Raw genomic sequence first — 57671 nt, 5'->3', positions numbered from 1 at the left:
TCGGTTCCGTGCGCCACTTCATGTATAGAGCCTCAAATTCCGTATCCGCATACTGACCATCAAGCTCAAGCCAATAATGATCGATGCGAGAAATATAAGAAAATGGAACCAAAGGGAGCGCGCTGATCGGGTGCTGATGAATGGTCGCCGCAATGGATAATAAATCTCTTACTGGTAGCCCTACATCCGAAAGTGCTTGCCCTTCGATCCATTCCACCAGTAAACCTTGCTCGTGGATAAACACTGGCTTGGGGCCAATTTCTAACGAAGAGATAGCATTCAGAACTTGATATTCATTGTGGCGAGAAATTGAAAAAGCCTTGCAAACATTACTGGTCGGTCGCCAGATGTATACAAGGCCTTGAGAGGATTCCAACCGCCAACAGCGGTTGGTTAGCCCCCCGGTAACGGTTTGAACTTTTACCGGAGGCTCAGTAAAGAAGCCATCGAGAGCATTAAGACTCGGATCTAACTGTTTTGCTTGTTGCCAAGAAAACCATGCCATTGATGACTTCTCCATCAGTATCGATTAAAGACCGAATAGGCTCTTCGATTGCGCTTTACGAATTTCCGTTTCATCCGCCCACTCAATCAAACCTGTTTCTAGGTCCATTAGGCGCATGGTCATCTTGTAGTATACATCTTTATCGCTACCTGCATTTTTGACGATGCTAGATAGGTTACCGTAAAGCATGTATTGCGCACCCACCATTTTACCAAATTGGATCGCTGTGCTTTGGTTAACCAGCTCATCCGTGTTTTGGAAGTTAAGCTGTTCACGCACAGACTCAACACGGTCCATATCAACAAAGCGGAACTTACCAGAGTTCAGCATCTTAGTAGAAATAGTGTCGGTAATGGATTCAGTGTCAATGTGTTCACTGGTCTTGTTCTTAATTCGCTCAACAAAAACGATAGGACGTTGATCACGAGTAATTGCTGCTACAGAACCCGACATCATCATGCTATCCACCATTTCAGCCGCGATTTTTTGTAAATCTGTTGAGCCAAAATCGATAGTTGTGGTCTCTGTTGCTTGCGCATCGCCGTAAGAGACTTTGTTAGAACAGCCACCCAAAATGACGGCAAGACCTAAAAGAGCAATAATACTTTTTTTCATGAGAGTTCCTTAGTTTTTCAATACCAGCGCATCGTTAACGCGGCAGCTTCGGCAAAGCCGTTAAGATTAATTGTCTTGTGCTTCTCTAATTTGAACACGGAATTTAGTGCCATTTGGATTCACAGTAACTTCAGATAATGTGACTTGCTCAAACCCTCGCACAATCATTTTGCGCCATGGGCCTGGCTTGGTATTCACTTCTAAACCATTATTGTCATACCAATAGAAGCGGTAAAGAATGTGCTGGTCACCTTTATAGTTGCTGCTTAGTTGCACCACTCCACGTGGACGATCATCAACGTAAGTGGTGGTGATGTTGTCAACTAATAAGCGACTACCCAAAACGTTATCATTAAAAAATACTTTTTGCGTTTGACCATCAATTCGAATACCAGCCGTGTTTTCGGCGCATCCAACTAAACCAATAGCCATTGCTAAACAAATAAGCCATGCTTTCATTACAGTCTCCCTAGCTGTTTATGCCACACGGTTGAGTGTGTTCCCTGACGAGATACCCATACCAATGTAGTCTGCTGTGCAGGCACTTCAAACTGATAGGTTTGATCACCCAAGTTTAAACTTTGTGTTCCCGGTTTCACGACTTTTGATGCCGTTTTCACTTGCGCTGGTAATGTTTGCCAACTTCTCGTATCCGGCTGCTCGGTCAATGTGTTCCATACATTGAAAAGTATGTTACCCACATCATCGCCTTTTTTCGCCGCCTCTTTTCGGATTCGATCTTTTGCCCAAACGCGAAGAGCTTGACGGATCACCATTGTAGTCAGACGTTCATTAAGATCGTTTTGTGCCATCGCATTAACATCAGTCAGCGTGCTAGAAGGCAATACCTGACCATTTAAAACCACATCGCTAAAACGTTGAGCACCCCGATTCGGATAATAAGGAAGCGCCAACGAATAAATGGCCCCATTATCGCGACTGTCGTAAATCGGTAGATCAATACGCCAACCTTTCAAAGCCTCCACAACGCCTTGTTCATCAATAACGATGACTCGACCTTGAGACTGAGTTAACCCAGAAGGTGCTTTACCATACCGTTTCTCTAGCATGCGTAAGTCTTCACGCATGCCTAGTTTCTTAGCGGCGTACAACGTGCTTTCAACAACTTGTTTGTTGTCTGGCATCACAGCGAGTGCTCGTCGGTAATCAACATAAGCACTGTTTAAATCTCGTGACGCTTCATATAACAAGCCAGAAAGATAGAACAAATAGCCGTTTTGTACTGCGCTTAGTTTTTTACCAGCATCAGGGTAGCTCGCCAACACACTGCCTAAATTGGCAGACATGCCTTGCTTTTTCAGGTCTTTTTCTGCTGCTTTTAGTTCTTTTTCACGCGCCTTTCTTGCCGCTTCCTGAACTTGATTGGCTCGACGCACTTCAACAAGTGCCCCTTCCAAATCGTTTTTCTGTAAATAGTTTAGCCCGAGATAAAGGTGCAGAAAGCCAAGTTCATAATCGGCGGGATGATAATCTTGGAGATTGTCGTTCACTGCGAGAGAGCCGACGCTCGTTGCCGTTTCTGACACAGAAATAGTCGCGCGATCTTGCTGAACACGAACGGCACGATAACCATTTTCCAGCGCTTTCAAACTTGTCGGGTAATCTTCAGCAAGAAAAGAAATACGGCCCTTTTCAAAGTTGCCAAGTATCTCACCACCCACTTCGCTCGATTGAAGTTGTTTCGCTTTCGCATATTCCCCTGCAACAACGGCTTGATAAACTTCTTGATTCTGGTTGCTGTAGTGACTAAACAGATTGCCCGCAGACAAATTCGCGCAGCCAGAGGCCATTAAAGCCCAGCTCATCAGCCCTAACAGCTTTACACCTAGTTTCACATTTATCTCCACAAATGTGTCATTCGACAGGAAAAAGAAGTGGGTGAACTGCGCCACCCACTTTTTAAAGCTTAGCTCAATACCATTGGACCTAGAGGACGACCGCCTAATAGGTGCATGTGAATATGGTAAACCTCTTGGCCACCGTGCGGGTTACAATTAACGATCAGGCGATAACCGTCTTCCGCAATGCCTTCCTCTTTCGCCAGTTTTTTAGCAACAGTGAACAAACGCCCCATCATTGCTTCATCTTCAGCTTCAACATCATTCGTTGTTGGGATCAATTTATTCGGAATAATGAGAATATGGCTCGGTGTGCGCGGGTTAATATCGCGAAACGCAGTCACCAACTCATCTTGATAAAGAATATCGGCAGGGATTTCCTTACGAATAATTTTACTAAAGATCGTTTCTTCCGCCATGAGGACTCCATTTTATAAAGGTAATTAGACCCCAATTAGTATGCGCCAACCAAAAGCGGAGCTCAATAAAAACAGTGTTCACTTAACATTATTAATCAAACGCTAATTAACGAAGCTTTTTTTGTCGTGTGCGTCATAAAATGCGCGTCACAAACTCAATACAATCCAATGAATTTTGTTACTTTTTTAAGACAATTATTATTTTTATACCCAAGTAAGCTCAAAATTCTTGGGTAGCTTGTCTATTTTGGGAGAGGAAGCTCACTTATGCGAGGTTCAGTTATTAAAAGGATGTATGCGGGCTTTGCTCTGATCATCATCCTATTTGCCGTCACAATTACCATTATGATGGGAGGAATGAGTGATATTCACGGGAAGTTTGGCACCGTGTCTAAATCATCCCTACCACTGGTATCGTTATCTAACCAAACCAGTGTTGAACTGCTTTCTGCCGACAAATCGTTTAAAGATTTTCTGACGACAGAGAATAAACAACGCATGGATGAAATGCGTCAGGAATTTGCTAGATCTCAACAACGTTTCGAATCCACTTTGGCTCAATTGGAAACAGCAAGCCAAATCTACCCTTCTCTTGCCGAACCGTTTTCACAATTAAAAACGTTAGAGCAGAGCTATTTTACTGAAGCTCTTGAAGCCATGGACAACTACGAAGCGATGTTCGCTGCGCAAGAAAAAGTGCAAAAATCGTCACGTCGCTTCCAAAAGCTGAATACCGAGTTGTCGGTCGGCCTTAAAGAATATGTGGCAGATCAAACCAGCATTTCTGTCAAAGTCATGGCGAAGAGTTACTTCATTAAGCTAAAAGATGCCGAAGTTATAACCTCTGATGCCCTCGCCAGCTCTGATCCTGAGTTTGTTACGCAAGCCGTGACCAAAAACCGCAAAGCAGTGACTCATTTGAACTATGCTTTCCGTGGTTTAGTTACTCAATTGCCTGAACTAAAAACAGCGTTTGGTGAGTCGGTAGAACAATTCACACGCGACGTGGGAATGCGTGGAGGGGTGTTAGACCAGCACAATAATTACCTAAATGCTCGTGCAGCGCTATACAACAACATCGCCAACCTAGCGAATAAAGTTGATTCAACCATGGCGATTCTTGAGCAATTTACGACAACCGCAACGGATAAACTTAATGAGTCGTTAGCAGACGCTGGTGACATTTATTCTGCGGGTGTGACGAAAGCCATCATCATTGGCGTTGTTGTCGTGCTACTTGCCACAGCGATTGGCTACCACATCGCGCACAGCGTTCGCGAGCCATTGACTCGTATTCTAAAAGTGCTTGAAAGCCTGACTGAAGGTGACATGACACAACGTATCGATATTCGCTATAACAACGAGTTCAGCCGAGTAAGTGGACACATTAACTCACTCGCCGACAGTCTTCACGAGATCTTAGTGAAACTCAACGAAGCGTCAGAGAACCTATCTTCGACCGCAGCAACAAACGAAAGCACGTCTTCGCAAGCGCAAAGCAAATTAAGTTCACAACGCGAGCAAACAGCAAACGTTGCGACCGCAATGACGGAAATGTCTCACTCAGTGCAAGAAGTCGCTCAAAGTGCACAAGGCTCACTAGAAATGGTGCAGCGTGTCGAATCTGCCTCTGAAGAAGGCAGAAATGTCATGAGCAGCAATATCTCGACCATAAATCAACTGGAAACGCGTTTGAACGAATCCGTTTCCGCTGTCTCTGAATTGCAAAAAATGAGTGGTCAAATTGGTTCTATCCTCGATGTGATTCGCAACATTGCTGAACAAACTAACCTATTGGCATTGAATGCAGCAATTGAAGCGGCTCGCGCTGGCGAGCAAGGTCGCGGCTTTGCGGTAGTGGCCGATGAGGTGCGTGTGCTTGCATCCAGAACCACTCAGTCCACCACTGAAATTGAATCGATGATCAGTAATCTGCAATCCAGCTCTCAGTCAGCAAATCAAGTAATACAAAGCTGTATGAGCGATATGGAGATGTCTGTTGAGCAAGCATCAAAAGCGAACAGCTCAATGGAAGAGATTCAAGCGCTAATCATCGAAATCAGCCAAATGAGTACGCATATTTCACAAGCGGCAGCAGAGCAAAGTGAAACCTCAGCAGACATTGCACGCAGTATTGAAGATATCAATAGTATCGCCGATGAAAGCTTCCAAGCTATGTCGAGCATCGCACAGACCAGTGAATCCCTGACTCACTTGGCTCATCAACAGAATGAATTGGTTCACCGCTTTAAGTTATAAATCATTTATAAATTTGAGCATTAATCAGTGCAATCAACTGTATAAGGGCGACTTTTTGTTAAGTCGCCCTTGTTTTTTATCAGCCATGTCTACATATGATTAATATGGCCAGCTCATCCCCTTGCACATCTATTTTCGAGCGGCCTCATAAAAAGGAAAATCTATGGCTGTTCATGTTGGTATTATCGACCAAGACCCAGTGAGATTGGTCACTCCTCTATTAGATAATCGTACGCTAAGCACACATATCGTCTTCATCGGAGACAAGAGCCAGTTAGATATATTTGACCGACTGAGTGCCGTTTTAGAGCAACGAGACATTACTTCCGAATTTTTTGAAATCCCATCCGCCGTCAATACTTCGCTGATCAAACAAGCGATTCAAAAACTGGCAAAAGATCTCCATGAACGCGGCGAAGATGTGAAATTGAACGCCAGTTGCGGTCTTCGTCATCGCTTATTGTCTGTGTACGAGGTTTTCCGTACCTATCGCTGGCCAATTTTTGTGGTTGAGCCAAGTAGCGATAAGCTTTGCTGGTTATACCCAGATGGCAAAGAAGATACTCAAGTCGAAGACCACATTACGATTGCTGACTACCTCACTATCTTCGGCGCACGCGGCGAGTTCCACCACGTTGATTTACCTCCTCTTCTTGATAAAAAACTGTATGAACTTGGTGAACGCTGGGCCTCAAATGCGCTTGAGCTTGGTCCAGGCTTAGCGACTCTTAACTACCTTGCAACCACATGCCGCAAAGAGCAAAAACTTGATGTGGAGCTTTCTGAAAAGCAACAAGGCTACCGTGAGCTCAACATGCTGCTTTCGGACTTAGTGGAAGCGCAAATCGCCACTTATGAGAATGGCGTTCTAACGTTTGCAGATGAAGATGCACGCCGCTTTTCAAACGGTGAATGGTTAGAGACTCTGGTACACAGCACGGTCAAGCAAATTCAAGATACGATGCCGACGATTCAAGATCGCTCTTTGAATGTTCAGGTTTATCGCAAACTTGGTGAAAGTGAAGTACGCAATGAGTTGGATGTTGCAACAGTGGTAAACAACAAGCTCCACATCATTGAGTGTAAAACCAAAGGCATGCGAGATGACGGCGATGACACCTTGTACAAGCTAGAATCCCTCAGAGATCTGCTAGGTGGTTTACAAGCACGTGCAATGCTAGTGAGCTTCCGACCGCTTCGTCACAATGACATTACTCGTGCAGAAGATTTGGGGCTAGCTCTGATTGGCCCTGATGAGCTTAAAGACTTAAGAACGCACCTAACGGCTTGGTTTAAAGACGCAGGTGGCTCGGACGAGATCTAACATCAGCGATAAAAGCTAGAATTCAAAATGATCAAAAGCAGCGTTACAGGCTGCTTTTTTATACCTAATTTTTAAGTGTGGGTTTAGATAGGTAGAAAAAAACCAGAGGCATGCCTCTGGTTTTTCCGTTTGTTTAAAATGCCAATTATCGCGGCTTACAGCATTTTACGCGCTGCTTCTACTACCACCTTAATTGAACGAGCTTCCGTCTCTTTCAGAGTTGAATGATCTGGAATCTCTTTTTGTGTACGGTTGATGATTACACCCGCCACACAACCTGCTTTTAGACCAGAGCTCGCACACATTGTTAGCAATGTTGCAGACTCCATCTCAAAGTTAAGTACGCCCATGTCTTGCCATTCTTGCATAGAACCTTGGAAACGCTTAACAACGCGACCAGAGAACGTGTCGTAGCGCTCTTGACCTGGGTAGAACGTATCACTTGAAGCCGTCACACCCATGTGAACCGCAGCGCCAGACTCTTCTACTGCCGCTTTCATTGCAGTTGCTACTTCAAAGTCAGCAACTGCTGGGAATTCCATTGGCGCAAAGTGCAGGCTCGCACCGTCAAGACGAACTGACCCCGTCGTTACGATCATGTCACCTACATTTACATGCGGTTGAATTGCGCCAGTTGTACCAACACGTAGGAAAGTACGGACACCAAGCTGCGCGAGTTCCTCAACTGCGATAGAGGTAGAAGGGCCACCAATACCTGTAGAACAAACCACAACAGGTTTACCGTCTAATTCGGCACGGTATAGCGTGTATTCACGGTGACTTGCTAGAAATACTGGGTTTTCCATTTGTTCTGCGATTTTTTGAACGCGCGCTGGATCACCAGGAATGATGGCTAGAGTCGCACCATTAAGATCAGCTTCAGTAACACCTAAATGAAATACAGCTTGAGACATAAGTCGCTCCTTATTGTGGCTTATTTTATGAACAATAAGCTCATTAATCAGTTATTGGGTACAAATGCACTGTAGCGAACCTTTCACCAACATAGAGTGATCACAATCACAATGAGAAAATGTAATGAAACTATAATTTCACCCAAAACAAGCAATGATCACACTTTTGGGGAGTTTGGCTCATTTTGTTGCATAGCGATGCGTGATTTCAAAAACAAACTAAAACATATTATTAGATTTCGTCGATACGGTTAAAAAAGCCCGAGACACGAATGCCTCGGGCTTTTTATTAACTAGTTAGGTAGGTCACTTGGCCTGCTTGGACTCAAAACGGAGCAATCTCAACGCATTTAACGTAACCAGTGCAGTTGCGCCGCTGTCGGCTAATACTGCCACCCATAGACCCGTAATGCCCAGTAAACTTGTCACCAAGAAAACGCCTTTCAAACCAAGCGCTAACGCAACATTCTGACGAATATTACTTAACGTCGCACGCGATAGTTCTATCATGGCAGGTAACTCAATCAGACGATTGTGCGTTATTGCCGCGTCGGCCGTTTCCAGCGCAACATCCGTACCGCCTCCCATCGCAATGCCGATACTCGAAGCTTTCATCGCTGGCGCATCATTAATACCATCTCCCACCATTGCAACGGTGTGTTGCTGTGATAGTTTCTCGACGTAATGCACTTTATCTGCTGGTAATAAGCTTGCTTTATAATCCAAGCCTATTCTGGTCGCCATTGCTTCAGCACTTCTCGGGTTGTCACCGGTTAGCATCACCGACGTTATCCCAAGCTCCTTCAACGTAGCGATAGCTTCTTGGGCATCTGGGCGCAATGTATCTTGCCATGCGATCACGCCAATGACCTCGTAATCGTAACGCACAATAACAACCGTTTTACCTTGTTGTTCCAACGTCACCACTCGCTCTTCGGTTTCTTGAGAAAGTGGGAAATCGGCCTTAGAAGGCGTGACTACTTGGACTATTTTCCCATCGACGTAACCTGTGACACCAGAGCCCACTTGCGCGGTTTTATCTAGCGCTTCAGGAATAGGAAGCCCCTGCTGTTGCACTTTATTAACTAAAGAAACCGCGAGAGGATGGCTTGAGCCAACTTCGATTGAGGCTGTCAGGCTAAGTAACTTGTCTTCATCTACATCAAAAGCAAAGACGTCGGTCACCTGCGGCTTACCTTGCGTCAATGTACCGGTTTTATCAAATGCGACGGACTCAACCTTACCAAGCAACTCAAGCGCCGCACCACCTTTGATTAATGCACCCCGCTTCGCCGCAGCCGCCAAGCCAGAAGTAATCGCTGCAGGCGTTGAAATAACCAACGCACAAGGACAGGCGATCAGTAACAGGGCAAGTCCTCGATAAATCCACGTTTCCCATGGTTGAGCAAACAACAGTGGTGGCGTGACGATAACCATCAAGGACACCAACATCATCAGCGGCGTATACCAACGGCTGAATTTATCCAGAAAACGTTCTAATGGTGCCTTACGAGATTCTGCTTCTTCAATCAAATGGAGAATTCGGTCAATCGCATTCTCGCCTTGACGAGAAGTCACCTGTAAACGAACGACTTTATCGACAACCACAGCCCCGGCCATCACTTTGCCACCCGTTTGGTGCTCAACGGGAACGGATTCTCCCGTTAACGCGCTTTCGTCAAAACTTGCAAGCGCATCTTGCAACACACCATCCGCTGGCAAACGACCACCGGGTGCAACTTCTATAATATCCCCCGGCTTAAGCTGAGCTGCAGGCACCTCTTTACGCTCACCATCAACAATTAAAATTGAATTTTCTGGGACTAAGTCCATTAGCGCTTGGACACCACTTCGAGCGCGGGATGATGCATATGCTTCTAACTTTTCACCAATAAGGAAAAGCAATAACACCATTGCCGCTTCAGCGGTTTCACCTAAATATAAAGCGCCGAGCGCTGCCACACTCATTAACGTTTCAATCGCAAAAGGCGTACCGCTACGCGCCAACTTGAACGCTTTGAGCGCAATTGGGTATAAACCCAGTAAACAGGTCAACGTGAATAACCAAGTGCTTATTTGAGGGTCGATCTTAGAAATTATTGCCGCGACAACCATCGCACTAGCAATAGAGAGAATTTGAATGTTGTCTTTTACTACCCCACGCCAGCCCTTCGTTGCGGTATTTGGTTTTGGAGCATCGAGTGAAGAAAGTGGAAAACCTGTTTGTTGGGCTGTATGCTCTATCGTAGAGGTCAGCTCGCGATCGTCAAAATCGACAACCAGTTTTTCTGTTGCAAACAAGACTTTTGCTTGGCTAACACCTTCCAAAGACGTAATAGCCTTCTCAAGCTTTTGTGCACATGAAGGGCAATCCATACCTGACACAAGCCACGAGTTTCGAATTGAGGAATCATTCTCCCTTGAGGGCTCTTCTTCCTCACCTGGGTCGGCGCTACAACTCCCTCCGCTGCAACATGAACTTTCAGACACTTCTACGCCAGCTTGAGAAATGTTGAGTGAAGATTTTACTGGTGCGCAGCACGACTCGCTCGCGCCAAGCGGCACCGCAGTTTTGATTTTGCTAGATTGGCAACCTTGATGTTTCGTACACATAATTTATTTTCCTTATTGGTGTAGGCTCTTTGCCTATGGCTAAGGATAAACCTTAGAGCTAGCTCCAAGGTCAAGGTGATTTTTTAAAAACTCGTCGATTGAAAATAAAAAAGACGCCGAAGCGTCTTTCCAAATGACTTATTTAAAATCAAGCACCTATGATATTTGATCAAAAAGGTTAAACTGGATGCTTAAAACACTCATTTAAAGTCATCCCGATGGCGCGCAGCACATCTCGCCTAGTGATAACGCCAACCAATTTACCTTTACCGTCAACCACTGGATACATTTTTGGCTTACCAATCTTCATCATGTCAGCCAACTCAATCACTGACATGTCTGGAGAAACAGATAAAACATCGTCATGCATACACTCTTGAACGGTATGCGTGTCTTGGCAGTGATAACTCGCTTTCACCAATTTATCTAACAAGTCTTGTTCTGATAAGAATCCAACTACCTTTTCATTCTCATCAATGACGGGGCCACCTAATGTGACGCTTTGCATGACTTTATTCAAAGCAGCCGAAAGTGACATATCTTTAGTGAAGGTCACCGCTTGCAACGTCATGTAATCTTTTACTTTTAATGAATGCATTCTTATCTCCTTAAGGGCATTTTATTGCGGCCTTTAGATAAGTGTCGCCTAATTTCCTGAATTTACTAAATGGAAATGAGTAATTTTATTTATAGGTGCAGCCTATTGATCTGAATCAAAATTAAGTCATCATCGGCATTCACTGTTGTTTAATTGAGTACAACTTGCAAATGGGCTCATTTTTAACAGGTGGTAAATACAACAAAGCCAGTCAAATTGACTGGCTTCATTATTGGCGCATAGTTACATTAACAATGATGTCGACGCATATTGTCTAAAATAATACCGGTTGCCATTGCGACATTCAGCGACTCAGCACCACCAAATGCCGGAATCGTGATCTTATTTGTCACGAGCTTCGCAGCTTCTTCACGTACGCCGTGGGACTCGCTGCCCATCAACAAAATACCTTCAGCAGCGAATTCCGTTTTATGAACGCTCTCCCCTTCCAGAAACGCGCCATAAACTGGCAAATTGGCTTCTTCTAAGTAACTTGGCAAATCAACCAGACTCACTTGTACGCGGCCAAAACTGCCCATGGTCGCGCTGATCGTCTTAGGGTTATACGGATCAGCACAATCTGTACTCGCAATAATGTGCTTGATGCCATACCAGTCTGCGACACGAATAATCGTTCCTAGATTACCTGGGTCAGATACACCATCTAGCGCAATCATCAAGCCTTTTGCTTGAGGCACTTTTACACTCGGGATTTCAACCACTGCAATGGCCGCGTTATTGCTCACGAGAGTGCTCGCTTTGGTCAGGTCGTCAAGCGATGCTTCAATGCAATCAAAACCACTTAGCGCACTAGCGTTTTGTTCGAGAAATGCTTCGGTTGCGAAGACGTGCTTCACCTTTAATGAACTACTTGCCAGCTCTAAAACGTTCTTTTCACCCTGAACTAGGAATAAGCCATGCGCTTTACGCTGTTTCTTTTGACCTAAAGCACGAAGCAGTTTTAATTGGTTTTTTGAAATCATTAAAGTATCCCAGGTGAAAATGGTTATTCGGCGAATGTACTCGAAACAATCTTCACGACAGTTCGGTATCAAGCGCGTGAGATTATAAATTATACCTAAATAACCTCAAGAAACTTGATTCATCAGAAGACTTTGAAGAGCAAACGCAGTAAAAGAGGGTTCAAAAACGAAAAAAGCCCTGCGATATACGCAGGGCTTTTAAAGGGTGGGACCCCAGCCACATCCCGGCACACAAGTCACCCGCTGCGGCTGCTTCCTTCCGGACCTGACCGAGTTCACGAGCTATTGTTGCGAGAGGACCAGAGCCCCATAATTCTTTTCGAGAGGACTTGCCTCAATCGATGGGGCGATTATTCAGTATCAGCCCTCATAATGCAAGAGCAAAAGCCTTGAATTTCGTCATTTCATTACCGTTTGGACAAAACTCGATCAATTCATTCCTCTATGATTGAGCCACGTAACGATGAGAAGAAGAATAGCGGCGTGTTGACTGCTTACTTGAATACATATCTTCATCAGCTAAATGCATGGCTTGCTCTAAGCTCATGTGCTGTTCTCTTTTTGCAGAGACACCAATAGAGATACCCACAGACTCTAACTCACTACACAGTTTGCCTTTTACATCAATTCTGCTGAGCTCTTTCATTGCCCTATTTAATTCTGCTTGAGTCGGGTAGCCCAACAAGATGAACTCATCTCCCCCTATCCGGTAACTTTTCCCTGACCATACATAATGAATTTTTAGCGCCAATAATTGCAACACCTCATCACCAGCACGGTGACCGTACGTATCATTGATTCGTTTGAAGTGGTTAATATCCAAGTAAAGTATGGATAGATCTTTGTTTACGCCTTTTCGATGTTTTACTTGCAACGCGCGGCGATTTCTTAACCCCGTTAAATTGTCGGTATTCGATTGACGGTAAAGATAAAGCGAAACGCAAATCGCAAACAACAATACAAAGACAAACACAGCCTGCGTTTGCGTCGCAAGCCGAACCTCATATTCAAGCGCGGTACGCCAATCTGGGCGCAGGTCGTACTGGGCAATGATCTTATCAACTTCCAACATCGCTATCGCTCGACTGAAAAAAGGAGCAAGCATGGCACCTTTCTTGTTCGCCACCAATCCAACAGAAAGTTGTGACTGGTAAAACTCGCCAATCGCCGTGTCCTGCTCTATCGGAATCAACTCGCTCAGACGTAAAAAGTGGTTGAGCATCGCGGTATCCATCGGAATGTAATCGACCTCTTCATTCAATAAACCCTGAATGAGTTCTTGTTGGGTACGATAACGTTTCAGCTCTTTTAACGGTAAAAGTTGCGTCATCATTTGATCGAAAAAGTCGTCCTCAACCACACCAATCCGCTCAGAGATCAACTGTGACACATGAGAGTAAGTGTTCGGCTTGTAACCTAAACGCTTGACCATAACGGATGCTGGTGAGTAATGGGGCTTGGGAAAGTAACTAAATTCATGCCGCTCGCGACTGACCGTTAACGGCGCTAAAATTTCGAAATTCCCCTGCATAAACTCATGATACATGGAACCCCAACTTTCATTTGGCTCACTAATGATCACGCAGTTTAATGCCAAGATCTCACAGCTTCTCAGGACGACATCTGCCGTCATCCCTTCGATACTGCCGTCTTCGTTGTAAACAACATATGGAAAGATAGATTCGAGCTTGATCCGTATTGGCTCACTAAAATCGAGAGGTAATAAGCGAATAGATTCTCGCAATGCCGCTCGCCTTAATTCAAATTGATACTGGGAGATCTCTTCACGAAGTTGCTTTTGCACTCCTTCCCCATGAATAAACGTAGCGAACGTATCCAACTCTTCGAGATGATGATCTTTTTTACTGATGATCGATACTGGCTTTATCGAAATCTGATCATTTAACATCTTAGCGTCAAAGCCCTCCAGCAGCATCGGCTTAAGCTGATTGATGGCATCGACTACGCCTTCAACAACGCCTGATCTCAGTAACGTTACCGCTTGCTCATGACCTTGATAAGAGACCTGTTTTAGCTCCGGGTAGTATTGTTTAAGTAATTCAGCGTAAACCGTATCTTTAGGGACGCCAACTCGTGAAATGTCACTCAACGTCGAGTCTTTTAATCCAAAAAGGTAGGTATATTCGATATTAGTTGGACGGGAGTAACTAAAGCGTTGAGCACGCTCTTCTGTGTAAGTGATATTCGCAGCAAAGTCCGCTTCCCCATTCGCGACGGAATTTAGAATGGCATCAAAGCTGGAATAGTTCACATATTGAACGGTAAAGCCGAACTCTTTCGATGCAGCATTAAAAAGAACACGGGTGACGACATCATCCGCTTCTGTCGCAACTTTATAATGAGCAATTAAAGGTGATTCAGCTTTTACATTCAAACTCAGTAGGCAACAAGTAAAAAGCAACAGTGTTCGAGCAAAGGTAGTCATGACAAACTTATCTTAAATCAACCACTTATAATGTGGTTATTATTATTGGAAGTTTAGTAAATATGAAATGAAGAACATATACTAATCTTCATTTTGTTCCACAACCAATTCGATAGTCTGCCGCACGTGTCACTTTTTACCTGACGAAATACTCATAATTCTGCCTGTTCATCGCTGCTACGTAAGATATAGTCCGTCATCCAAGCCGTTCCTAACAAACAGATCCAAACAACAAAAACAGGGTTTGGTACATCTGTAGTTGGACTCACCACTAAGGCAGCAAAGCCAACGGTCGGTAACGTCCAGCACAATAGTTTACTCCAACGAATGGAGTGTTTAAGCTTCGCGAGGGTTTCCATTGAAGCCAGCATTCCTGTCACGCTCAATGCCACAAGAACGGCATATGGCAAGCCAGCAATCCATAATGGGAACAACAACAGCATCGGCCACCAGCTGTGCTTATTGGATGGGGTCCAATGTACAGTAGACCACCACATCGCCATGACCGCGACAGTTTGAACCACTGTAACCCAAGCGGATCCATCCAGCTTCCCACCTTGTTGCGTGACCATAATACCTACTTGTAGAGTAAGTACGATTAGGCCTGCGGTGAGCAGGACGCCCAACGAACTTCTACGAGAGAACACTACCATTAAAAGTGGGAAAAGGATCAAAATACCAATCGATAGCGCGATTGGCTGCATTGAGAGCGTAGCGCCAAAAGCCATCATTGCGCCCAGCAACACCAAGCCTGCAAACCCGCCTTGTGGCAAGATCCACAACGCCGGGATCATGAGTGCAAGAACGGGAATATCTCCCTCGCTCAAACTCATCGCTCGAACGCACACCACTGCGAGTAAAGTCGTAATGAAAAATTGAAGTGTCGATAAAATCATAGCGCCTCCTGGCTTCCCCACCTACTTGGTAACTCAACGGCAAAAACTGGGATTAAAAGTCGTTGAGAGGGTCTAGATTCAAGCTTAGCTTGTGTTTGTTTTATGCTTTTTAACGCTCATTAACATACGGCACGGCTGAAGAGAAAATGTGATCAACAAAAGTCAATCGCGGGCAATATAAACGTTAAGAACCGTTAGCAATATACAAGTCCGATGGTTTACCATTCCTTAGTAATCCACAATAGACACTTTTGAGTATGGACCAATTTTTAGCGCAAATCTTTGCTGTAATTCACCAAATTCCAAAAGGAAAAGTCTCCACCTACGGGGAAATCGCAAAAATGGCAGGTTACCCGGGCTACGCAAGACATGTTGGTAAGGCGCTTGGTAATTTGCCAGAGGACAGTAAACTCCCGTGGTTTAGAGTGATAAATAGTCAAGGAAAAATATCCTTAAAAGGCAGTAATTTAGAACGACAAACAAAGAAATTAGAAGCCGAAGGAATTGAAGTATCTGAGATTGGAAAAATTTCGCTAAGAAAATACAAATGGCAGCCTTAGGCTGCCATTTTTTGTTCGCTGAGTTTGATATTAACGCGTACCAACTAGACGAATATCCAACTGGTGAGTTTGTGCTTCATCTGTGATTACACCGTTATGCGTATCGCTGATAAAACGCAATTTACCATCCACTTCAATACGCGCACGGACGCTGTAACGATGGTTTGGTTTGATTTCATTGTTATCGTAGTTCAGCTCAAAAGAAAGAGGAACTTGTTTGCCTTCCGTTTCGAATGTCTGTTTTGCTAGTACTTTTGCTGGCGCGTCAGCCAAAGACACATCTTCTAACGCAACGGTAACCACTGCGTTTGGCGGCAGAGCAATACGCTCGCGGTAAGCCACTGTACCTGTAATCGTCTTCATTGACGCCTCTGCAGATTCCATTTCTGTATTTTGAGAAGTTTGGCAACCCACTAACGCAGCCCCAAAGAGTAAAGAAGTAACAAGCAGTAGTGTTTTTTTCATATCTTCCTCGAAAAGAGTATTAAACCGGAGCAATTATAGGTGTGGAATATAAAACTGTCTGCTTCCTGTCAGTTTATTTGACAATAGTTTGACTGAGTTAGAATTTATCAAACAATTGATTTTGTCTCATAATCGGAACAATACTATTTCTAAGTTACTCAATAGCTCTTAACTATGGCACTTCACAAGAGTGAGACTGTTGAGGTAAGTTGGAGTGAAAGACAACGGTGAGGAGACACAATGAGTAAACCATTACGAGAATTGCTCAGCCTACTACAACTCGAAAAATTAGAAGAAGGCTTGTTTCGTGGCCAAAGTGAAAACCTAGGTTTGCCTCAAGTGTATGGCGGCCAAGTGATTGGGCAAGCGCTTTCTGCTGCGCGCTACACCGTTGAAGAAACACGCGCGGTGCACTCCTTCCATAGCTATTTTTTGTACCCTGGCGATCCAGAAAAGCCCATCATTTATGATGTAGAAAACCTAAGGGATGGCCGTAGCTTCAGCACCAGGCGCGTTAAGGCGATTCAAAATGGACGCCCTATTTTCTACCTAACGGCGTCTTACCATGGCGATCAACCTGGGTTTGATCATCAAAAGGAGATGCCAGACATTCCTGGCCCAGAAAACTTCGCCTCTGAGAGTGAGCTTGCTAGCCATATAGCCGAATTCCTGCCAGAGCGACTACGCAAAACATTTTGTGGTGAAAAGCCAATTGAAACCCGTCCTGTTACGGTCATCAACCCCCTAAAACCCAAAAAAGCAGAGCCTAAACAGTATCTTTGGATTCGTGCCAATGGTGAAATGCCAGAGAACCTGCTTATACATCAGTACCTGTTGGCCTACGCATCAGATTGGGGATTCCTCGTGACAGCAATGCACCCACATGAAGTGTCATTAATGACGCCAAACTTCCAAGTTGCCACCATTGACCATTCAATCTGGTTCCACCGTCCGTTCAAAATGGATGAATGGTTGTTGTACGCGATAGAAAGCCCAACAGCGAGTAATACTCGTGGGTTAGTGCGTGGCGAAATCTATAACCAGCAAGGTCATTTAGTGGCAACCGCAGTGCAAGAAGGTGTAATGCGCTATACCAAGTAACCGCTAAACCCTAAACGACAAAAGGAGTGCTCAGCACTCCTTTTTGTGGGTATCAAACGATAATTAATTTGGTTGATACTTCATAGTAATGACCGACCATTCGTAAAGTGATTTCGGGTAACCGTATTCGCCTTTCCCGTAAACGACATTTGGATCAGCATAGAATCCACCTTTATCCGTTGCTAAAAATTCACGCACCCCACGACGGTAAGTAATGATTGGTGCAGCCAACTCATACTCTATGTCTTCCAAATTAGAATCATCAATCACTAAGAACCGAGTCATACGGATAGTGCTACCGCTGGTGCAATACCCTGGATCATCATAACCAATTGCATTAAAAGGCTTAAGGTCATCAGCAAATAGCTCTGATGTACATCCATCGAATCGAGCAACATGCACCCATGCTGCCTTTTCTTGTCTTCGGTCATCGCTACCAACTGGCTTAAACATAAATAGCACAACCTTACCTTTACCGTGTTTTTGCAGCTCGTCATCCGTCGGTTCACGTACCGAACGCGAACCCAAGATACCAAATTCACTCTCTTCTAAATTGGCAAACTGTGGGGCACTAAGCGTGCTCACAATGACGGTTTGTTCGCTATTAAGTTGTGTGTATTTATCTGCAACACCCGACTCTGCCAAATCGACACTAACCGTGACTTTTGTTCTTGGTAACGCTTTGTAATCTCGCGATTCACTCTCAGAGATGTCTAGCGCAATAGAATGGTATTGAGAATAATTGGTTAGCGTCAACTCAGCATTCGCATTGTCTAACGTAGCAAGATCTTTGCTCACAGTATCGCCAAATGAGTAAGTGCGAGTACCGACCGTTCTACCGAAACCTAAGTCAATTGCCTTGAAAGGCGTAAACTCAACGGTTTGAAGTTTCGTGGTAAGACCAGGATGATCCGCTTTATTAATGGTGCCGTTAACCAATACGGTTTTAGTTGTGTAGTTACGTGCAGTTAGCGTCACTTCTAATTGGTACTCGCCTGCGTGCAAAATCTTCAAACGCCCCGTCTCAGAAGAGACTAACTCAACCACAGGATCTTTTTGGTTAATAAGACGATAGCTGGCTTTCGCCTCTCCTCCACTCATCACTGGTGAGATAATAGTACCCGCTGAAAAGTCTACCGTTGGATAAGCAATCGATACAGGGTTTGTGCCTTGTTTAATCGTGACCGAGAAACTACTTTCACCCGGATCCACTTTGTCGTCCCCCGCATCCGAAACAATAATTTTTGTGCTACCCGCGTTGAGAATTTGCATGGCACCCGTTTGGCTGTTTAAGGAAACCACATCCGTTGCTGCGTTGTCTTCAAATCGGTAAGTAACTTCCCCAACCGTACCAGAGATTTTCGGCGCAACAAATGTTTGACCAACCTTCCAAACCTCTTCCACATCGGATTGAACTTCAATTCGACTCGGAGCACTCAGAATTGTAACGTCGACTTTTTGATCAGGACCAACGGTGTAATTCGCGCTCTCCTGTCTACGCACCGTTAACGTCGCTTTACCCGCTTTATACACATGGAGAAGCCCTTCACTGAAACCACCGACAACATCTGGTGCGGTGTTATCTACAATCTCAATTTGCTCGTTAGCGCTCAAACCAAAATCACGGTGAAGATTAAAACTGTATTTATTGCTGTATACAACGTCATAATCGTGCGTTGCCATCGGTTGACCTTCAGCCTTTGCAACTTTGATGACAACATTAAATTGAATAGGTTGGTAGAACTCCCCACCGTCGTCTTCAAACTTAAGGTGGTATTCACCCGCCGTCTCTACCTCCAAATTGTCATCAGTCATTCGTAAGCCATTAGGTAAGCTGCTAACTAGAGTTACGTTACCTTTTTGCCCTTTAAACGCCAAAGGGATTGAAAGATTTGGTTGATAGGTAAGCGACATTTCAATGTCGTTCATCACTGGATGAGGCGCGCGATTGACTTCAACATTAAAGCGAGCTTTGCTTGCAGGATAATTACGCATTTCATGCTCGTAGATTTCAACTTCAGCGGTACCTACACCTTTGATCAGCAATGCTTCACTGCTCACAGATTTAGCAACAACGTCTTCACCACTAATAATTTTCAACTCATAGTCGCCGCTAGCATTCGTCACCTTAGGGAAAATTCGGCCACCTTCCTCATAAGTTTTCACAACGTCCGCTACGCTGATAGCTTCGCGTTGACCTTGTTTTACATCCACAACAAATTGCGCCGTTTGCTGCTTATCTAAAAAGGCATCGCTGTAAGTTGCTGTCGCTTCAACGGTTAGCTGCCCGACATTATGAACAAGGAGCACACCTGACTCCGGGTTGAGTAACTCGGCAACTTTGTTGTCTGGCTCGCTGCGAATGATTTTGTATGTGATGCTTTGCGTTTGAGCTTTATCTAAACGTGCGGGTTCTAACGTCAGCCCTTCTCTATATTCTTCTTCAAGCAAAGCGAATTGAAGTTGCCCGGATGCTACTCCATGAAGCTTCACCGTCGCGCGAACTTGCTTCGGCAGATAAAGCTCGTTACCTGAGTCAGTAATCAGTACCGACGCCTGACCAATTGAGCCTAATGAATATACCGAACCGTTCTCATCAACCCGAATCAAGTTATGACCACTTTCTACTTCATAACTCAGTTCACCTTTTTGGCCACGAACGGTCAGCGCTTTCCCTTCAGATTCGATTGCATTGAAGTTTAGATCACTAACCGAAAGGTCTGTGTTAATACCTCGTTCCACAGTGATAGAAAATCGTGCTTCAGAGGATTCATAAGCAGAACTGTTATCCGTTGCCAGAATTGTTGCCGTTCCTGGACGCAAAATTTGTAGCATTCCAGAGTCATTAATTTTCACAACATTTAGCGGATTAGAGTCAATAACTTGATAAGACACCGAACCATGTACATTGCTCAATTTTGCCTCTGTAACGGTTCCCACGCCCTCAAACTTCAATACCGTGTCTTCAGCTTTTAACTGTGGACGGCTCTGCTTAGTTATCGTGGTTGGTGTGTTTGTATTGTTCGTTTTAGAGTCACCTCCACCACCACAACCAGCGAGTAAAGCCGCGAGAAAAAGCAAATAATATTTTCTGTTCATTTTTAGAAACACTTTGTCACAAATAAGTGCTAGCGATAATAATACGATGTTTTATTAATCACTATATCCATTTTTGAGTACTTTATTACTTAAGTATTTGCTACTGTATTACGCATAAAAATAAATGTTCAGAAGTGGTGACTAAAATACACAAAACAACACAAAGCAAACGTTCAAATTAAACCAATTAATTAATTTAGTAAGAATGAATATTCAACAAAAATAAAACACGAAAAATAAAGAGAAAAAATTGCGTTATTTTTTCATGCGTTTTGCTGTATTGGCGCTTGATGGAGGATAAAAAACAAACAGTTAATGTGGAAATAGAAGAGAGAATAAATATCGTTTATATTTATTCCAACCCAGTAAAAAGTTACGTAGTTAGAATAAACCTGCTACCTGTTAACACTTAAAATGCTAACAGGTAGAGTAACCATTAAATAAAATTCGTATAAAGCTATTTAGTTGAGAAGTGGTAACTCAGTCGTATATTTAATGGATTCCATAGCAAATGTTGAAGTCACATTAGACAATCCCTTTACACTATTAACTAAGCGCTTATAAAACTCGTCAAAACACTTCATATCTTTCACCAGCACTTTCATCATGTAGTCATACTCGCCGGCCATACGATAAAACTCCATTACCTCGGGGAAATCACTCACTGTTGTGACAAAATGGTGATACCAATCTTCGGAGTGATCGATGGTTTTTAGCTGAACAAAAGCGATAAAAGACAGGTCGAGTTTTTCTGCACTCAGTAACGCCACGCGCTTTTCGATGTAGCCTTCTTCTTCCAACCTTTTCAAACGCTTCCAACATGGCGTCGTTGTCAGATTTACCTGCTCTGCTAACTCATTTAATGACAAGGTGCTGTCGGTTTGTAACAACGCAAGCAGCTGTTTATCGACCCGATCCAAACTCATCCTATAAAACCCACGAAGTGTAGAAAAATTTTCTATCAAAATAGTCATTACCGGCAACTATAGCAAAGTTTTTCTCTCGTATTATAGGTAAATTATTCCCATCTAATGCTTATCTATCGATTTCCAAGGAGAGACGCCATGTGTACTGACCACAACTGGATCAACAATGCAGTGCGTAAAATTGAAGCAGACTTTCAACGTTCTGCTGATACTCATTTATTTAAACTTGAACTGCCTTCTCTTGATGGTATCGATATCTACCTAAAAGATGAGAGCACGCATCCAACAGGCTCTCTGAAACACCGATTGGCACGCTCGTTGTTTCTTTATGCGATTTGTAACGGATGGATTGGTCCTGAAACCACAGTGATTGAAGCGTCCTCAGGCAGCACTGCCATTTCAGAAGCGTATTTTGCTCGCTTGCTTGGCTTACCGTTCATTGCTGTTATGCCGAAAACCACCGCACGTAAAAAGATTGAACAAATTGAGTTTTACGGTGGTAAAGCGCATCTTGTAGAGCGCTCAGATCAGATTTATGACGAGTCTCGACGCTTGGCTCAAGAGTTAAATGGTCACTACATGGATCAGTTTACTTATGCTGAACGTGCGACTGACTGGCGCGGCAACAACAACATTGCGAACTCTATCTTTAGCCAAATGGAACTAGAAGATCACCCAATTCCTAATTGGGTAGTAATGAGCCCAGGAACTGGTGGTACATCCGCAACCATTGGGCGTTTTATTCGTTACCAAAAATACGACACCAAACTTTGTGTCGTAGACCCTGAAAACTCGGTGTTTTACGACGCTTTCCAGTCAGGTAATCACTCATTAAAAGGTGAGACCGGCAGCAAAATTGAAGGCATTGGTCGACCACGTGTCGAGCCAAGCTTTATTGCAGGTGTCATTGATGAAATGCGCAAAATTCCAGACGCTGCCAGTGTGGCAACCGCCCATTGGGTATCTCAGCTGATTGGGCGTAAAGTCGGCGCATCGACAGGCACGAACCTTTACGGTGTGCTTCAACTGGCCTGCGAAATGAAACAACGCGGTGAAACAGGCTCTATCGTGACACTTTTATGTGACTCTGGTGAGCGTTACTTAGATACGTATTACGACTTAGCATGGGTAAAAGAGAACATCGGTGATATTCAACCTTACCTCGCGCAACTTGAAGTCATTCAAGCGAAAGGCTGTGTCGAACCTGCATGTTGCGGTCCAATTACCGCTTAATATGTAAATTCGAATGTAAAAAACAGCCCGCTGATGTGCGGGCTGTTTTTTTGGAAATGAGTATTACTTTTTCTGACGCGCTTCAAACGCCGCCAATTGTTCTGGCGTTGCCGCTGGCTGATGATTTTGTTTCCATTCATCGTAAGTCATGCCGTAAACACGTTCGCGAGCGTCATCAATATCTAAATCCACACCGAGATTTTCCGCTTCAGCGTTGTACCATTTGCTAAAGCAGTTGCGACAGAAGCCCGCAAGAATCATGAGGTCGATGTTCTGCACGTCTTTATTCGCGTATAAATGCGCCAATAAACGACGAAATGTCGCCGCGTCTAACTTATCTTGTTCTTCTTGAGTCAGATTTTTATATTTGAATTCAGCCACTTTCCTTTCCTTCTCTCTTATTTGATTGACGTTAGTCACCATACCGAATAGTAAGTTCTCCAGCCTAGGAAGTCTGCTTTAGCGCAACAATTCCCAGTCTAAATGACTACCTTTGCGCAAAAGCTGATATGATAAACGCCATCTATCTTATTGATTAAATTAATATTAACACAACTCATTACAACGGTCTTTTACAAAGGTTATCGTCAAGTTATGAAAAACGCCATTCTATTATTGTCTGCCTTGACCATCAGTGTGCCGACTTTTGCTGCTCAAGAACAAACTCATCAATCTTATTTTTATCTGGGTACTGGTAACGTCGGTTTTGATACGCCCTATTTTGGCTCAGACAGAGACAATGAGTGGTCCACACCACATATCACTGTTGGTTGGGGCTATCATGTTAATCAATACCTTGCGTTTGAAGGTGTGCTTCGCTATTCCCAAAACGAACTGAAGAACGACAAACTGAAAACAGATTTGGATTTGCACTATTACCAAGCGGGTATGTCAGCAGTATTGACCAGTGATAACCTTGGCGATACGCCACTTTCTTTGTTCGGCCGCGTGACCGCGTTAGGGACTCAGGCAGAAATGTACGTTCCAAACCAACAAAAAGTCACCGATGATTCAGGAGCACTATTCAATATCGGTGCTGGTGTCCATTGGGATATGAGCAAAGACATCTGGTTGCGCGCAGAGTACATCTATAATGTCGCAGATATGGGCTTTGAAGATTTTTACGACAGCTACGAAGGTGTGCAAATTAGCTTAGGGAAACGCTTCTAACATTAGGTAGCACCAAGTTACCAGAATTGAAATACAAACAAGCCGAGGTTTTTACCTCGGCTTGTTTTACAATCTACGGTGTGTCATCAGTTACTGAGCGGAAAACTTTTCTGTTGTCTCTTGATTCACATGGCTACTTGGTTGACCGGCATCGAGAGAGTGTAAAATGCCATCTTGACGATCTTTTAGTGCATTCGTTAACGTCGGAAGTGCAGTGGTCGCTAACAACGCCATAACACCCGCAACTAAAACCATTTCTACCATGTAACTACCACGTACTTTTTTCAAGAGAACACCTCAAATAATAATAGGTATATGCTGCTTTCCCGGCATGACACCTAACAAGACCCGACATTCAGTCAATACGATGAGCGAGTCCTGTGCCCCTCGAAGAAGTGGCGAAATAATAAACAAAAATAATCATTAGATCTATAAGTAATCACTCTCAATATAAAAAAACACCGAACAACAGTTGTTCGGTGTTTTCAATCAAAGCTTTACGTACAGCGGCTAAGGATGAGCAATACGGCCTTTTGTATCGTGGCTGAGTGCTTTGTTCAATTCAGCTTCTACATGACCTGGCGCCTGTGTTTTCGCCGAAATCAATCGGTACATAGCCGGGATGACAAATAAGGTCACCAATGTTGCAAATCCCATCCCGAAAAAGATCACGGTACCCACAGCAATACGACTCTCATAACCTGCCCCTGTCGAAACGATCAGCGGGATGGCTCCAGCAAGCGTGGTAAATGCTGTCATCAAGATCGGGCGTAGACGTCGCGCAGCTGCATCAATAACCGCTTTTTCGAATTCAACACCACGGTCTCGCAACTGGTTGGCAAACTCAACAATCAAAATGCCGTTTTTCGTCACCATGCCGATCAACATGATCATGCCGATCTGGCTGTAAATGTTCATGCCTTGCCCCATCACAACCAAGCCAAGGAAGCCACCAAATACGCCCATCGGCACCGTAAACATCACCACTAACGGGTTCACGAAGCTTTCAAACTGAGCCGCCAACACGAGATACGCCACAAGCAATGCCAACGCAAATACGACAGCAACACTCGCTTGGTTCTCTTTAAAGTCTTTTGACTCGCCAGAATAACTCACCGAGATGTCACCTGGTAAGTTGTCTATCGCTTGTTGATCAAGGTAATTCAGCGCGTCTCCTAATGTGTAGCCTTCTGACAGATTAGCCGTAATAGTGATGGATTTCTGTTTGTTGTAGTGAGATAGACGAATAGAAGCTGCCACTTCTTCAATTTTAGTGACCGCGTCTAACGTCACTAACTGCCCACTATTAGTTCGCAGATAAATCTGGCTTAAATCCGCTGCATTATTAAAGCTGTTTTCATCACCACGAAGATACACATCATACTCTTCGCCACGCTCAACATAAGTCGTTTCACTTTTACCACCAAGCATGATTTCTAGCGTATCAGAAATGTCTTTGACACTGACCCCTAGTTCTGCGGCACGCTGTCTGTCGACCGTAACCAATAGCTCTGGCGTTTTCTCTGAGTAATCGATCTCAGCACCTTCCATCATTGGCGATTCTTCTGCTTTGTTTTTCAACATTTCAGCCCAGACGAGAAGTTCATCGTAATCAGAGCCACCTAACACAAACTGAACAGGCTCACTCGAACCACCTTGGAAACCAGGCATGAATGGGAACACTCGAACATCAGGTATGCCAGCCAGTGCGCCACGCACTTTGTTAAGCGCTTCCTGAGCTGTTACATCTCGCTCGTTCCAGTCTTCTAGAATCATGATAACAAAGCCGGTTTGATCGCCTGCCTGTCCACCAAATGCAGGCGTTTGAATACTAAACGACTTCAGATACCCTTGCCCAAGTAATGGCATCAATCGGTCTTCAACAATGTCCATATTGGCTGACATACGATTGTATGACGTAGCATCAGCCCCGCGTACAAACGCAAACATCACGCCACGATCTTCTTGAGGGGTCAACTGGGCTGGCACTTGGTTCATCAAGAAGTAACTGCCGCCCAAGCACGCCAGAATCACCAGCGGTGCAGCCCAACGCATTTTCAATGCGCCTTTCAATAATGAGCGGTAACCACTCTCCAGTTTACTAAATAGGCGATCGACCACTTGATTAAATCGATTTGGTTTTACATTCGCCTTCAAAATCTGACTACCCAACACAGGAGTTAATGTTAGGGCGATCAAAGACGAGAAAATAACAGACATCGCCAACAAGACAGAAAACTCAGTAAATAGCAGACCTACCATGCCATCCATAAAAGAAATCGGCAGGAATACCATCACCAGCACTAACGTTGTCGCGATAACGGCAAAGCCTACTTCCCGCGTACCTTTATAGGCCGCAAGCAAAGGCGATTCACCACGTTCGATATGGTGGAAGATGTTTTCAACAACCACAATCGCGTCATCCACTACCAAGCCGATAGACAGGATCAGCGCCATCAAGGTGATTAAGTTGATAGAAAAGCCAAAGTAATAAGCGGCAATGAACGAAGAAATCAGCGATACCGGAACCGTAACAGCTGGGATCAAGGTTGCACGAGCTTGACCAATGAAGATGTACAACACCAAAATAACCAAACCACCCGTAATAAATAGCGTGCTATATACCTCTTCTATCGAGCGCTCGATAAACACCGTCGCATCGTAGTCGATAGCAAGCCGCGTCCCTTCCGGCAAGAACTTCTGGATGTTATCAACTTCAGCTCGAACTAATTTTGCTACTTCTAACGGGTTCGCATCAGACTGAGGAACTACCCCCAAACTAACATTGACGACGCCATCGCTTTTAAAGGTCGAGTTTTCGTTTTCTGCACCGATAAAAACATCAGCGACATCTTTCAAATAGATAGGCGTGTTGTCGCTTGCCCTTTTAATCACGAGGTACTGAAAATCTTCCGGCGTGTTATAGCTGCGCGCTGTCCGTACCGACATGACTGTCGAGTCATTACGAACTTCACCACCCGGACTTTCTAAGTTTTCACTTCGCAGTGCCGATGTAATGTCCGAAGCCGTGACTAAGCGCCCCGCCATCAGCTCTGGCTTAAGCTTCACGTACATCACCTTGTACAAACCACCAGAGAGATCAATGGAGCTCACCCCAGAGATCAAGCTAAAGCGATCCATCAGTACACGTTCTGCATAATCCGTCAATTGAGTGCGGTCCATCTCTGCAGAGCTGAGGTTAATATAGAGGGAGGCCTGACCTGAACCGTTATTCTTGTAGACAATTGGATCGTCCGCTTCATCAGGTAGCGAACGTTGAGCGCGAGCCACCGCGTCGCGAACATCACTAACACCCGTATTGAGATCGTAACCGAGCTCAAAAGTGATCGTGATACGCGAACTGCTGTTTCGCGTCGTCGAACTGATCTCATCGATTCCGCTGATACCTGAAAGCTGATCTTCTAATACAGAAGTAATTTGACTCTCGATGATCGTCGCGGAAGCGCCCTCGTAACGCGTACTAATAGAAACGACCGGACTTTCAATGTCCGGCATTTCTCGCACCGCTAGTTTCGTAAAGGATACAAAACCAAATACACACAGCAGCATACTCAATACCAACGCTGCGACTGGGCGTTTTACAGAAACGTCAGAAAGTAACATTAGTTTGCTTCCTTAGCCGCTTCGTCTTGCGTGCTTTGAACACCTTGATTACCAGTTGCGTTAACTGTTTCTGACTTTCCTGGTGCGACAATTTCCTTAACTTCAACACCATCTCGCATATTAACGATGCCCTGTACAACAATTTTGTCGCCAACTTCAACGCCTGATTCAATAACGACTTCGTTATCGACACGAGCACCGAGAATGACTTCTTGTCGAGTCGCTTTATTGTTGTCATCGATGACGTATACGTAACGCTTGGTGCCAGAGTATTCTAGTGCTTGAACCGGGATAATTGGCGCTTCAATCGCTGGGAAGGCCAATGATGCATTCATTAACATGCCCGGTTTTAAGCGGTTTTCAGGGTTCTCAAACTCAATACGCACACGCAGGTTCAGCGTTTCTGAGCTAATCCGCGTATCAATGCCTGTGACTTGACCAGTAAACGTCTGTTCACCCCATGCACTGGTTTTGGCAATGACTTCCATACCAATAGAAAGCATCGATAAATAGCGCTCCGGTACCTGTAAATCAAGCTCCATGACGGAAAGGTCATCCAAGGTCAACAGCTCTGTACCCGCGCTAACCATTTTACCGCGACTAAAATCGATGAAACCAACAGTGCCAGAGAATGGAGCCGTAATATGAAGATCGGCCAAATTTGCTTGAGCGGCGTCCAGCCTTGCTTGTGCAATTTCAACGCTTGCTTTTTGTGCGTCGATCTCAGTTTGGGTGATAGCATTTCGCTTAACCAAACGTTGAAACTCTTTTAGCTTACGTTGTTCATCTTTAAGGTACGCCTTTGCCTCAATCAAAGCGGCTTGAGCCTTATCATCATCCAACTTGATTAACAGCTGACCTTGTTGGACATTTTGATTCGCTTTAACAGCGATTTGATTCACTTTGCCGGCGACTTCCGATGCAACAACCACAGACTCCGCCGCTTCTAATTTACCGATAAGCGATAAGGATTGATTGATCTCGTGCGTTTCTACTTGCTCAGTTACGACGGTAACTGCTGAGCCTCGCATAGCTGCGAAAGCTGATGGAGAACTCATTAATATAGAAAGCGTTAAAACAGATAACGATAACGTGGCTTTCATGCTCATGATATTGACTTCTAAACGAATAAACTTATGTCATTAAACTGCTTACATTTTATCAGTAGATACGTGGTTTAACGTCAAGTAGTGTAAATTCAAGTAAAAAGAGCGTTTCTCTTCTGTTCAAAGGACACACAAAACGCTGACTTTCTACCATCTTTGCCCAAAAAGACAGCATTCAACGTAAAAACGCAAGAAAAACGCTTTACAGCCTGAGCGAGTTTGCTATGATTCGCTCCGCACTTGGGAGATGAGTTGGGAAAACATCTTACTAAGTATAAAAATCCCCTGGAGGGGTTCCCGAGTGGCCAAAGGGAGCAGACTGTAAATCTGCCGGCACTGCCTTCGATGGTTCGAATCCGTCCCCCTCCACCATATTCTTTCTTGTGTTTTTCCTTTGAACATAAGAACAACTTGGAAGCTAGGTTGGGAAACTATCTTTTAAGTATAAAACACCCTGGAGGGGTTCCCGAGTGGCCAAAGGGAGCAGACTGTAAATCTGCCGGCACTGCCTTCGATGGTTCGAATCCGTCCCCCTCCACCATATTCTTTCTTGTGTTTTTCCTTTAAACATAAGAACAACTTGGAAGCTAGGTTGGGAAACTAACATTCAAGTATAAAACACCCTGGAGGGGTTCCCGAGTGGCCAAAGGGAGCAGACTGTAAATCTGCCGGCACTGCCTTCGATGGTTCGAATCCGTCCCCCTCCACCATATTTTTCTTGTGTTTTTCCTTTAAACATAAGAACAACTTGGAAGCTAGGTTGGGAAACTAACATTCAAGTATAAAACACCCTGGAGGGGTTCCCGAGTGGCCAAAGGGAGCAGACTGTAAATCTGCCGGCACTGCCTTCGATGGTTCGAATCCGTCCCCCTCCACCAAATTTTTTCTTGTGTTTTTCCTTTGAACATAAGAACAACTTGGAAGTTAGGTTGGGAAACTATCTTTTAAGTATAAAACACCCTGGAGGGGTTCCCGAGTGGCCAAAGGGAGCAGACTGTAAATCTGCCGGCACTGCCTTCGATGGTTCGAATCCGTCCCCCTCCACCATATTTTTCTTGTGTTTTTCCTTTAAACATAAGAACAACTTGGAAGCTAGGTTGGGAAACTAACATTCAAGTATAAAACACCCTGGAGGGGTTCCCGAGTGGCCAAAGGGAGCAGACTGTAAATCTGCCGGCACTGCCTTCGATGGTTCGAATCCGTCCCCCTCCACCATATTGAAAAAGCCAGCTCGTTGAGCTGGCTTTTTCGTTTCGGACTCTTGATAAAGTAAAGTAACAAGCCCTTCCTTATTTAACCCAACTTCTTCGCTATTCTACCTCTGTTTGGATCCTACTTTAACAACTGGGCCAAAGCGAATCTCCTATGGCCAAAGTTCGGATCTGGTCGTTGTAATACAAACAATGTACTAGCACTTTGTCCTTGTTTTATCGCAATGACCATAATGTGAATGCTAAAAACATTCAGTAAAGCACTTGAGGAGTAGCTAGCAAAAAAGATATTCGGCAGAGTTAAGCGCGAGCTATGATGAAGACTCCACCTGGCAGGTTTTATAAAAATATCTTTCGTAGATACAAACGACAGATACAAAAAATCCCGCAGGGGGCGCGGGATTTTTATTAGTGACTAAATTGGTTTAAAGGTGACTAGCCTTGAATACCAACAATTAACCATGGTGCATTAGGCACAGTCAGGTCACGCTCTAGGTGCCAGATATCTTCGATTTCTTCTTCAACACCTTCTACTGTGTCACGGTAACGACCGCTAAACTGCAGGCTAAGCTGTGCTTTATTTGCATCGTAATCGGCACGGACGATCTCTGCATCAACGTACATTACATCAGTATGCTGATCACCGTCGAGCTTCGCGCGCTCTGCTTTCAGATCTTCAAACAAGCTTGGAGAAACATATTCTTCAATGGTTTCCAGTTGATTGTGATTCCACGCACCTTGCAGGATTCGGTAGTGTTCACGAGAGCCGTTAATAAACGCTGCTTGGTCAAAGCCCGGTGGGTAGTTATGTGGTACGTCCGTTTGAGCGCCGAAACCACCAAAGCCACCATTATTTGTGTTTGGCTGTTGCTCAAAGTTTTGCATGTTTGGTTGCTCAAACTTAGATGCGTTACCACCAAATGCAGGTTGCTGACGATGCTGGTTCATACTGCCCTGCTTCGCACCTAGCATACCGCGCATTAATTTAAAGATGACAAAGGCAATCAAACCAATAATTAGGATATCCATAAATTGGATACCTTCAAAAGCACCGCCAAAGAATGCAGCAAGTAGACCACCAGCAAGAAGTCCGCCTAGCAGACCACCCATTAAGCCTTTTTTACTTGAAGACTTCGCCGTCTGATCTTTGCCTACCGTATTGGTGTTTTGTTGCTGTTGTTTTGGTGCTGGCGCTGTTTTGTAGCTCTTACCGAAAGACTTACTGCCACCAAACTTCTTCGCTTCCGCGATAGGTGTTACAGCAACGGTAAACATCAACAGAGCAACAATAGAAAATAAACGTTTCATCGTTATCCTTAAAGTTAGCTATCTAAGATTGTGCTCTATCAGACGAAACAACGATTGTTTCAAACAGTAGCACGCCAAAGATGATTGTTACGTCATCATACTCTGTATGCCTGTTGATGAAAACAGCTTACAGAAGCTGACATGTATCAGAATATTGCCAAAGATACAGACTGCTCTCGGTTAATTTCGAGATACTTGGTTCGTTTAGAAATGCTTGGAATGAACTCGCTGCTACTTGGGGATGTTTTAATTGAATTAGAATCAGTGACACAGCTCAGAATCCTGCACCTTGACGTCACTTGAGTATATTGCCTTGTTGACGGTTAATAGGTAGCTGACTATCATATTGAACGATGTTCAATAAAGCAGTTTGAGAGTATGGCGCGCAGAAACGATCACACCAGAGAAGAGTTAGTGAATTTAACGTTAACAACAGTCAAAAACTTTTTAGATGAGAATTCTTACCACGAACTCAGTCTTCGTAAAATCGCTAACATGATTGGTTACGTGCCAAGCACATTAGTCAACATTTTTGGCAACTATAACCTGTTACTTTTACACGTAGTCGCGCAAACTTTAGACGAACTCTCCCAAGAAGCACTGAAGGCGACCAATAGCAGTAAAGACGCTCATCAAGCTCTATTTGAACTGGCTTATTGCTACCACGATTTCGCTCAAAAGCACCCTTACCGTTGGCAGTTAGTGTTCGAGCACAACATGAATGGTGCAGAACTTCCAGAATGGCATGCCAAACGTATCGACGGGATGACAGGAATGCTGGAGTCACTATTGGCTCAAATCGCACCACATCGTACCGAGTCCGAAGTGATTCAAGCAAGTCGAGTGCTTTGGTCTGGCGTACACGGTATTACTTTACTCAGTGTTGATGATAAATTTTTCTCTAGTGAACCCATTGATGGTAAAGAATTAATCAGTAACCTGCTTTCTAACTACCTCACAAACTGGTAACAAAGGATTATCCATGTCGTCCGACAGACAGCCGTCCTTACTTACACAAAGAAAGTTCCTACCCTATTTCATTACTCAGTTTTTTGGCGCTTTCAACGACAATATTTTTAAAAACGTTTTGCTGCTGTTTGTCGCCTTCGCGGGATCCAGCGCACTACCTATTTCGAGCAACTTGTTCATCAATTTAGCGGCTGGCTTGTTCATTCTACCGTTCTTTCTATTCTCCGCTTCAGCTGGCGTATTAGCCGATAAATATGAAAAATCATGGTTTATTCGCAAGGTAAAGCTGTTTGAAATCGCCATCATGCTTTTGGCCGCCATTGGTTTTATAACCGAAAGTTATGGTGTGCTTTTGCTGCTACTGTTCTTAATGGGCACACAGTCAGCATTCTTTGGACCGGTTAAATATGCCCTTTTGCCCCAAAAATTAAACGCAAAAGAGTTAGTGCCAGGCAACGCCCTTGTTGAAGCTGGTACCTTTATCGCCATCCTTATTGGTACCCTAGGTGCTGGAATTATCGCCTCAGCAGACAACGCAAAATACCTTGCCGCATTTTGTGTCGTACTCTTTGCATTGTTGGGATATTTGTCGAGCCGATCAATACCCTTTGCAGCCGCCAGCGCACCTAATCTTTCTTTTCGTTGGCAACCGTACAAACAAACTAAACACACGCTATCCATCGCAAAATCAGATCGTGTTGTTTTTCAATGTATTATGGCGATAAGCTGGTTTTGGTTTTTAGGCGCCGCCTATCTAACCCAGTTCCCGAATTTCACCAAGATTTACCTAAATGGCACCGAGAGTGCGGTGTCTTTCTTACTTGCTCTGTTTTCTATTGGTATCGCGCTAGGGTCGCTACTTTGCAATTGGATCTCGAATCATCGTATCGAAGTCGGTATTGTACCTATTGGCGCACTTGGCATTACGGTATTTGGGTACTTGATGGCAACCTCCATTCCGAGTGACCTACCTATCTTTCATAACTTTGTAGACTTCTTTAGATATGAGCCTTTTTGGCCATTATTTTTCTACCTATTGATGATTGGTGCCTCTGGCGGACTATTTATCGTACCGCTTTACGCATTAATGCAACATAGAGCAAAGGAAACCGAGCGCGCGCAAGTCATCGCAGGGCTCAACATCTTTAACTCTCTGTTTATGGTCGGCAGTGCTGTCTTAGGTATTATGTGCCTGAGTGTAATCAAGATGACAATTCCTCAGCTGTTTGCATTGTTAGCCATTTTGAATTTCTTGGTCGCCGCTTACATTTTTTTGCAAATACCGATATTCGTTGTCCGTTTTGTGGTTTGGATGCTAACTCACACTATTTATCGAGTGAAACATAAAAACCTACATAACTTGCCAGAACAAGGCGGTGCATTAATCGTATGTAATCACGTGAGCTATATGGACGCCTTGCTACTTAGTGCAGTATGCCCAAGGTTGATTCGTTTTGTGATGGAGGAAGATTACGCCAACCTACCTCCACTAAGACGCTTTTTACGCAGAACTGGGGTAATTCCGATTTCAGCGAGTAACAGAAACTCCATCAGACGTGCATTTAATGATGTAGAAACCGCATTAAGCGAAGGACATATCGTCTGTATTTTCCCAGAGGGGAAATTAACCTCAGACGGTGAAATGAATGAATTCATGCGTGGCATTGATATTATTCTGCGTCGCAGCCCGGTGCCTGTCATACCCGTGGCACTCAAAGGCTTATGGGGAAGCTATTTCAGCCGCGCGAAAGGCCGCGCATGTTGTGGCTTACCGACTCGATTTTGGTCAAAGCTAGAAATTGAAGCCGGACAGCCGGTTCCACCAAATGAAGCAACGGCAAAAACGATGTTCGATAGAGTGCATCAACTTAGAGGCGACTGGCGATAAAAATACATTTGAACACATGTTTAGAATAACTGAACATGTGTTCAAATCATTAAGACAAACTGACCACACTCAGTGCGATATACTCTCGCTTTCATTCACAACAGCGAATAAAAACCTTGAATAGAAACTACCTCTTGTTTGGATTGGCGTTACTCTTTTGCTTAACCCCTTTTGTCTCCTCTCCTATTGCCCTAGTTATTGGTTTTCTACTCGCAAGTTTTGGTTTTGTGCCTTCAGAACTGCCCATTGCTTCTTTTACTAAAAAGCTGCTGTCCTACTCGATTATTGGTTTAGGCTTTGGCATCAACTTTGAGCAAGCACTCTCTGTCACGTCGGATGGTATCGGTCTGATTATCGCTACGATTGCGGGCACACTGATCATAGGCCCTATCATTGCCAGAATAATTAAGTTGGAGCGAGTAACCGCATACTTAATCTCGTCAGGTACAGCAATTTGTGGTGGTAGTGCAATTGCCGCGGTGGCACCAGCGATTAAAGCAAAAGACGAACAGATTGGATTAGCACTGGCAACGGTATTTGTCCTAAACTCCATTGCACTATTCGTGTTTCCTGTGGTTGGGCATGCTTTAGGGCTAGATCAACACACATTTGGTACTTGGGCCGCGATTGCTATTCATGACACTTCTTCTGTTGTTGGGGCTGCCTCAGCCTACGGTGAAGAAGCACTAACTACAGCAACAACGTTAAAACTCGCACGAGCTTTGTGGATCATCCCTGTCGCACTGATCAGTGCCGTGATCTTTTCGAGAGACCAGAAAGAGAATGGAACGAAAAAGTTAGTTATTCCTTATTTCATTTTTTGGTACTGCGCAGCCATCGCGTTTAGCGACTTCTTCCCTCAATTTGAAATGGTCTATCACGGTATTTTCGTTGGAGCGAAACAAGCTTTGGTGGTGTGTCTGTTCCTGATTGGTTGCAGCATTTCAATTTCGAAGCTGAGGTCTGCTGGAGCTAAGCCACTGTTATTTGGTGTAACTCTGTGGGTGTTAATTTCAACCACTTCTCTAAGTTGGTTATTGTTTAGATATTAGTGGTCTTCTCATCGTGTTGAGATGACGACGGCTCAAGTTTGCTGTTTTTGTATGTAACAACCAATGCGATAGCGATCAAAAAGGCCGTCAGCTCTGCAAGAGAGCGGGCGAGCCCTTCACTGCTTATTGCAATACCAATTTGTAGTGCTACCGCCGCAATTAATACTAGCTTTACCATTCTGAACCTTATGCCTTTTCTCTCTTCGAAGAAGCATAATTATGATTCAGAGTTATAAGGATACGAAATTCCCTTTCTGACTAATACATAGCAAAATTGACTAATGCTGAATTGATGGCAATAGCCACTCCTTCACTGCCTTCCGAGAAACTTTGATCCCACTTTCTAGTAGCACTTGTGGCATTAGATGGTATTCCACTGGCCATTTAAACTTCTCTAATCTGGGTTGCAAATGCAGGTCATATTCCGCTTTGCTGCGCAAATCATTGGTCTGAATCACAGCAACAGGGCGATGACCAAATTCCGCATCTTCGACTGGAACCACTATGCTCTGCACCACGCCATCAATTTGGTTCAATGCTGCCTCAATCTCTTCACAATGAATGTTCTCACCACCAGAGATAAATTGATTGTCGGCACGGCCGATGATCTTTAACTCGTCACCTTGCCACTCACCAAGATCCTTGCTGTCAAACCAGCCTTTCTCATCCAGAAACGGAGTAACATGACCTTGATGAAAATACCCTGCCGCTAATGTTTTACCACCGACAAAAATGCGTTGGTCAACCAACTTTATCTTACGGTGATTCAATACGTGTCCAGCATTACTGGTACTGTCAATTCTCTTTGCGGTAACGGTAGAGGCTGCTTCCGTCATCCCATAACCTAACCACGCCTCAATCCCTCGTCCTGTTGCTCGCAACGCCAACTCGTGAGCAACGTGGCTGCCGCCCAATAGCACATGCGTCAATGACAAGTGAGCATCATCATCCAATAGCCGTTTGAGCTGCGTGGCAACCAAAGAGGCGTGTGACACGCCCTGAATATCTTCGACAAGTTTTCCTGTACCGATTTTCAATGTCGCTCCGACATATAGCCAACGATATACAATCGCCAATCCAGAGACGTGATAAAGCGGAAGCGACAATAGCCAAGAATCTTGCTGAGTGAAAATGAACTCTTGCAACAAGCCTTCTGCTGAAGCAAGGTGTTGTCGATGTGTATGAACCACAGCTTTAGGCTCCCCCGTCGAGCCAGAGGTAAATACCACTGAAGCGAGCCTGTCATGGTGATAGGCATCTTCAATCACCGCATCACGCTCTTGTTGTGAAACTAAGGGCGGTGAAAGCAATGTTGCCTTGAGTTTTTGTATATCATGTTCAGAAAAGGTCGAAGCGCACTCCTGAGCAAACCAGATAAACCGAGTTTGTTCAGGTTTATAAAGGGTCGCAAGTTTACTCTGTAGCGTATCGAGTGGTTGTACCATGGTCAGCGCGGCAAGTGCGCCTAACTGCTTGGAAGCAAGATAAAACAGCAGTGTTTCTACTTGGTTTTTACCTACCAAAGTCAGCACATCTCCCCGCGTTACGCCCAAGCCATTCAAATAGTGAGCGTATTGGTCAATACGTACTGAGAGTTGTTGCCAGTTTAATGTTTCTGTTGGTGTCTTGAGTGCAATAGAAAAAGGGCTCGTTTGAGCCCAATATTTCCACGGTGCCTTCGCAACATTGTCTATGCAGAATGCCACACAATCTCCTGATCTTTCAGAGGAAGAACGGGAAGTTCACACTTAGGCCAGCCTTGCTCTAACTGAGCTTTGAATAGGCCAATCGTATCCAAACCTGGAACTTCATCAGGCAGCTGCCATTGGGCAAAGCGCGCTAATTGCGTTAAACCGAGACTGGATTCAATGCTCGAGCTAATAACCACTTTCATCCCCAGTGACTTCGCCTTCTCTATCAGTGTAATACAAAAATCCACCGAACCAATGAGTGTGGGTTTGATGATGATCGTTTTCACACCAGTTAGATCTTCAAGACGGAAATCCTCTCGACGAACCGCATCTTGCAACGTTTCATCCCAAGCAATCGCAATACCAGTATTGATAGCAAAAGAGAGACTATCGCCAGGAGAGCAGCACGGCTCTTCCAAAAAGGTAATGCGCTGACGCAGAGACGGAGTAATGTATTTAGCAAACTGCTGCGCTTTTTCTGGGGTCCAAGCGCGGTTTGCATCAAGTCGAAGCGTTAATTGAGGGATAGATTCAAGGAAAAGGTTCACAAGCATGCCATCGCGAATTGGCTCATAAAGCCCGACTTTTACTTTCGCGACTTTCTCGCCTTCCATTTCGTTCAGCTTTGGAATAAGCTCGTCTGGGTCACCAGTACATAGCGGCGCTGTTTGATACTTACCTTGTTGGGGCAGGCCACCAGCTAACTCTAACTGTGCCATTGATAAACCAAACGCGACCGATGGATACATGTTGGTGTAATCCACATCCAATCCTGCTACCCAACGCTCCGCTTGTTCTTGTAGCTGAATACCAGCATCTTCGGTGCTCTCTAAACTAAAACCAGGAAGAGGAGCGACTTCTCCAAGCCCTATTTGGTCACCTTCAGAAAGCGCAACAACATAACCAACACGTTCAGTTAGCTTATTGTCTCGCAGGATGACACCACTATCCATGGGCAAGCTATAACGATAAATTTTCGCTTCACGCATAATTCGAGTCCTATGTAATGCCGTATATTTGAGCGTTCTGGCGAGCAATCCCACCAGCCTCCCAGAGGGCGAGGCGCTCAGGAAAAATGGAACAGAGGAGCTAAAACACTCCTCTTTTTATACGGATTATGGGTTACGAGGGAATTTGTCGAAGTCTGGGCGACGTTTCTCGTTGAATGCGTTACGACCTTCTTGTCCTTCATCGGTCATGTAGAACATCATCGTTGCGTTACCCGCAAGCTCTTGAAGACCTGCTTGACCATCACAGTCCGCATTCAATGCAGCTTTCAGACAGCGTAGCGCCATTGGACTATGCTGAAGAACTTCACGACACCAACGAACGGTTTCTTTCTCTAGCTCTTCTAGCGGCACAACCGTGTTGACCAAGCCCATGTCTAACGCTTCTTGCGCGTTATAGAAACGACATAGGAACCAGATTTCGCGAGCTTTCTTCTGGCCTACGATACGAGCCATGTAAGACGCGCCCCAACCACCATCAAATGAACCCACTTTAGGGCCCGTTTGACCAAACTGCGCGTTTTCTGCTGCAATTGTTAGATCACACATCATGTGCAGTACATGACCGCCGCCAACAGCCCAGCCGGCAACTGATGCGATCACAGGTTTTGGACAAGTTCGAATATCGCGTTGGAAGTCCAATACGTTTAGGTGGTGTGTACCTTGCTCGTCTTTATAGCCGCCGTAGTCGCCACGGATCTTCTGGTCGCCGCCAGAACAGAATGCGTCTTCACCTAGACCTGTCAGAATGATCACGCCAACACCAGAGTCGTAACGCGCATCTGCTAACGCATCAATCATCTCTTTTACTGTTTGAGGGCGGAATGCATTACGCACTTGTGGGCGTGCAATGGTAATTTTCGCGATACCATCTTCAGATTTATGGTAGTGAATATCCTCGTATTTCTCGCCGCAATCTTTCCATTGAACCGGAGCGTAAAGTTCTTCTTCAGAAATGCCTACTGTTTTAGCCATGGTGATTCCCATTGTTCTCGTTACTCTCACCAAAGTGAGATTGAATTATGTGCTTAATATGCATCGCAAATTGTTCGGGCTGCTCTTGATGAACGTTATGTCCTGCGCCTTCAACTTGTCGATACGCCAACCCGCTACGTTGTGCCAGTTGGCTAAATTTTTGGTCTTTCGCACCACACAAGTAATACATCGGTATATTCTGCTTTTTCAGTGTGGGCAACAAATACGCCTGCTTGGCTAACGATGTTGCCATCAGCATGCTCGAGACCGCCGAGCCAAGATTATCACTTCGCTTCGCAATTAATGTTTGTCTTTGCTCATGGTTTAGTGAAGAAAACACCGCTTGCTGATACCAATCGTTCAAAACACGTTCAAGTGGTTCAGTTTTGAAACGCTTTGCCCAGCGAGCATCATTCTCCAATCTCACCTGTTTCTCTGACTCAGTTTGAAGCCCGAAGTTTCCCCCTTCAACAATTGCGCCCACAATATTGAGATCTGAGAAGCATTGATTGGCAATACCATGCATCGCAATACGGCCGCCCATCGAGTAACCAATCAAAATAAGTGGTTGTTGTGAGGGAAATAATAAAGATAGTGTGGAATTAAGAAGTTTGCAGCAATCATCGAAATCGTTGCACTTTGTAAACTGACTGCGACCATGACCAGGAAGGTCTATAACGACTCGTTCAAACTGAGTCAGCTCACCCAAACAAGCTTGCCAATCAGCACCACTTCCTAAAAAGCCATGCAAAAACACCAGAGTGGGAAGGTCGCCACTTTGGTGTTTTTCAGTTGAAGAGAGACGCTCAGAGTGAAGCATGCAGGCTCTTATTAAATGCCTTTATCAACTCTGCGGCTTGGCTTGGTGGGGTTTTAACTTCCACCAGCAGTGTGCCTTGGCCGCTCGACAGGTGCTCGGCAACCATTGCTTGATACATTTCTAACGTAGTTGGCTTCTCATACTTTAAACCAAACTGTTTGGCTGCATGTTCAAACTGATAACCGTGGGGCATTTGGTAGTACGCAGTGCGATGCTCATGAGGCACCGGTAACATATCGAAAATTGCGCCACCATCATTGTTTGTGACCACAAGCACCGTCGGCAGTTTATTGTGAGAAAACAGCGCTAGTGAATTGAGATCATACAGTGCTGATGTGTCACCAATATACATCAGTAACGGATTACCTCTTGCTCGCTGCACACCTGATGCGGTAGCAAACAAACCGTCAATTCCTGACGCGCCTCGGTTAGTGAACACTTCTACATCATCAAGTTTGCCGTACATATCGACAAGTCGAACAAACAAACTGTTACCCAAAAAGACATCAGCGTTTTTAGTGCGCTCGTTAATGTCTGCTGCCAACGCAATTTCGTCAATGGCAGAAGCTGAATCAGATAGGAAAGCTTCTTCGATACGTTGATGAACTCGCTTAACTCCATTCGCTAACCTATCAGCCCACCCAGCAAATATTGGCTTCTCAAAGCTAATGCGAGAAACCCAAGTTTGAGGAAGCTCAACCCAGTGCATTTGCGCCAGATGATTTTGGTTATTACGGTCCATACGCGGCGAGATATACCAGTATTGAACGTCTTTATTTTGTTGATTTTTCGAAACTTGTTTATCAATCCACTGGTTCAAACGTTTGGAGATGATTCGGCTACCAAATTGGATAATAAGTTCACAAGACTCAAGCTCGTTTACGAACTCGGGAAGTTGAAGCCATACATCGTAATGCGCCCAATCCGAACTGAGACCACTTTGCGGGTCTGCAAGTACCGGCCATCCCATCTTTTGTGCAAATGCCTGCGCCGACCGCGCTTGTTCAAGCGGTAAGCTGCCAATCACAACCAAGCCTTTTTTATCCGCACAAGACGGGATTTGCGCCTGTGATAAGTGGCTAAAACGCTGGGTATAACTACCACTTCCTTTTCGCCATCCGGCTACCGAGTCTAAGTAGGTTTGATAATCCGCTTTTGCGCCGTTGGAATACAAAGGCTCTGGAAATGCACAGTTAATATGAACAGCACTGCCTTGCAGCTGCTGAGTAAACATCACTTCGTCAACAGAGGTCAGCAACCAATTAAGCGATGTTGTTAAAGTTGGGCTTGGTAAATTCAAGCTAGCCGAGACATGATGTGAAAAAATACCCAACTGGTTAATCGCTTGGTTTGCGCCACAGCCAACGAGCTCCATCGGACGATCCGCAGTGAGCAGCACCAGCTTTTCACCAGTAAGCCTAGCCTCCGCAACGGCTGGTAATAAGTTCGCCACTGCCGTACCAGAGGTAACGATGATTGCCACTGGCTCCTGGGTAGCTTTCGCTAAACCAAGAGCCATAAAGCCGAGACCACGCTCATCAAAGTGAGTATGAATAGAAAAATTGGACTGTTCTGCCGCCTCCAAAGTTAAAGGAGTAGAACGAGAGCCAGGAGCGATACAAAAATGCTTAACGCCAAATCGCTGAAGCTCAATCAATATGGTTTCTGACCAAATTCGATTGAGCACCGCTTGGTCATGATTCATGATGCGACTCCCAACGGGGGGTGATCAGAAATCAGCGTAAGTAACGTCGACATTTTCTTATCAAGTTCCGCCCACTCATGCTCTGCCACAGAGCCTGGCACAATACCTGCGCCCGCAAACAGTTGTACTTGGTCACCGAGCACAAGCGCGCTTCTGATCGCGACACAAAACTCTGCTCGTTCATGGCTTATGTACCCCATTGACCCCGCGTACCAGCCGCGTGCAAAGGGCTCATTATCAAGAATAAACTGCATGGATTCTTGTCGAGGTAAGCCAGCAACCGCCGCCGTTGGCTGAAGCGCCGATAACAACTGAACACCGTTTATGCCCGTCTTTAGGCTCGCGTGAATATTTCGCTTGAGGTGTTGCACTTTTCGTAGCCTAACCAAACTAGCCTCGGCCTCCACTTCAACCGCTTCGGAATGCGGTGATAGGCGATCAATAATGTCATCAACTACATATTGGTTTTCATTGAGGTTCTTTTCATCTTGGGATAACCAATTCGCCAACTCCATATCGTGAGTGGCGTTGTCCCCTCGACCAATCGTGCCTGCTAACGCTTCGGTATGAAGTTCGTGCCCTACGCGAGAATACAAACGTTCTGGCGTAGAGCCCATAAAGCTGTGTTTGCTGTCTAAGCTCAGCATGAAATGGAAACTATGATGGTTATTTAAGTAACTCGCTTTCAGCAACTGTGCAGCGCTTAATGTGTTATCAAGCTGCACGGTAGAGCGACGCGCCAATACCACTTTCTTAAAATCATCATTCTTTATACCAGTCAGAACTTTATGAACTAACTCATTCCATTGAGGCTGACTTGGCGTGTGAACAATAGAGCGGATGTGAGAAGAAATCGGAGCTAAGGTCGCGACCTCACAAACCAGTTTATGCAGTCCTGCTAGGGTTCGCGCTCTGTCTTCTGAAATATTAACTGCGAGAGACCATTGTTGATCAAAACGAATTAACTCAATTTGAGGCAAAAAGAAGAAAGAAGGCATACAGCGACGATTCTTCTCATGCTGGCCGTCAAAAGAGCGTCCGCCCCAGACTCGTTGCCCTTCACCTAGAATGGTATAAGCAGGGCCTGGCTCAACAAAAGCGTGTAATTGCCCTAGTGCAACGACCTCTTCACGAGTATCGCGGGACTGCCAGTAGAATTTAGGGAAAAGTGGTTGTGCATCAAGCCAATCAATAAATGAGAAATTAGGTTTCTCGCTCAGGGGCTCGACCAGACGTGTTTGATTGCCTTCCGCTTGCTGAACTCGCTCGATAATTCTCTTTACGGCTTGATGGAACTGTGACAAATCAACCTCGTAGTATGTGAGGATAAATGATAACTGACGGCTACTCTAAGTTTAGACCCAAAGCAAATCAAGGTCGTATGCGATCTTTTGCAAAATCCTGTGATAGCAAACGAGCAAAACTTAACCAGCAAACAGATAATTTACAGATATATATTCTAATAAAAAACAAATTATTGTATTTTAATAAAGAAATTAACGAATTTTTAGGAATTATACAATGCAAAATATCGGGATGTCGTCAAAACTCGATAATGTCTGCTACGACATTAGGGGTCCTGTACTCAAACATGCTAAGCGCATGGAGGAAGAAGGGCATAAAATCCTAAAGCTAAACATTGGTAACCCTGCCCCATTTGGTTTTGACGCCCCTGATGAGATTTTAGTCGACGTGATTCGTAATCTGCCGACTTCTCAAGGCTATTGTGATTCCAAAGGCATTTACTCTGCTCGTAAAGCCGTGGTCCAACACTATCAACGTAAAGGTATCCGCTCGCTAGATGTCGAAGATGTGTATGTGGGTAACGGCGTGTCTGAGCTGATCGTGATGGCCATGCAAGCGCTGTTAGATAATGGCGACGAAATGCTGATCCCAGCACCTGATTATCCGTTGTGGACAGCTTCAGTTGCACTATCAGGCGGTAAGCCAGTTCATTACCTATGTGATGAAGGTGCAGACTGGTACCCAGACCTTGAAGACATCAAAAAGAAAATCACACCAAAGACACGTGGCATTGTTCTGATCAACCCGAACAACCCGACAGGTGCGGTATACAGCCGTGACTTCCTACTTGAAGTGATTGAGATCGCGCGCCAGCACAAACTGATCATTTTCGCAGATGAGATCTACGACAAAGTGTTGTACGACGGTGCAACACATACCTCAGTCGCCACACTCACTGAAGATGTGCTAGTCATGACATTCAATGGCCTTTCAAAAGCCTACCGTGTTTGTGGTTTCCGTGGTGGCTGGATGTTCCTAACGGGGCCTAAACATCTGGCTCAAGGGTACGTGAATGGATTGGAGTTGCTTTCATCGATGCGTTTATGTGCAAACGTACCAATGCAACATGCGATTCAAACTGCGCTAGGTGGATACCAGAGTATCAATGAACTGATTTTACCTGGCGGACGCTTATTAGAGCAGCGCAATAGAGCGTATGAACTGATCAATCAGATTCCTGGTGTTTCTTGTGTCAAACCTAAGGGTGCTATGTACCTCTTCCCGAAAATCGACACAAAAATGTACAACATCAAGAACGATCAGCAGATGGTTTTAGATTTCTTAAAACAAGAGAAAGTCTTACTGGTGCAAGGTTCCGGTTTTAACTGGCCAAAACCAGACCACTTCCGCATCGTGACACTGCCGCACGTTGAAGATCTAGAAATCGCCATTGGACGTTTTGAGCGATTCCTATCAACCTACAGCCAGTAATGAATCACTGGTAGTAATTAGTGCTGATCTCTCATATGCTTAGAGGAACTCCTAGTGAGTTCCTTTTTTACACCAGAAACGGAGAAAGCCATGAAAGAAAGCCATTTTTTCGCCCACCTGGCTCGAATGAAGCTGATCCAACGCTGGCCTTTAATGCGGTCCGTCTCACCAGAAAACGTTTCAGAGCATAGCTTACAAGTTGCTTTTGTCGCTCATGCCCTTGCTCTAATTAAAAACAAAAAGTTCGGCGGCAACCTTAATCCAGAACGCATCGCGATTCTTGCCATGTACCATGACTCTAGCGAAGTATTAACGGGTGACCTTCCAACCCCAGTGAAGTATTACAACCCTGAAATTGCCAAAGAATATAAGAAGATAGAATCGGCAGCGGAACAAAAATTACTCTCAATGTTACCGGAAGAGTTCCAAGATGAATTTGCCCCCTACCTTCTTTCTCACTCTGCACACGAAGAGGACGCAAAAATCGTCAAGCAAGCCGACTCCATCTGTGCATATTTAAAATGTCTCGAAGAACTAAGCGCAGGCAATCATGAGTTCGCTCTGGCAAAAAAACGCTTAGACATCACTTTGCAAGAACGTAGAACGCCTGAAATGGATTACTTCCTCAATACCTTTGCCCCAAGTTTCGAATTATCGTTAGATGAAATCAGTTAGCTTACGGAGATAATCGTGTCGTTTGAATTACACCCACAATGGCAAGAGCGCCATGATGATGAGCATAAAATACGTCGTGACGACCATCGAAGCCCGTACCAAAGAGACCGAGCGCGCATTCTTCACTCGCTGCATTTCGACGCTTACAAGCAAAAACCCAAGTACACGGCAATAGCTTGGAAGACTTTCACCGCAGCCGGTTAACACACTCCTTAGAAGCGTCGCAACTCGGGACCGGTATCGTCGCCCAGTTAAAGAAAAAACAACCAGAGTTCCGTGATCTATTACCATCAGACAGCTTAATTGATTCATTATGTTTGGCGCACGACATCGGGCATCCTCCATACGGTCATGGGGGAGAAGTCGCTCTAAACTACGTAATGCGCGAACATGGCGGTTTCGAGGGGAACGCCCAAACCTTTCGTATCGTCACTAAGTTAGAGCCTTATACTGAGCATTTCGGAATGAATTTATCACGCCGCACACTGCTTGGTTTGATTAAGTACCCTGCCCTCATTAGTCAAACACGCTCCGTCAAGTTGCCTCAACCAGCTGAGCATCAACGTAAACTAAAAGCCAAAGATTGGAGCCCAGCTAAGGGCATTTATGATTGTGATAAAGACTTATTTGATTGGGTAATTGCACCGCTTTCTGACAACGACAAGGCATTGCTTAGCCTAATGCGCTCAAAACCAGAATCGGAGTTTGAGCACAGTAAAACGCGCTTTAAATCACTCGATTGCTCAATCATGGAGCTAGCGGACGATATCGCCTACGGCGTTCATGATTTAGAAGATGCGATCGTACTTGGTATGGTGACACGTCAGCAATGGCAAGAAGGCGCAGCAAGTCAATTAGCGGACTGTGGCGACCCGTGGTTTGAAGCACATATCGATTCCATCGGACAGATGCTATTTAGTGGTAAGCATCATGAGCGGAAAGATGCCATCGGTGGTATGGTTAACGCCCTGCTGACCAGCATTTCAATTAAGGCGGTGGATGAGCCTTTCAATAATCCATTACTGTCTTGGAATGCGTGTTTAGAGCCACAAATGGCACGAGCACTTGACGTACTCAAACACTTTGTCAGTACTTTTGTTATCCAAGTCCCGCAGGTCCAGATCGTTGAATATAAAGGTCAGCAAATTATTATGGACATTTTTGAAGCGTTAACAGCGGACCCAGAGCGCTTGCTGCCTGTTCATACAAAAGAACTGTGGTGCCAAGCGAAAAGCGAGAGCAATAAGATGAGGGTCATCGCCGATTACATTTCTGCTATGACCGATGGTCACGCGCAAAAGCTGCACCGTCAGCTATTCTCTTCCATCGTTCTTTAGTAACACTCAACCTTTCAAGTAATTCTTTTCAAATACGCCCGGCGGCATCTGGGCGATTTGGAATTCGATCATCTTTTCAAAGGCATGCATAAGCGGTGTAAAGTCTCTCTCGGGTTCAAGCAAACGAAGCGAATGATAACCTGCCTCGACTGTCGATAAGCTATTCTCAGAGGGCGCCTTACGAATAGTGTAATGCCCTTGCAATTGCTTCGGTAATTGCACGGTTGGGAGTGGATGTAAATTGCTAGAAAGCTGCCACATTTTGTACGCTTTTTTCCACGTCCCATCGAGCAAAATCAAACGTATTTTCTTAGATACACTACGTCTCGCTTGATTGATTTCAGAGATGCATCGTGACTGTTCCGATGGGTAAAGAACAAAATGTTGATATGATTCATCCGCCAACAAGTGATTTAAGACATCATCACCAGAAAAGTCCTCTCCTATCAGACAAATACAGTTATCTAAACTCAAATTGAGAATCCGTGCCGTACCAAGCGGACGATGTTCTTCACTCGTGTGCTGAAGAATGATAAGTTCTACCTCGCTTGCCAACGGTACAATCCATTGGCAAATACACGCTTTTTGCGATTTTCCACAACGAGAACAATAACGAGACATAGAGTGAACCTTTATACCTTGCTGAGTATTATCAGCGTGATCTGTTTGATACTTCAATTCGAGCCAATGGCAAGCCTAACCGAGTGGCACAGCTACAATATACGCCATGGCGAATGGTGGCGAATCGTAACAGGAAATCTCACACATACCAACTTTGCGCACTTAGGGATGAACCTGGCAGGATTGTGGATCATTACTTTTATTTTTCGTCCAAGCACTCGCAACTTCCTTATCGTTTTCTCACTCTTGTGTGCATTTGTTGGCGCAATGAATTTGTTTACCAACATGTCCGTGTACGTGGGATTATCTGGCGTACTACACGGACTATTTGGATTCTGGGCACTCAGAGAGGTCTTTGAAAGCAGAAGAAGCAGCTTGTTGTTGGTCGGCGGGCTTATTGCCAAAGTAGCATGGGAGCAGATCTATGGTCCATCAAGCAGCACTGCTGCGCTTATCGGCGCAAACGTTGCTATTGATGCTCATTTATTTGGCACACTCGGTGGGTTAACAATGGCTCTAATGGAAAAAGGCTTTCGCCGTCGTTTATTCGGTTAAAAAATCCCGAACCACGAAAGAGGGGTTGGTTCGGGAAAGCAGTAATAGGGAAACAGATATTGTTCTGAATTCAGACTCAATATCTGCAATACATCAAGCTACAGTAAAATGCGGTCTTCGTTTTTCTTAACTGTCGCTTCACCAATGCCTTTTACGCTCTTCAAATCTGCTGCCGCTTTAAAAGGGCCATGCTCCTCGCGGTAGTCCACGATACTCTGCGCTTTCTTCTCACCTATACCTTTCAACATGGTCGCTATTTCTTCAGCAGAGGCCGTGTTGATATTTACGGTAATTTCAATTCCTTCATATTTGTCAGTGGCTGAATCCGCAGCCATGCTAAAAGGCGCAAAAACAAATAAGCACAATGTCAAAATCCATTTCATATTGAACATACAATCTCCAAAATAGTAGGCTAAAACCAGTCACCAGTAGCAAGTCACTATCAGTTAACAAACCTAGATGACCCGATATTCGCAATGACTGGTATCACTTAAACGCGCACTAATTTAAGTAATGCTTATTGATGATTGAAGTTAATAAAGACAAAAATAAAACGGACCGCTTATGCGGTCCGTTTTAGTTAACATGCAAATTACACTAATTGTGCTTAGTTGCTCACAATAAAGTACTCAATGTCAGTGTTTGCGCGCAGTACAGCTAGCACAGATGATAGGTCTTGCTGAGAAGATGCTCGCTGCATTTGCATCGCAACTTGCTCTTCTAACTCACTATCTAGCTCAGCATTTACAGCATCAAGCTCGATGATAACAATGTTACCTTCAAGATCTTTAGACTGACCATATACTGGCTTACCATCGACTGGTTTTGCCATCGCGAATACCGTTGTTGCCAACGGAGAACGGCGATCTACTGTCTCTTGTTCACCAAATGCAAGGTTGTTTTCAGTAAGCACATCTGTCTTACCTTCTTTCAATGCAGCAACAACCTGTGTACCAAGTTCCATCGCATCTTGCTCACCCTTAACGCGAGATAGCTCTGCAATAACCTGATCTTTCACTTCTTCTAGTGGAAGAACCGTCTCATCACGTGCGTCTTCAACACGAACAACAATAATATGTTCAGGTGCAACTTCGATAGCTTCAGAGTTTAAGCCATCTTCTTTTACTTCTGGGCTAAGGATAGCTTGCATTACCGCAGGGTTACGAAGCACTTCAGGTGCGTCAACTTGAGAAATAAAGTCCGTTGTCTTCACTTCTTGGTTAACCGCTTGAGAAGCGTCATACAATGAGTCTGGGTATTCAAACGCTACGCGCTCAAGCTCGCTTTGTAGCTCGTAGAATTGATCAACTGCTTGTTGGTCAACCATTTCTTGTTTGATTTCAGCGGCAACTTCTTCAAATGGCTTCGCCACAGAGTCTTTTAGCTCTTCAAGCTTGATAATATGGTAACCAAAGTCCGACTTTACTAGACCCGACGTATCGCCTGGATTCTTCAACGCGAATGCCGCATCTTCAAAAGCAGGGTCCATCACATCACGCTCTATCCAACCTAAGTCACCACCGTTTTCAGCGCTGCCAAAATCGTCAGATTTCTCTTGAGCAAGCGTCGCAAAATCTGCACCCGCATTTAGCTCATCTAGGATAGCCTGCGCTTTTGCTTCATCGTCCCCTTCTACAAGAATATGAGCGACACGGCGCTGCTCTTCTGAAGAGTATTTGTTTAAGTGCTCTTCGTAGTACTTTTTCACCTCAGCATCAGAAACATTAACTTGTTCCTTTAGCGCTTCAGCAGACAGTTCGATATACGCGACTTTAACCTGCTCTGGGCGAGTAAAGTTGTCAGGGTTTGCTTTGTAGTACTGTTGAATTTCTTCGTCAGTCAATTCAATGTTTTTCGCAAACTCTGCTAAGTCGATTTTAATCGTGCGAATATCACGAGTTTGAGTGAACAGCTTACCTTCTGCCTGTACTTCACCTGGCAGAATAAATTCACTGTTTTGTAGTGCATTCAGCAGTTGTTCACGAACCAATTCACGACGCATGTACTCAGCAAAAGAGTCTGGCGAAAAGCCTGCACGACGCAGAGAAGCTTGATAGATCTCTTGATCGAACTGACCATTAGATTGGAATTGAGGCATGTCTAGAATCATGCTGCGAACTTGGGTGTCGCTGATTCGCAGACCTAAAGCTTCTGCTTGTTGGTCAAGCAACACGTCATTGATCATTCGATCTAAAACGGATTTGCGGAAAGATTCAACATATGCAGGGTCAGCCAGCATTTGAGAGAAGTAATCACCCAACTGAGCTTGCATACGGTTACGCTCATTTTGGTATGCCATCTCGAACTCACCACGAGGAATCTCAGTGTTACCGACTTTCGCTGCAGAGTTGTTGTTACCACTAACGATGTAGCTACCCACACCTGCAAATACGAAAGACAGGATGATAAGCCCAAGGATAATTTTGACCGCGATGCTATTCACGCCTTCGCGTAGTCGATCCATCATAATTTAACTGCTCTCCACAATTGAAGCCTACTGCTTCTATCTAATAGAAATAATGGCGCAATAATATCAGAAAAAGAAATGCGCATCAGTATGATGCGCATAATTTAAGAAAGTTCGGCTCGAAGTTTGTAAATTTTTGTTCGAAACTTATTGTTTGAGCAAAAGTTAAGCAAATGGCCGGTTACAGAATTAACGCTGTGATTAGTTACAAGCGTCTTTCAGTGCTTTACCAGCTTTAAAAGCTGGTACTTTTGCTTCTGCGATTTGGATTTCTTCACCAGTTTTTGGGTTACGACCAGTACGTGCAGCACGAGTACGAACGCTGAATGTACCAAAGCCAACTAGAGCAACTTGATCACCAGACTGAAGAGTTCCGCTTACTGCTTCGATGAATGCATCTAGAGCACGACCCGCTGACGCTTTAGAAATGTCTGCATTTTCGGCGATTTGTTCTACTAACTGAGTTTTATTCACTGTAATTTCCCCTTTGTGTCATCTGTGATTATTTTTGTGATGACTTTCGTTCCATTGTTAAGAAAATATGCTCCATCCCTTATTCGTCAAGGGCTGGCAGCTATCGAAACTAACTTAGCGCCCAAAAAAAACGCTGACAAGCCTTTTTAGACTTATCAGCGTAAACTTTTACTTATTTTTGCTACACATCACTATTTTTGAGACTCAAACTCAACGCCCGTCGGGTCTCGCTCTAGTGCGACTTTCAGTACTTCATCAATCCACTGTACAGGGATGACTTCCAGATCAGCGATAACATTATCAGGAATCTCTTCCAAATCACGCTCGTTGTCTTTTGGAATTAGCACAGTCTTAATGCCGCCACGGTGTGCCGCAAGTAACTTCTCTTTTAGGCCACCGATAGGTAGGACTTCACCACGCAGTGTGATTTCACCCGTCATCGCTACCTCTGCTTTCACAGGGTTACCTGTCAGAGCAGAAACCAAGGCAGTACACATTGCAGTACCCGCACTTGGGCCATCTTTTGGCGTCGCGCCTTCCGGTACGTGCACGTGAATATCTTTCTTCTCGTAGAAGTCAGTATTGATACCCAGTTTTTCTGCACGAGAGCGAACTACTGTCATTGCGGCTTGGATAGACTCTTGCATCACGTCACCAAGAGAGCCCGTTTGCGTCAGCTTACCTTTACCTGGCATAGATTGAGTTTCAATCGTTAGCAGATCACCACCCACTTCTGTCCAAGCTAGACCTGTCACTTGACCAATTCGGTTACTTTCATCCGCTTTACCGTAATCGAAACGTTGAACACCCAAGTACTCTTTTAGGTTGTCCATCGTTACCGTTACTGACTTGATGTCTTTATCCAGCAAGATGTTCTTCACGGCTTTACGGCAGATCTTAGAGATCTCACGTTCTAAGTTACGGACACCCGCTTCACGAGTGTAATAACGGATGATGCCAATAATCGCAGAGTCTTCAATGATGATCTCATCCGGTTTTAGACCATTGCGCTTCACTTGCTTATCAACAAGGTGACGTTTTGCAATGTTCAGCTTCTCGTCTTCGGTGTAACCAGATAAACGAATAACTTCCATACGGTCTAACAATGGACCTGGAATGTTCATTGAGTTCGAGGTTGCAACGAACATAACGTCAGAAAGGTCGTAATCCACTTCTAAGTAGTGATCGTTGAACGAGTTATTCTGTTCAGGATCAAGTACCTCTAGTAGCGCTGATGCCGGATCGCCGCGCATATCTGAAGACATTTTGTCGATTTCGTCCAATAAGAACAATGGGTTCTTCACGCCAACTTTCGACATCTTCTGGATTAATTTACCTGGCAATGAGCCAATGTAAGTACGGCGGTGACCGCGAATTTCTGCTTCATCACGTACACCACCCAGCGCCATACGAACGTACTTACGACCTGTAGCAGAAGCAATTGAACGACCAAGAGACGTTTTACCCACACCTGGAGGACCAACAAGACAAAGGATTGGACCTTTTAACTTATTGATTCGGTTTTGAACCGCCAAGTATTCAAGAATACGCTCTTTTACGCGCTCTAGACCGTAGTGGTCTTCATTAAGAATCTCTTCTGCTTTCGCTAAATTTTTCTTAACTTTTGAGCGTTTAGCCCAAGGCACGCTGACCATCCAATCGATGTAGCTACGAACCACTGTTGCTTCGGCAGACATTGGAGACATCATCTTAAGCTTTTGCAGCTCTTGCTCAGTCTTTTCACGTGCCTCTTGAGGCATTTTTGATTCGTCAATCTTCTTCTGCAGCGTTTCGAACTCGTCTGGTGCGTCTTCCATCTCACCAAGTTCTTTCTGAATCGCTTTCATTTGCTCATTCAGATAGTACTCACGCTGAGATTTTTCCATTTGCTTTTTAACGCGACCACGAATGCGTTTTTCAACTTGCAGCAAATCGATCTCTGATTCCATCTGGCCCATTAGGAATTCCAGACGCTCAGTGACATCAACAATTTCAAGTACTTGCTGCTTATCCACCAGCTTCAACGGCATATGAGCTGCAATAGTATCCGCTAAGCGAGCCGCTTCGTCGATACCGTTGAGTGAGGTGAGAACTTCTGGTGGAATCTTCTTGTTTAGCTTAATAAAGCCTTCAAACTGATTGATCGCACTGCGAACAATCACTTCTTGCTCACGCTCATCCAATTCTGGCGTAACCACAAATTCCGCTTCCGCTAGGAAGAAGTCACTCTCTTTAAAGTGATTGATTTTCGCACGTTGCTGGCCTTCAACCAGTACTTTTACTGTGCCATCCGGAAGCTTCAGTAGCTGGAGAATGGTGGCTACCGTACCTACTTCAAATAGGTCGTCAACCGTAGGCTCATCAGTATCAGCTTGCTTTTGTGCCACAAGAAGAACTTGTTTGTTGGTTTCCATCGCCGTTTCTAAACAGCTAATCGATTTCTCACGACCAACAAACAATGGAATAACCATGTGCGGGTAGACCACTACGTCACGTAGAGGTAGTACCGGGATCTCGATACGCTCGGAACGTTCCAAGTTCATATAATTCTCTCTTCCGCTTTCACGTTTACGTATTACTTATCGATTTATATGGGGGCTAATTGTTTGGATTCAATAAGAGAAATAAAAAAAGGAGGTAATTACTTACCTCCTTTTTCATTACGGCTGAATTTATTCTGCTCCAGCGGCCTGATTGTCTGAGTTGCTATAAATAAGCAATGGCTCTGACTCACCATTGATGACGGACTCATCAATCACGACCTTACTTACGTCTGTCGCAGATGGCAGTTCGTACATGGTTTCCAGTAATACGCCTTCAAGGATCGAGCGTAAACCACGAGCACCTGTTTTACGCTCCATTGCTTTCTTAGCGATAGCGCGCAGCGCATCTTCTCGGAACTCAAGTTCAGCGTTTTCAAGCTCAAACAATGCTGCGTATTGCTTGGTTAATGCGTTCTTCGGTTCACATAGGATCTGAATCAACGCTTCTTCATCAAGCTCAGTCAGTGTTGTTGTCACAGGAAGACGACCAATGAATTCTGGAATGAGTCCGTACTTCACTAAATCCTCAGGCTCAACCTGAGTAAATAGCTCACCCACGGTCTTCGATTCGTTTTTAGAACGAACTTCAGCACCGAAGCCAATACCTGTACCTGTTGCAACACGCTGCTCAATCACCTTATCTAGGCCAGCAAATGCACCACCACAGATGAACAGGATCTTCGACGTGTCCACTTGTAGGAATTCTTGCTGAGGGTGCTTACGACCACCTTGAGGTGGAACCGATGCAACCGTGCCTTCGATAAGTTTTAGTAGCGCCTGCTGAACACCTTCACCAGATACGTCACGCGTAATAGATGGGTTTTCAGCTTTGCGTGAAATTTTATCAATTTCATCAATGTAAACGATGCCACGTTCAGCTTTAGCTACATCGTAATCACATTTTTGCAGAAGCTTTTGGATGATGTTTTCAACGTCTTCACCCACATAACCAGCCTCGGTTAGTGTGGTTGCGTCTGCCATTGTAAATGGCACATCCAAGAATCGAGCTAATGTCTCAGCAAGTAGTGTTTTACCGCTACCTGTTGGGCCAATTAGAAGGATGTTACTTTTACCAAGCTCTACACCTTCACTCGTTGTATCACCATTGCGTAAACGCTTGTAGTGGTTATATACCGCAACTGCGAGCACTTTTTTCGCGTAATCTTGCCCGATCACATAGTCATCAAGGTGTTCACGGATCTGTTTTGGCGTTGGTAACGCTTCAGATTCTTTCTTAGGGAGAACATCCTTGATTTCTTCGCGAATAATATCGTTACATAAGTCGACACACTCGTCGCAAATGTACACTGACGGACCTGCGATTAGCTTGCGAACTTCGTGCTGACTTTTGCCGCAGAAAGAACAGTACAGCAATTTACCGCTGCCACTTTCTTTGCTTTTATCTGTCATTCGCTAACCTCTTAGCCTTTACTCTTCATGAATGAGTGTATATCAATTTTTGCCAAAATGCGCTGGCTAATTACTCGCCGCGGTGGCTTAACACTGCATCCACGATACCGTATTCCACAGCCTGCTCTGATGACATGAAGTTATCACGATCAGTATCGCGCTCAATGACTTCAAGAGGTTGGCCAGTATGTTCTGCTAACAACTTGTTTAGCTTCTGCTTAATGGTCAGGATTTCCTGAGCATGGATTTGGATATCAGAAGCTTGACCCTGGAAACCACCCAATGGTTGGTGGATCATTACACGAGAGTTAGGCAGTACGTAGCGCTTACCTGGCGCACCACCTGCTAACAGGAAGGCACCCATTGAACATGCTTGACCCATACATACAGTGCTAACATTTGGCTTAATAAACTGCATGGTATCGTAGATAGACATACCAGCTGTTACGCTGCCGCCTGGCGAGTTGATGTATAGGAAAATATCTTTATCTGGATTTTCAGATTCTAGGAAAAGTAGCTGAGCCACGACAAGGTTTGCCATGTGGTCTTCCACTTGACCCGTTAAAAAAATCACGCGCTCTTTCAGCAGACGTGAGTAGATGTCGTAAGAGCGTTCGCCGCGGGAAGTTTGTTCAACCACCATTGGTACTAGCGCGTCCATAATTGGCGACATTGCATTTTTTTCTTGGTAGCTCATATTCTTATGTCCCTAAAATAAATGGCCCGGATGATGACTATCATACGGACCATTGTTAGCAGAATAGTTAACGTTAAGTCAACCTTCTACGCAAGATATTGCTTATTAAGCAGCAGGTTGTTGTTGGTTAAGTAGCTCGTTGAAGCCTACTTCTTTCTCAGAAACCTGTGCTTTAGCGATGATCGCGTCGATTGCTTGCTCTTCTAGAGCTACATTGCGCATGTTGTTCATCATTTCTTCGTTTTGCTCGTAGTAAGCAATAACTTCTGATGGATCTTCGTATGCAGTAGCCATTTCTTCAATTAGAGCTTTAACTTTCTCGTCGTCCGCTTTTAGCTCTTCAGACTTGATTACTTCACCTAGTAGAAGACCAACTACTACGCGACGTTTAGCTTGCTCTTCGAACAGCTCACGTGGAAGCTGAGCAGCAGCTTCTGGGTTACCACCGAAGCGTTGTGCAGCTTGTTGACGTAGAACTTGGATTTCTTGCTCGATAAGCGCTGATGGTACGTTGATGTCGTTTTGCTCAACTAGACCGTCAATCGCTTGCTCTTTGATGCGGTTCTTAACAGCTTGCTTAAGCTCGCGTTCCATGTTTTTACGAACTTCAGCTTTAAGTGCTTCAACACCGCCTTCAACAACACCGAACTTAGCAACGAACTCGTCGTTTAGTTCTGGTAGTTCACGAGCTTCAACTTTGTTCACTTTGATTGCGAACTTAGCTGCTTTACCTTTTAGGTTTTCAGCGTGGTAATCTTCTGGGAAAGTCACGTCGATGTCGAATTCCATACCTGCAGTTTTACCTGCGATACCGTCTTCGAAACCAGGAATCATGCGACCAGCGCCCATTTCTAGTGGGAAGTTCTCAGCTTTACCGCCCTCGAATTCTTCACCGTCGATAGAACCAACGAAGTCAATGCTTACGCGTTTGCCATCTTCTGCTGCTTCTTCAACTTCAACCCAAGTAGCTTGTTGCTTACGTAGAGTATCGATCATCTCTTCTACGTCTGCGTCTTTAACTTCAGTTAGCGGTTTTTCAACAGTGATGTTTTCTAGGCCTTTAAGCTCAACTTCTGGGTAAACTTCAAAAGTTGCAGTGAAAACTAGGTCTGAACCTTCTTTGTTTTCTACAGGAGCGAAAGTTGGAGCGCCAGCTGGGTTGATTTTCTCTTTAACGATAGCTTCGATGAAGTGGCGTTGCATAACTTCACCAAGAACGTCTTGACGTACTGCTTTGCCGTACATCTTAGCAACCATTTTTAGAGGCACTTTACCCTTACGGAAACCATCGAAACGACGGTTTTTAGCGATGTTGCGTAGTTCAGCTGTTACAGCGTCTTCGATGTTTGCAGCTGGAACAGTAATGTTTAGACGGCGCTCTAGGCCCTCTAGCGTTTCAACAGTAACTTGCATTATATATAAACCTCTAAAGTGGCTCGGTTTTCCGAGCGTATGAGCGAAACTCAGCGGAGCTTACGCTTCATCCTTGTGTAGTGTTCTGTCCGAACACCTAATTTAAATCGAGTATCGATACTGTTTGTCAGTACCGGACTAATCAGTGATATCTTCGATAAAAATTACCAAAGGTATCTCCTATTAGCCTCAGGACAGAATTTTTAGACGCGACATTCTAGCGATCTGTCGCAACCCTGTCGAGCCAATAGCCACTATGTGGACATTGTCTGCGCTAAATTCTCGAATGCTGACCCATTTTTTCTTCAAAAATGCGATTCAAACACCGTCTAAGTATCGTCAGCATATCTAGAATGGGGACAATAGCGACTTTTTCAAGAGAATCGACCGGTTTTTTTATCGAAAAGCCTAAAAAGAGATCTTGCTCTTGTTTTACTCCACAGAGTTGAAAACTAAATCCCTAATCCTCCCTACAAACTATTAACATTTTCTTACGTGACCAAAGGAAAGGTTTAAGGAGTGTAAGGATGTCGCAAAAAAACCGGATTCTGCTGACTTTTTTTGCCCTCTATTTCCTTTGCGCAACCATAGGTGGTCATTGGGTTTGGCAGACTAGTTATCAATCATTGCTTGATAAACACCAGTCCCAACTTGAGCAATTTTCTAGTCATATTAAAAACAAACTCGATAAATACGCCCATATCCCTAACCTTCTGGCTAAAGATGACCCTCTCCATCAAGCGTTACTGCATCCAAATAACAGTGCCCAACTGGAACTCACCAATCGGTATTTAGAATCCGTTAATGACGTGATTGAAGCGGCAGATACCTATTTAATCGATCAATGGGGTACAACGATCGCGGCCAGCAACTGGCGTAAAGAGCGATCTTTTATTGGACGAAATTTTGCGTTCCGCCCTTATTTCAAACAAGCAATCGTTGGGGAACGAAGCCAATACTACGCGCTTGGTTCGACTTCGGGTAAGCGTGGCTACTACTATTCTTATCCGATCATATACGCGGGCGGCGTCCTTGGTGTGGTCGTGGTTAAGATGGACTTGAGTAAGATAGAAGACAACTGGCAGCAGCCAAATAGTGTGTTCGTCGCGAGCGATCCGCACGGGATTGTTTTCATGAGCAGCCGAAGTGATTGGCTACTCAAAAGCTTACAACCACTGACTGAGAATGAAAGAAAACAAGTTTGGGCAAGCCGACAATACCTTGATGAGCCAATTGAAACTCTAGGATTGGTGGGCAATGTGGAGGAAACGCATTCTGAGCTAAAACAAGGTTACCCATATAACAAAGGGACCTTGGTGGTCTCTTCGTTGCCCCTACCAGAGCTCAAGCTGACCATCCGTGTACTATCTCCTAAGCAGTCTATCGTCTGGCTCACAATGGG

47 protein-coding genes, 6 tRNA genes, 1 other RNA gene and 1 pseudogene (2 of these 55 running past the window's edge) are annotated in these 57671 nt (G+C 44.7%); 20 read left to right on the top strand and 35 right to left on the bottom strand.

The window, feature by feature from the left end:
• The 5 genes from thiK to hinT all read right to left on the bottom strand — a co-directional run.
• Window positions 1-505, bottom strand: partial view of a thiamine kinase gene (thiK, locus tag B7360_RS10665; protein ID WP_085343470.1) — the 5' portion only. The gene continues 377 nt to the left of window position 1, outside the view; 505 of the gene's 882 nt are visible here — the first part of the coding sequence; it begins with the start codon at window positions 503-505; its stop codon lies beyond the left edge, outside the window.
• A 24-nt stretch (window positions 506-529) separates the two neighbouring features.
• A complete protein-coding gene (gene lpoB, locus B7360_RS10660) occupies window positions 530-1120 on the bottom strand; it encodes a penicillin-binding protein activator LpoB (protein ID WP_005378467.1) in 591 nt (196 codons plus the stop codon).
• Window positions 1121-1186: 66 nt separating this feature from the next.
• Complete coding sequence (locus B7360_RS10655) at window positions 1187-1579, bottom strand: YcfL family protein (protein WP_005390620.1); 393 nt, start codon at window positions 1577-1579, stop codon at window positions 1187-1189.
• Window positions 1579-2976 (bottom strand): COG3014 family protein, encoded by a 1398-nt coding sequence (locus B7360_RS10650; protein WP_085343469.1) that lies wholly within the window; start codon window positions 2974-2976, stop codon window positions 1579-1581. Before B7360_RS10650 ends, B7360_RS10655 begins: the two co-directional genes overlap by 1 nt.
• A 71-nt stretch (window positions 2977-3047) precedes the next feature.
• The gene (gene hinT, locus B7360_RS10645) at window positions 3048-3398 is read right to left on the bottom strand and encodes a purine nucleoside phosphoramidase (RefSeq protein WP_005390611.1); all 351 of its coding nucleotides are present in this window, start codon (window positions 3396-3398) and stop codon (window positions 3048-3050) included.
• 267 nt (window positions 3399-3665) lie between these two features.
• Here hinT and B7360_RS10640 point away from each other — a divergent pair, with 267 nt between their 5' ends.
• Together B7360_RS10640 and B7360_RS10635 are read left to right on the top strand one after the other, a co-directional pair.
• On the top strand, window positions 3666-5657 hold the full coding sequence (locus tag B7360_RS10640; protein ID WP_085343468.1) for a methyl-accepting chemotaxis protein: 1992 nt from the start codon (window positions 3666-3668) through the stop codon (window positions 5655-5657).
• Window positions 5658-5820: 163 nt separating this feature from the next.
• The gene (locus B7360_RS10635) at window positions 5821-6981 is read left to right on the top strand and encodes a DUF1887 family protein (protein ID WP_005390608.1); all 1161 of its coding nucleotides are present in this window, start codon (window positions 5821-5823) and stop codon (window positions 6979-6981) included.
• 155 nt (window positions 6982-7136) lie between these two features.
• On the opposite strand, the gene udp is transcribed toward B7360_RS10635, so the two are convergent.
• The 7 genes from udp to B7360_RS10600 all read right to left on the bottom strand — a co-directional run bounded on the left by udp (window position 7137) and on the right by B7360_RS10600 (window position 15431).
• Complete coding sequence (gene udp / locus B7360_RS10630; RefSeq protein ID WP_012842006.1) at window positions 7137-7895, bottom strand: uridine phosphorylase; 759 nt, start codon at window positions 7893-7895, stop codon at window positions 7137-7139.
• 306 nt (window positions 7896-8201) lie between these two features.
• Window positions 8202-10508 (bottom strand): zinc/cadmium/mercury/lead-transporting ATPase, encoded by a 2307-nt coding sequence (locus tag B7360_RS10625; protein WP_085343467.1) that lies wholly within the window; start codon window positions 10506-10508, stop codon window positions 8202-8204.
• 178 nt (window positions 10509-10686) lie between these two features.
• On the bottom strand, window positions 10687-11106 hold the full coding sequence (locus B7360_RS10620; RefSeq protein WP_005390603.1) for a CBS domain-containing protein: 420 nt from the start codon (window positions 11104-11106) through the stop codon (window positions 10687-10689).
• A gap of 248 nt (window positions 11107-11354) precedes the next feature.
• The gene (locus B7360_RS10615) at window positions 11355-12089 is read right to left on the bottom strand and encodes an RNA methyltransferase (RefSeq protein ID WP_005390601.1); all 735 of its coding nucleotides are present in this window, start codon (window positions 12087-12089) and stop codon (window positions 11355-11357) included.
• Window positions 12090-12297: 208 nt separating this feature from the next.
• Window positions 12298-12394: signal recognition particle sRNA small type (gene ffs, locus B7360_RS10610), an RNA gene on the bottom strand.
• Between the two features lie 137 nt (window positions 12395-12531).
• Window positions 12532-14535 carry a GGDEF domain-containing protein gene (locus B7360_RS10605; protein ID WP_085343466.1) on the bottom strand — a complete coding sequence of 668 codons (2004 nt, stop codon included), beginning with the start codon at window positions 14533-14535 and terminating at the stop codon, window positions 12532-12534.
• 152 nt (window positions 14536-14687) lie between these two features.
• Window positions 14688-15431 carry a hypothetical protein gene (locus B7360_RS10600; protein ID WP_085343465.1) on the bottom strand — a complete coding sequence of 248 codons (744 nt, stop codon included), beginning with the start codon at window positions 15429-15431 and terminating at the stop codon, window positions 14688-14690.
• 257 nt (window positions 15432-15688) lie between these two features.
• Between B7360_RS10600 and B7360_RS10595 the strand changes: the two genes are divergently transcribed.
• Window positions 15689-15991, top strand: coding sequence for a DNA base-flipping protein (locus B7360_RS10595; RefSeq protein WP_005390592.1), 303 nt, complete (start codon window positions 15689-15691; stop codon window positions 15989-15991).
• Between the two features lie 30 nt (window positions 15992-16021).
• Here B7360_RS10595 and B7360_RS10590 read toward each other — a convergent pair whose 3' ends face one another.
• Window positions 16022-16456, bottom strand: coding sequence for a YbaY family lipoprotein (locus B7360_RS10590; protein WP_012842007.1), 435 nt, complete (start codon window positions 16454-16456; stop codon window positions 16022-16024).
• Between the two features lie 240 nt (window positions 16457-16696).
• Between B7360_RS10590 and tesB the strand changes: the two genes are divergently transcribed.
• A complete protein-coding gene (tesB, locus tag B7360_RS10585; RefSeq protein WP_005390581.1) occupies window positions 16697-17557 on the top strand; it encodes an acyl-CoA thioesterase II in 861 nt (286 codons plus the stop codon).
• A 63-nt stretch (window positions 17558-17620) separates the two neighbouring features.
• On the opposite strand, the gene B7360_RS10580 is transcribed toward tesB, so the two are convergent.
• Window positions 17621-20656 carry a D-Tyr-tRNAtyr deacylase gene (locus tag B7360_RS10580; protein WP_085343464.1) on the bottom strand — a complete coding sequence of 1012 codons (3036 nt, stop codon included), beginning with the start codon at window positions 20654-20656 and terminating at the stop codon, window positions 17621-17623.
• Between the two features lie 461 nt (window positions 20657-21117).
• Window positions 21118-21582: an Lrp/AsnC family transcriptional regulator gene (locus tag B7360_RS10575; RefSeq protein WP_005390577.1), complete on the bottom strand. Its 465-nt coding sequence runs from the start codon at window positions 21580-21582 to the stop codon at window positions 21118-21120.
• 138 nt (window positions 21583-21720) lie between these two features.
• Between B7360_RS10575 and B7360_RS10570 the strand changes: the two genes are divergently transcribed.
• The gene (locus B7360_RS10570) at window positions 21721-22815 is read left to right on the top strand and encodes a PLP-dependent cysteine synthase family protein (protein WP_085343463.1); all 1095 of its coding nucleotides are present in this window, start codon (window positions 21721-21723) and stop codon (window positions 22813-22815) included.
• A 63-nt stretch (window positions 22816-22878) separates the two neighbouring features.
• Here the strand turns inward: B7360_RS10570 and B7360_RS10565 are convergent, their stop codons facing one another.
• Window positions 22879-23196, bottom strand: coding sequence for a DUF1244 domain-containing protein (locus B7360_RS10565; RefSeq protein ID WP_085343462.1), 318 nt, complete (start codon window positions 23194-23196; stop codon window positions 22879-22881).
• A 213-nt stretch (window positions 23197-23409) separates the two neighbouring features.
• Between B7360_RS10565 and B7360_RS10560 the strand changes: the two genes are divergently transcribed.
• Entirely contained in the window at window positions 23410-23985 is a 576-nt protein-coding gene (locus B7360_RS10560; RefSeq protein ID WP_085343461.1) for a porin family protein, read from the top strand.
• Between the two features lie 90 nt (window positions 23986-24075).
• Here B7360_RS10560 and B7360_RS10555 read toward each other — a convergent pair whose 3' ends face one another.
• The 3 genes from B7360_RS10555 to B7360_RS10545 all read right to left on the bottom strand — a co-directional run bounded on the left by B7360_RS10555 (window position 24076) and on the right by B7360_RS10545 (window position 28718).
• Entirely contained in the window at window positions 24076-24273 is a 198-nt protein-coding gene (locus B7360_RS10555) for a type II secretion system protein (RefSeq protein WP_005390570.1), read from the bottom strand.
• 222 nt (window positions 24274-24495) lie between these two features.
• Complete coding sequence (gene vmeF, locus B7360_RS10550; RefSeq protein WP_085343460.1) at window positions 24496-27609, bottom strand: multidrug efflux RND transporter permease subunit VmeF; 3114 nt, start codon at window positions 27607-27609, stop codon at window positions 24496-24498.
• On the bottom strand, window positions 27609-28718 hold the full coding sequence (locus B7360_RS10545) for an efflux RND transporter periplasmic adaptor subunit (protein WP_085343459.1): 1110 nt from the start codon (window positions 28716-28718) through the stop codon (window positions 27609-27611). The genes vmeF and B7360_RS10545 overlap by 1 nt, the downstream gene beginning before the upstream one ends.
• 284 nt (window positions 28719-29002) lie before the next feature.
• Between B7360_RS10545 and B7360_RS10540 the strand changes: the two genes are divergently transcribed.
• The 6 genes from B7360_RS10540 to B7360_RS10515 all read left to right on the top strand — a co-directional run bounded on the left by B7360_RS10540 (window position 29003) and on the right by B7360_RS10515 (window position 29930).
• A tRNA-Tyr gene (locus B7360_RS10540) sits at window positions 29003-29087 on the top strand.
• A gap of 84 nt (window positions 29088-29171) precedes the next feature.
• Window positions 29172-29256 (top strand) — tRNA-Tyr (locus tag B7360_RS10535).
• Between the two features lie 84 nt (window positions 29257-29340).
• Window positions 29341-29425, top strand: a tRNA-Tyr gene (locus B7360_RS10530).
• An 83-nt stretch (window positions 29426-29508) separates the two neighbouring features.
• Window positions 29509-29593, top strand: a tRNA-Tyr gene (locus B7360_RS10525).
• An 84-nt stretch (window positions 29594-29677) separates the two neighbouring features.
• Window positions 29678-29762 (top strand) — tRNA-Tyr (locus tag B7360_RS10520).
• Between the two features lie 83 nt (window positions 29763-29845).
• Window positions 29846-29930: transfer RNA gene (locus B7360_RS10515), tRNA-Tyr, on the top strand.
• Window positions 29931-30361: 431 nt separating this feature from the next.
• Here the strand turns inward: B7360_RS10515 and B7360_RS10510 are convergent.
• Entirely contained in the window at window positions 30362-31234 is an 873-nt protein-coding gene (locus B7360_RS10510; protein ID WP_048626164.1) for a Tim44 domain-containing protein, read from the bottom strand.
• 378 nt (window positions 31235-31612) lie between these two features.
• Between B7360_RS10510 and B7360_RS10505 the strand changes: the two genes are divergently transcribed.
• From B7360_RS10505 to B7360_RS10495, 3 genes are all read left to right on the top strand, one after another.
• Window positions 31613-32203, top strand: coding sequence for a TetR/AcrR family transcriptional regulator (locus B7360_RS10505; protein ID WP_006743255.1), 591 nt, complete (start codon window positions 31613-31615; stop codon window positions 32201-32203).
• A 13-nt stretch (window positions 32204-32216) separates the two neighbouring features.
• Window positions 32217-34091: an MFS transporter gene (locus B7360_RS10500; RefSeq protein WP_085343458.1), complete on the top strand. Its 1875-nt coding sequence runs from the start codon at window positions 32217-32219 to the stop codon at window positions 34089-34091.
• A gap of 116 nt (window positions 34092-34207) precedes the next feature.
• Complete coding sequence (locus B7360_RS10495) at window positions 34208-35143, top strand: YeiH family protein (RefSeq protein WP_101911845.1); 936 nt, start codon at window positions 34208-34210, stop codon at window positions 35141-35143.
• Here the strand turns inward: B7360_RS10495 and B7360_RS10490 are convergent.
• From B7360_RS10490 to B7360_RS10460, 7 genes are all read right to left on the bottom strand, one after another.
• A complete protein-coding gene (locus B7360_RS10490; protein ID WP_005390556.1) occupies window positions 35133-35321 on the bottom strand; it encodes a hypothetical protein in 189 nt (62 codons plus the stop codon). The two genes, B7360_RS10495 and B7360_RS10490, sit on opposite strands and share 11 nt — an antisense overlap.
• A gap of 100 nt (window positions 35322-35421) precedes the next feature.
• A complete protein-coding gene (gene menE / locus B7360_RS10485) occupies window positions 35422-36849 on the bottom strand; it encodes an o-succinylbenzoate--CoA ligase (RefSeq protein WP_085343457.1) in 1428 nt (475 codons plus the stop codon).
• The gene (gene menC / locus B7360_RS10480; protein WP_085343456.1) at window positions 36834-37823 is read right to left on the bottom strand and encodes an o-succinylbenzoate synthase; all 990 of its coding nucleotides are present in this window, start codon (window positions 37821-37823) and stop codon (window positions 36834-36836) included. The genes menE and menC overlap by 16 nt, the downstream gene beginning before the upstream one ends.
• Window positions 37824-37949: 126 nt before the next feature.
• Window positions 37950-38816 (bottom strand): 1,4-dihydroxy-2-naphthoyl-CoA synthase, encoded by an 867-nt coding sequence (gene menB, locus B7360_RS10475; RefSeq protein WP_085343455.1) that lies wholly within the window; start codon window positions 38814-38816, stop codon window positions 37950-37952.
• Complete coding sequence (gene menH, locus B7360_RS10470) at window positions 38809-39636, bottom strand: 2-succinyl-6-hydroxy-2,4-cyclohexadiene-1-carboxylate synthase (protein ID WP_085343454.1); 828 nt, start codon at window positions 39634-39636, stop codon at window positions 38809-38811. The genes menB and menH overlap by 8 nt, the downstream gene beginning before the upstream one ends.
• On the bottom strand, window positions 39623-41341 hold the full coding sequence (gene menD / locus B7360_RS10465; RefSeq protein ID WP_085343453.1) for a 2-succinyl-5-enolpyruvyl-6-hydroxy-3-cyclohexene-1-carboxylic-acid synthase: 1719 nt from the start codon (window positions 41339-41341) through the stop codon (window positions 39623-39625). The genes menH and menD overlap by 14 nt, the downstream gene beginning before the upstream one ends.
• Entirely contained in the window at window positions 41338-42645 is a 1308-nt protein-coding gene (locus B7360_RS10460) for an isochorismate synthase MenF (protein ID WP_085343452.1), read from the bottom strand. Before B7360_RS10460 ends, menD begins: the two co-directional genes overlap by 4 nt.
• Before the next feature lie 217 nt (window positions 42646-42862).
• On the opposite strand from B7360_RS10460, the gene B7360_RS10455 reads away from it, so the two are divergent.
• The 3 genes and pseudogenes from B7360_RS10455 to B7360_RS10445 all read left to right on the top strand — a co-directional run bounded on the left by B7360_RS10455 (window position 42863) and on the right by B7360_RS10445 (window position 46089).
• The gene (locus tag B7360_RS10455) at window positions 42863-44077 is read left to right on the top strand and encodes a pyridoxal phosphate-dependent aminotransferase (protein WP_085343451.1); all 1215 of its coding nucleotides are present in this window, start codon (window positions 42863-42865) and stop codon (window positions 44075-44077) included.
• A gap of 90 nt (window positions 44078-44167) precedes the next feature.
• Entirely contained in the window at window positions 44168-44752 is a 585-nt protein-coding gene (yfbR, locus tag B7360_RS10450; protein ID WP_031780152.1) for a 5'-deoxynucleotidase, read from the top strand.
• A gap of 15 nt (window positions 44753-44767) precedes the next feature.
• A pseudogene (locus B7360_RS10445) lies at window positions 44768-46089 on the top strand (anti-phage deoxyguanosine triphosphatase).
• A 6-nt stretch (window positions 46090-46095) separates the two neighbouring features.
• On the opposite strand, the gene B7360_RS10440 reads toward B7360_RS10445, so the two are convergent.
• Complete coding sequence (locus B7360_RS10440; RefSeq protein WP_085343450.1) at window positions 46096-46710, bottom strand: tRNA-uridine aminocarboxypropyltransferase; 615 nt, start codon at window positions 46708-46710, stop codon at window positions 46096-46098.
• Window positions 46711-46713: 3 nt separating this feature from the next.
• On the opposite strand from B7360_RS10440, the gene rrtA reads away from it, so the two are divergent.
• Window positions 46714-47265 carry a rhombosortase gene (gene rrtA, locus B7360_RS10435; RefSeq protein WP_085343449.1) on the top strand — a complete coding sequence of 184 codons (552 nt, stop codon included), beginning with the start codon at window positions 46714-46716 and terminating at the stop codon, window positions 47263-47265.
• Window positions 47266-47363: 98 nt separating this feature from the next.
• On the opposite strand, the gene B7360_RS10430 is transcribed toward rrtA, so the two are convergent.
• The 7 genes from B7360_RS10430 to tig all read right to left on the bottom strand — a co-directional run bounded on the left by B7360_RS10430 (window position 47364) and on the right by tig (window position 56269).
• Entirely contained in the window at window positions 47364-47648 is a 285-nt protein-coding gene (locus tag B7360_RS10430; protein WP_053807497.1) for a ComEA family DNA-binding protein, read from the bottom strand.
• A 224-nt stretch (window positions 47649-47872) separates the two neighbouring features.
• A complete protein-coding gene (gene ppiD / locus B7360_RS10425; RefSeq protein WP_085343448.1) occupies window positions 47873-49732 on the bottom strand; it encodes a peptidylprolyl isomerase in 1860 nt (619 codons plus the stop codon).
• A gap of 201 nt (window positions 49733-49933) precedes the next feature.
• The gene (locus B7360_RS10420) at window positions 49934-50206 is read right to left on the bottom strand and encodes an HU family DNA-binding protein (protein ID WP_005382341.1); all 273 of its coding nucleotides are present in this window, start codon (window positions 50204-50206) and stop codon (window positions 49934-49936) included.
• Window positions 50207-50397: 191 nt separating this feature from the next.
• Complete coding sequence (gene lon, locus B7360_RS10415) at window positions 50398-52749, bottom strand: endopeptidase La (RefSeq protein ID WP_005390529.1); 2352 nt, start codon at window positions 52747-52749, stop codon at window positions 50398-50400.
• A gap of 129 nt (window positions 52750-52878) precedes the next feature.
• The gene (clpX, locus tag B7360_RS10410; RefSeq protein WP_005390528.1) at window positions 52879-54159 is read right to left on the bottom strand and encodes an ATP-dependent protease ATP-binding subunit ClpX; all 1281 of its coding nucleotides are present in this window, start codon (window positions 54157-54159) and stop codon (window positions 52879-52881) included.
• Window positions 54160-54229: 70 nt separating this feature from the next.
• Window positions 54230-54856: an ATP-dependent Clp endopeptidase proteolytic subunit ClpP gene (gene clpP, locus B7360_RS10405; protein WP_005382347.1), complete on the bottom strand. Its 627-nt coding sequence runs from the start codon at window positions 54854-54856 to the stop codon at window positions 54230-54232.
• Between the two features lie 105 nt (window positions 54857-54961).
• Window positions 54962-56269: a trigger factor gene (gene tig / locus B7360_RS10400; RefSeq protein WP_005390526.1), complete on the bottom strand. Its 1308-nt coding sequence runs from the start codon at window positions 56267-56269 to the stop codon at window positions 54962-54964.
• A 527-nt stretch (window positions 56270-56796) separates the two neighbouring features.
• On the opposite strand from tig, the gene B7360_RS10390 reads away from it, so the two are divergent.
• A protein-coding gene (locus B7360_RS10390; protein WP_085343447.1) for an ATP-binding protein crosses the window boundary here: on the top strand, window positions 56797-57671 show its start. The gene runs 931 nt beyond the window's last position; the window shows 875 of its 1806 coding nt (coding positions 1-875); it begins with the start codon at window positions 56797-56799; the stop codon falls past the right edge of the window.

Source organism: Vibrio sp. ArtGut-C1, assembly GCF_002105475.1.
GTDB lineage: Bacteria > Pseudomonadota > Gammaproteobacteria > Enterobacterales > Vibrionaceae > Vibrio > Vibrio diabolicus.
This window is presented reverse-complemented; position numbering and strand designations above follow the sequence as displayed.

Excerpts from the sequence above, each read along its gene's own strand:
- lpoB (WP_005378467.1), bottom strand. The coding sequence starts at position 1,120 with ATGAAAAAAAGTATTATTGCTCTTTTAGGTCTTGCCGTCATTTTGGGT.
- B7360_RS10655 (WP_005390620.1), bottom strand. The coding sequence starts at position 1,579 with ATGAAAGCATGGCTTATTTGTTTAGCAATGGCTATTGGTTTAGTTGGA.
- hinT (WP_005390611.1), bottom strand. The coding sequence starts at position 3,398 with ATGGCGGAAGAAACGATCTTTAGTAAAATTATTCGTAAGGAAATCCCT.
- B7360_RS10640 (WP_085343468.1), top strand. The coding sequence starts at position 3,666 with ATGCGAGGTTCAGTTATTAAAAGGATGTATGCGGGCTTTGCTCTGATC.
- B7360_RS10635 (WP_005390608.1), top strand. The coding sequence starts at position 5,821 with ATGGCTGTTCATGTTGGTATTATCGACCAAGACCCAGTGAGATTGGTC.
- udp (WP_012842006.1), bottom strand. The coding sequence starts at position 7,895 with ATGTCTCAAGCTGTATTTCATTTAGGTGTTACTGAAGCTGATCTTAAT.
- B7360_RS10625 (WP_085343467.1), bottom strand. The coding sequence starts at position 10,508 with ATGTGTACGAAACATCAAGGTTGCCAATCTAGCAAAATCAAAACTGCG.
- B7360_RS10620 (WP_005390603.1), bottom strand. The coding sequence starts at position 11,106 with ATGCATTCATTAAAAGTAAAAGATTACATGACGTTGCAAGCGGTGACC.
- B7360_RS10615 (WP_005390601.1), bottom strand. The coding sequence starts at position 12,089 with ATGATTTCAAAAAACCAATTAAAACTGCTTCGTGCTTTAGGTCAAAAG.
- B7360_RS10605 (WP_085343466.1), bottom strand. The coding sequence starts at position 14,535 with ATGACTACCTTTGCTCGAACACTGTTGCTTTTTACTTGTTGCCTACTG.
- B7360_RS10600 (WP_085343465.1), bottom strand. The coding sequence starts at position 15,431 with ATGATTTTATCGACACTTCAATTTTTCATTACGACTTTACTCGCAGTG.
- B7360_RS10595 (WP_005390592.1), top strand. The coding sequence starts at position 15,689 with ATGGACCAATTTTTAGCGCAAATCTTTGCTGTAATTCACCAAATTCCA.
- B7360_RS10590 (WP_012842007.1), bottom strand. The coding sequence starts at position 16,456 with ATGAAAAAAACACTACTGCTTGTTACTTCTTTACTCTTTGGGGCTGCG.
- tesB (WP_005390581.1), top strand. The coding sequence starts at position 16,697 with ATGAGTAAACCATTACGAGAATTGCTCAGCCTACTACAACTCGAAAAA.
- B7360_RS10580 (WP_085343464.1), bottom strand. The coding sequence starts at position 20,656 with ATGAACAGAAAATATTATTTGCTTTTTCTCGCGGCTTTACTCGCTGGT.
- B7360_RS10575 (WP_005390577.1), bottom strand. The coding sequence starts at position 21,582 with ATGAGTTTGGATCGGGTCGATAAACAGCTGCTTGCGTTGTTACAAACC.
- B7360_RS10570 (WP_085343463.1), top strand. The coding sequence starts at position 21,721 with ATGTGTACTGACCACAACTGGATCAACAATGCAGTGCGTAAAATTGAA.
- B7360_RS10560 (WP_085343461.1), top strand. The coding sequence starts at position 23,410 with ATGAAAAACGCCATTCTATTATTGTCTGCCTTGACCATCAGTGTGCCG.
- vmeF (WP_085343460.1), bottom strand. The coding sequence starts at position 27,609 with ATGTTACTTTCTGACGTTTCTGTAAAACGCCCAGTCGCAGCGTTGGTA.
- B7360_RS10545 (WP_085343459.1), bottom strand. The coding sequence starts at position 28,718 with ATGAGCATGAAAGCCACGTTATCGTTATCTGTTTTAACGCTTTCTATA.
- B7360_RS10510 (WP_048626164.1), bottom strand. The coding sequence starts at position 31,234 with ATGAAACGTTTATTTTCTATTGTTGCTCTGTTGATGTTTACCGTTGCT.
- B7360_RS10505 (WP_006743255.1), top strand. The coding sequence starts at position 31,613 with ATGGCGCGCAGAAACGATCACACCAGAGAAGAGTTAGTGAATTTAACG.
- B7360_RS10500 (WP_085343458.1), top strand. The coding sequence starts at position 32,217 with ATGTCGTCCGACAGACAGCCGTCCTTACTTACACAAAGAAAGTTCCTA.
- B7360_RS10490 (WP_005390556.1), bottom strand. The coding sequence starts at position 35,321 with ATGGTAAAGCTAGTATTAATTGCGGCGGTAGCACTACAAATTGGTATT.
- menC (WP_085343456.1), bottom strand. The coding sequence starts at position 37,823 with ATGCGTGAAGCGAAAATTTATCGTTATAGCTTGCCCATGGATAGTGGT.
- menB (WP_085343455.1), bottom strand. The coding sequence starts at position 38,816 with ATGGCTAAAACAGTAGGCATTTCTGAAGAAGAACTTTACGCTCCGGTT.
- menH (WP_085343454.1), bottom strand. The coding sequence starts at position 39,636 with ATGCTTCACTCTGAGCGTCTCTCTTCAACTGAAAAACACCAAAGTGGC.
- menD (WP_085343453.1), bottom strand. The coding sequence starts at position 41,341 with ATGAATCATGACCAAGCGGTGCTCAATCGAATTTGGTCAGAAACCATA.
- B7360_RS10455 (WP_085343451.1), top strand. The coding sequence starts at position 42,863 with ATGCAAAATATCGGGATGTCGTCAAAACTCGATAATGTCTGCTACGAC.
- yfbR (WP_031780152.1), top strand. The coding sequence starts at position 44,168 with ATGAAAGAAAGCCATTTTTTCGCCCACCTGGCTCGAATGAAGCTGATC.
- B7360_RS10440 (WP_085343450.1), bottom strand. The coding sequence starts at position 46,710 with ATGTCTCGTTATTGTTCTCGTTGTGGAAAATCGCAAAAAGCGTGTATT.
- B7360_RS10430 (WP_053807497.1), bottom strand. The coding sequence starts at position 47,648 with ATGAAATGGATTTTGACATTGTGCTTATTTGTTTTTGCGCCTTTTAGC.
- ppiD (WP_085343448.1), bottom strand. The coding sequence starts at position 49,732 with ATGATGGATCGACTACGCGAAGGCGTGAATAGCATCGCGGTCAAAATT.
- lon (WP_005390529.1), bottom strand. The coding sequence starts at position 52,749 with ATGAACTTGGAACGTTCCGAGCGTATCGAGATCCCGGTACTACCTCTA.
- clpX (WP_005390528.1), bottom strand. The coding sequence starts at position 54,159 with ATGACAGATAAAAGCAAAGAAAGTGGCAGCGGTAAATTGCTGTACTGT.
- clpP (WP_005382347.1), bottom strand. The coding sequence starts at position 54,856 with ATGAGCTACCAAGAAAAAAATGCAATGTCGCCAATTATGGACGCGCTA.
- tig (WP_005390526.1), bottom strand. The coding sequence starts at position 56,269 with ATGCAAGTTACTGTTGAAACGCTAGAGGGCCTAGAGCGCCGTCTAAAC.